We start from the raw sequence: 56,240 nt of genomic DNA on the forward strand, positions 1-56,240 counted from the left end.
GGGCCGATCAGCGTGAGCACCTCACCCTGGCGCTTCCAGGTCTCGACGGCGGCGAGCGCTGCGACGAGATCGTCGTCGGCCTGGGCTTTTGCCGGAGGGCAGGAGCGATCCTGAATTGCGCCGGGGACGAAGATCACCGTATTGGCGGCCACCGAGAACTGGCCCTTGCCGCCTTTGCACCAGAGCTCGAGCACGACCTCGCCATTGTCACCGATCTCGATGTTCGGAATCCGCTTCGAGCCGGGTTGCGGTACGGCTTCCAGCGTCATTTCGGTGCCGAAGGGAAAGCCCTCTTCGGCCCGCGCGACGACGGACATCGCAAGCAACGCAGCCGCGGCACATCCCATCTGCTTCAACGACACCATAACACCTCTCGACCGAACAGATTTTCGGGGTCTTCTATAAGACGGCAAAGCCTTTGAGAAGGTTCGTCGGCCCAGGACACAAAGATCCCCGCGGGACGATCCCGCGGGGATTTTGTATCGAAGCCGAACCGTCGCTGCTACTTCAGGACGAGCTCCGTGAACGGATAGACATAGGCCTGCAACGTCACGAACACACCGACGAGGCAGGCCAGCACGATCGAGTGCCAGAACACGAAGCGCAGGATGGTGCCTTCGTGGCCGTACCAGTTGGTCGCCGTGGAGGCGACGACGATCGATTGCGCGTCGATCATCTTGCCCATCACGCCGCCGGACGAGTTCGCCGCCGCCATCAGGATCGGCGACAGGCCGAGCTGCTGCGAGGTGATCTTCTGGAGGTTGCCGAACAGGATGTTCGACGACGTATCCGATCCCGTCAGCGCCACGCCGAGCCAGCCGAGCAGCGTGCCGAAGAAGGGATAGAGCACGCCGGTCGCAGCAAAGGCGAGACCGAGCGTCGCATCGACGCCGGAGAGGCGCGTCAGCGTGCCGATCGCGAGCATCGCCGAGATCGTGATCAGCGAGATCGCGCAGAGCCGGATGGTACGTCCGTATTCCACCAGCAGCCTGACAGGACCGACCCCCATCAGGAAGCCGGAGATGATCGCCGCGATCAACATGCCGGTACCCGTGAAGGACAGGTAGGTGAAGCCGAACACCGCCGCTTCCTTGGTCGGCGCAGGGGCAACCGGCGGCATCTTGTTGATCATCTGGTGCAGCTCGGGAACGGCATAATTCCAGGTGAAGATCCCGTTCGCCCAGGTCTTGAAGGCACCATTGCCCCAGATCAGCATCACGACGCAGACGATGATCCACGGCAACAAGGCGCTGAACAGTTCGCTCTGTGTCAGCGGCGTCTTGTCGAGTGGCTTCGTCGTCGCCATGGTCGCCGCCGATTCATCATGTCCGCGCAGTGCCGGCGACAGCCAGAGCTGCCTCGGCTGCCAGACCTTCAGGAACAGGATCAGCGCGCCCATCGAGATCAGCGAGGCGCCGATGTCGACGATCCAGGGATTGACGAAGTTCGAGATCACGAATTGGGGGACCGCGAACGACACGCCGGTGACGAGGATCGCCGGCCAGACGTCCTTCATGCCTCTCCAGCCCGCGAACGCCCACACCACCCAGAACGGCACGATCAGCGAAAACAGCGGCAGCTGCCGCCCAACCATCGCGCCGAGAATGTAGGGATCAAGCCCGGTGACCGAGGCAAGGCCCTGGATCGGCGTGCCCAGCGCGCCGAAGGCGACGGGCGCGGTGTTGGCGATCAGCGAGAGGCCGGAGGCCGCAAGCGGCGAGAAGCCGAGACCGATCAGCACCGCACCGGTGATCGCCACCGGCGTGCCGAAGCCAGAGGCGCCTTCGAAGAATGCGCCGAACGAAAATGCGATCAGCAGCAATTGCAGCCGCCGGTCCTCGGTGACGCCGCCGACCGCGCGCTTGAGCAACTCGAAGCGACCGGTGGTCACCGTCACCTGGTAGAGGAAGATGACGTTGAGAACGATCCAGCCGATCGGGAAGAAGCCGGTCACGATGCCGAGGATCGAGGCGCGGATCGACATGTTCACCGGCATCGTGAACACGAAGATCGTGATCAAATTGGTCACGATCACGGCGATGATGGCCGCAATGTGAGCCTGAACGCGCCCGCTCGCGATCAGGACCAGCAGCGTGACGACGGGTACAGCCGCCGCGATCGTCGACAGCACGGGGCTGTGCAACGGATCATAGATTTGATTCCACATGGTCTTCCTCCCCCACGCCTGTTTGCGGCAGGTGGCCCGCGTGGACGGCCAGGCCTGCTTGACGTTGCAAGCGATAACCCCCGAGATGGACGCGAATTCCTCGCGAAAGCAGCGGTTCCCACCTGCTCACAAGCTCGCGAAAATCGGGAGGTCCCCACCCCACGCCGTTATGCCCATGCTAGGGTTGCAAGCTGTGGCTCGCCAACGCAAATTGCAGAACTTGCGACTTTAGTCTAAGCGCGCCCCTTTTCTGCCATGGCCTCAGCCACTTGGCTTCGGGACCACTGTGAATATCCCCTCAGGAGATCTCCCTCGGTGAACAACATCCGCGCCACGCTCGCGATCGTCTGGCGAATCGCCATCCCCTATTTCCGATCGGAGGACAAATGGGCCGGTCGCGGCCTGCTCGCCGCAGTCGTTGCGATGGAGCTGGCGCTGGTCGCGATCAACGTCCTCGTCAGCCAGTGGCAGAACCGGTTTTTCACGGCCATCCAGGAATACAATCTCGCCCGGTTCGTCACGGAGATCTGGATATTCCTCGGCCTCGCGTCCGTCTTCATCGCGCTCGCCGTCTACAAACTCTATCTGAACCAGTGGCTGCAGATCCGCTGGCGGCAATGGCTGACCAGGCACTATCTCGGCGAATGGCTCGACGAGGCCACGCACTATCGCATGCAGCTCACGGGTGACGCCGCCGACAACCCGGACCAGCGCATCACCGAGGACGTCAAGAATTTCGTCGAGCAAACGCTGGTGATCGGGTTGGGCCTGCTTTCGTCCGTCGTGACGCTGGCCTCGTTCGTCGTGATCCTGTGGGGTCTGTCCAACAAGGCACCACTGCACCTTTACGGCACCGATATCGTCATCCCCGGTTTTCTGTTTTGGTGCGCGCTGCTGTACGCGGTGCTGGGTACGGCGCTGACGCACTGGATCGGCGCGCCGCTCATCAACCTCAATTTCGAGCAGCAGCGCTTTGAGGCCGATTTCCGCTTCAATCTGGTTCGCGTCCGCGAAAACTCCGAGCAAATCGCGCTGCTGAAGGGCGAAGGTGCCGAGCGCGGCCGCCTGCTGGACCGCTTCGGCTTCGTGATCGGCAATTGGTATGCGATCATGGGACGGACCAAGCGCCTGACCGCTTTCACGGCGAGCTACAGTCAGGCAGCGGTGATCTTTCCTTATGTGGTGGTGGCTCCGGCTTACTTCGCCAAGAGCATTCAGCTCGGCGACATGATGCAGACCGGCTCGGCTTTCGGCAGCGTGCAGGATGCACTGTCCTTCTTCGTCTCGGCCTATCGTTCGATCGCCGAATGGCGGGCGATCGTCGCGCGTCTCGACGGCTTCGAGATGTCGGTCGACAGCGCGGCAAACCTGCCGGCGCATCAGGCCACGATCGAACTCAAGGCGGCCGGCGGCAGCCGCAATATCGGCCTCGAGAAGCTCTGCGTGTATCTGCCCAACGGCAAGCCGCTGGTCGCGGCCGACGGCTTCGCCATCCAGACGCCGGAGCGCGTGCTCGTGACCGGGCCGTCGGGCTCCGGCAAGTCGACGCTGTTCCGGGCGATTGCCGGCATCTGGCCGTTCGGCACCGGCAGCATCGTCGTCCCCGCCCAGGCGAAGCTGATGATGCTGCCGCAACGCCCCTATTTCCCGGTCGGCGCGCTCGGTGATGCCGTGATCTATCCGGCAGCACCCGGCGCGTTCCAGGCAAGTCAGATCCGGGACGCGGTCATAGCAGTTGGCCTGCCCGACCTCGCCGATCGGCTCGGCGAGGATGGGCACTGGAACCGGATGCTGTCGCTCGGCGAGCAGCAGCGCCTGGGGCTCGCCCGCGCGCTGCTGCATGTGCCGGACTATCTGTTCCTGGACGAGGCCACCGCCTCGCTCGACGAACCGTCGGAGGCTCGCCTCTACCGGCTGCTGGCAGAGAAACTGCCGCAGGCCACCATCGTCTCGATCGGCCATCGCTCGACGCTCGATGCCTTCCACACCCGCAAGGTGGCGATGGTCAAGGACGGCGCGGTCCATGTGCTGGGCAAGGACGGCGCTCCGGTCGAACCGGAGCCGAGCACGGCGCGCTGAGGGACGCTAGCTAGCCGCGCGCAGGTGGTCGCATCCAAGGGACAGGAGCGGCTTGCGCCCTCGGATCCTTCCGCGTCATTGCGAGCGTAGCGTAGCAATCCGGAGTCTTTCCGCGGAGGGATTCTGGATTGCTTCGCCGCGCTCGCAATGACGGAGTGTGGCGCCCTGGCGCGGTTCTATCGCTGGCACATCCACCCCAAAACAAAAGGGCGGCAGATTGCTCTGCCGCCCTTGTCAGTCAGTCTCGGGACAAACTTACTTCAGGTTGCTCATCGCGGTCAGGTCGAAGGACAGCTTGGCAATGCCGGCCGCGCCGCACCAGTTGGAGCCCGCGCCGCCCGGGTTGATCGGGGTGACGTTGGTGGTGCCGGTGGCGTTGAAGGCGCTGGTGAAGGCGTTGCAATCACCCTTGTTCAGGTCGGTGTCGGAGTAACGCAGATCGAGCGTGAACACCTTGTAGGTGAAGCCGATGCCGATATTCCAGGTGTTGTAGTCCTTGTAGGGAATGCCGTTGGCGAAGACGGTGCCGGCACCGGTGCCGTAGAAGGCATCCGAGGTGCCGAACCACTGCCGGCCGAATTCACCCGACGCGTACATGCCGACGCCGGAAGCACCGAACAGCGTGCTGGGCGCCGTGTACTTCGCGGTCAACGACGCATAGTTGCCCCAAGCACCCGAGTTCAGGAAGTTCGGCGAGTAGAACTCGGTCGCGCCAACCGTGAAGCTGTCGTTGATGGTGTAGTTCACCTTGCCGTAGACTTCGAAGAAGCTGACGTCCTTCTTCATGACGTTGCCGTCGGCGAGGAAGATGGTCGTGGTGCTGACGGGGCAGACACCGCCGCCGGGGACGCCGCCGGTGAGCACGTTGTCGGCGCAGCTTCCGCCCGGATACAGGTAGCCCCACACGCCGATGTCGAACGCCCAGGCGCCGAAGGTCGGGCGGATACCGCCGTAGATGTCGATCTCGGCTGCGGCGCGGTTGGCGAACGAGATGCTCTCACCGGACACGCCGACGTAGAGCTGGAGGTCCTTGGTGACGTTATAGCGCGGCTCGAAATAGGCCGCGACCGACGGCTTGTGGTTCGACTGGGTCACGCCGCGGAAGATGTAGTCGTTCATGATCGCGCCGCCGAAGGCGACATCCCAGGGATCGAACGCGGGCACGGGAGGCGCCTTCATAGCCTTCAAGGGCATGTCTGCCGCGAAAGCCGAACCCGTCACCATTGCCAGCGCCGTTGCCAACAAAGCCACTTTCTTCATTTCGATCCCCATCACCAAGTTCTAGACCCCGGTCGAGCTCCGGAAGCCCCCCGGGGCACCCGACCTGATTGAAAATTTCGTAACTGAGGCAATCTGGATGGAGGGACGCAAAGCGAGAAGCAAAAAACACGAGCATTTGCCGACTTTTTGGGCGTTCTGACGATTCCACGAAAGGTTGTCAGCCGGTGTTGCTTCTTGATCACATTATTTTCACGCCAAAGTGCACAGGGGTGGCCGGGATACTACGGAGGACCGAGGCCCCGTGGCGCGCGCGCTACGAATCAGGCGACTCGAAAACGGGCAACCTCCAGCAGCCCGCGACAGAGATGCAAAAAGGCCGCAGCGTCGCCACTGCGGCCTTCCTGTTGTCGATCGCTCGTCCGAGGGGAGGCCTGGTCCGGTGGATCTGGCCTTTGCCCTAACCCTTGGGCCTAACCCTGCCCTTCAGCCGGCGTCGGTTCCGCAGAAGACGAAGGCATCGCCCAGCTTGTCTCAGCGGCAGGCTCCGGGGCCGGCGTGGCTACCGGGGCCGCCGGCTTCGGCGCGGGAGCTGCCTTCGCCTTCTTCGGTGCCGCTCTCTTTGCAGTCTTCTTGGCGGCCTTCTTCGGCGCCGCCTTCTTGGCAGCGGCCTTCTTGGCTGTCTTCTTCGGTGCGGCCTTCTTGGCCGATTTCTTCGCTGCCTTCTTGGCCGACTTCTTGGCGGACTTCTTCTTCGTCGCCTTCTTCGCCGCTACAACCTTCTTGGCCTTTTTAGCCTTCTTGCTTTTCTTCTTGCTCGCTTTCGCCATCGTGGTCCTCCTGTTGCCGCCGAACAATGGTCGATCGGGCGCCTTCAGCCGTCACCGCGGGACGAAGGCTCAGCTCGACGCATTCAATGCCGGCCGCGACCCGCCCGTAGCCCAATCGAGAAGCTCAATCGTGTGTACGACCGGAACTGACGTGCCACTGGCAATCTGCACCATGCAGCCGATATTGCCTGCGGCAATCATGTCCGGCTTGACGCTTGCGATGTTGGCGACCTTGCGATCACGCAACCGGCCCGCAAGCTCGGGCTGGAGAATGTTGTAAGTCCCCGCCGAACCGCAACACAAATGGCTCTCCGGCACATCTTTCACCACGAATCCATTCTTGGAAAGCAATTCTTTCGGAAGGCCCGTGATTTTCTGTCCGTGCTGCAACGAACATGCGGAGTGATAGGCGACGACGATGTTGTCCTGTTGCGTGCTCGGTGCGAGACCGAGACCAGCGACATATTCGGTGATGTCCTTTGCAAGCGCGGACACCTTCGCCGCGTCGGCCGCAAAGACAGCGTCCTCGCGCAACAGATAGCCGTAGTCCTTGATGACGGTGCCGCAGCCTGACGTCGTCACCAGGATGGCGTCGAGCCCTTCGCCGGCGACCTCCTTGTGCCACGCTGCGACATTGGCGCGGGCGCGCACCAGCGCATCATCGTCGCGGCCGAGGTGATGGGTCAGCGCGCCGCAGCATTGCTCGTCCTTGACCAGCACGACCTCGATGCCGTGGCGGGTGAGAAGGCTGATGGCAGCCTGGTTGATGCGCGGCGCCAGCACCTGCTGGGCGCAGCCCTGCAGCAGCGCGACCCGGCCACGCTTCTTGCCTGATGCCGCGAACACGCTGCCCGGAAGGGCACCCGGCGCCGGGAGCCGGGCGGGAGCCAGGGCCAGCATCGCCTTGAGGCGCTGGATCAGGCCTGGCGTGGCCGATGGCCGCGGGGTCGGCAGGAAGACCGCGAGGGGACGGGCCAGCTGCGCCAGCCGCATGCTGATGCGAAACCGTTGCGGGTCCGGCAGCACGAAGGCCAGCAGGCGGCGCAGCAGCCGCTCGGCGAGCGGGCGCTGATAGCGCTGCTCGATCCTGACACGGGCCTGGTCGACGAGGTGCATGTAATTCACCCCGGACGGGCAGGTCGTCATGCAGGCCAGGCACGACAGGCAGCGGTCGACATGCTTGACCACCTCTGACGTCGGCGCCTGGTCCTTCTCCAGCATCTCCTTGATCAGGTAGATGCGGCCGCGCGGGCTATCGAGCTCGTCGCCGAGCAGGACATAGGTCGGGCAAGTCGCCGTGCAGAAGCCGCAATGGACGCAGGCGCGCAGGATCTTGTCGGCTTCCGCGATGTCGGGGTCGGCAAGCTGCGCGAGTGAGAATTCGGTCTTCATGCCGTAGCCCGCCTCAAGCGCCCCCGGTTCAAGATCGACTTCGGATCGAAGCTGGCGCGGACCCGTTCGCTCAAGGCGGCAACGCCCGGCGCTTGCGGGTGGAACACGTCGACGACGCGCCTGACGTCCTCGGTTGCCCGGATCAGCGTGGCGTGCCCTCCGACCGCATCGGCGCGCTGGCGCACGGACGGGGCATGCGCATCCGGCTTCGGCGGCAGCGCCGCCCAGATCAGCCCGCCGCCCCAGTCGTAGATCACATCGCCGCCGGTCTCGCGCGCCAATTGCGCGCCGAGCACCGCCCCCGAGGCCGGCGGACAGACGATGCGCCACACCGGCCAGTCGCCGAGCGCGCCGCCGGCCGCGAACGGCAGCACGTCGCGGATGGCGGACCACAGCATCGACGAGGCGGCATCCTCGATCAGGGTCGCGGCGCCGAACGGCGCCAGCAACTCGCGCAAGGAACCGGCGCGATGGCTGGCGGAGGCCGCGATGCCCTCGAGCCGCAACACGGTCACCGCCTCGCCCTGGCCGGCGATATCGCCAAGCCCGTCAGTCCGGGTCCGGAGCGCCGATTTCGGCAGATGCGCGGCGCCGGAGACGTCGTAGGGGGAGCCGAGAGCCGCAGTCATCGCCTTGTTGGCGGCGGCATCATCGAGCCCGCGCAGCAGCAGCGACCGCTCCGCTTCCGGCTTCGGCATCACCTTCAGCGTCACTTCGGTCATCACCGACAGCGTGCCCCAGGACCCCGCCAGCAGCTTGCAGAGATCATAGCCGGTGACGTTCTTCACCACCTTGCCGCCGGTCTTGAAGCTGTCGCCGAAGCCGGAGACCGCATGCGCCCCGAGCAGATGGTCGCGCGCTCCGCCCGCCTTGATCCGGCGCGGGCCGGCGAGACCGGCCGCGATCATGCCGCCGATGGTCCCTGAGAGCGGCGTGCCGAGCAGCGGCGCCGTGTTGACGGGCTCGAAAGCGAATTGCTGGTTCTTGGCGTCGATCAGCGACAGCACGTCGGCGACCGGCGCGCCGGCCTGGAGCGTGACGATCAACTCGTTCGGCTCGTAGGAGGTGACGGCATTCAGCGCGGAGACGTCGAGCACGGCGTTGGTCGCCATGGCGTGCCCGATGCTGCGCATGCTGCCATGACCGATGATCTCGAGCGGCTGCTCATTGGCAATCGCCGCGCGCACCACCTCTTCGACGTCTTTGGCGTCTCTGACCTTGAGCGTATCCACGGGCAAAGGCGGTAGCGAAATTCGCGTCCGAAATCAAATATGACGTCGCGCCATCGCCCCTCGCCCGCCCGCGCGGGACCCGCCGCGAGCGACAATGACACTTCGATATTAGTCGAATCGTTCACGACATCGACACTTCGATCCGCGGCGAACCAAAGCCGGCGGGCCATCGCTACAAGTCTGCCCCGGTCGCGATCGAAACCAACCGATGGAGACAGACATCATGAACCACTATGCCACGCAGAAATCGCTGAGTGATGCCGTCGACGGCGGCGGCCTGCTCGTGGTCGCGCAATGGGAGGCAAAGCCTGATGAGGCCGACAAGATCGCAGGGATCCTCGACCGCTTCCTGCCGGAAGCGCAGCGCGAGGAGGGCGTCAAGCTGTTCCTGATCTCACGGGCGAAGGACAATCCGGCGCAGTTCCTGTTCTATGAGCTGTTCCGCGACGAGGCCGCGTTCAAGGCGCACCAGGAGAGCGCGCATTTCAAGACCTACATCGCAGGCCAAGCGCTGCCGCTCTTGGCGAAGCGCGAGCGGGCGCAGTACGGGCTGCTGTAGAAGCCAGCTCGCACGCCGCGGTTCGATCCGGACCGCGGCGTCGTACCACTAGATGATCGCGCGCAGCGGCGATCTGCGCAGGATGAACCCCGAGACGCTGAAGCTGCCGATCGCGGCCAGCACCGTCAGCAGGAGCGCTTTCGCGAGCGCTGGCAGCAGCAACCCGTGCATCAGCAGGGCAAAGCCGATCAGGATCGGCGGGTGGATCAGGTAGACGCCGAAGGCATTGTCCGAGAGCCAATTGGCGAGCAGACCTTGCGTGTCGAAATAGCGACGGTAAACGGCGAGGAGCAGGAAGCCCATGCCCACGCAGACGAGCGCCTCCCACAGGCACATGCCGGCACTGACGGGATTGAAGCCGCCGCCATAGAGCGCCGTGTCGCCTTCGAGGCCGCCGCCAAACAGCACCAGCGCCGCGAATAGCGCCGCAGAGATGGCCAGCGCCAGAGCTCCCCAACGCAGATACGATCGGTCGACAAGGCCAATCATCCAGTTGCCGCGGTAGCCGTAGGCCCCCGCCGCGAACATCAGAACATATTGCGGGAGATCGCCGGGATGGACGTTGAGCACTGACGCACCGCCCGGCACGACGACGCGCACGGCAAAGGTCGTCGTGGCCATGACCACGACGAAGACCGCGACCAACGGTCCACTCAGCGCAACCATCCGCTCCTGCCATCCCGACAGCCGGATCAGACCGTAGAGCAGCGAGAACAGCAGCAGCACGGCGCAGAACCACATCGGCCCGGTCTCGGACAGCCACTCGCCATCGCGCAGGTGCGTCAGCCATTGATGGCCGAAACCACCGTTGCCCCAGCTATGCGACAGGAAATACTGAGTGAGCGGACCGATCACGAACATATAGACCAGGGTCGGTACGCCCAGCCGGAACAACCGGTCACGGGCAAAAGCGGAAAGCCCTTTCCTGTCAAACGATGATGCCGCGAAATAGCCGGCGATGCAGAACAACACCGCCATGAAGAACGCCTGGAGGAAGCTCTGATAGATGCCGAAGAACAGAGCCGTGCCGAAGCCGATCTTCTGCCGGTCGACATAGTACCAATTGCCGAACGGTGAGTAGGTGTCGGCCGCATGCATGCTCAGCACGAGAATGATCATCGACCAGCGGATGTTGTCGATGAACAGCATGCGCGAAGGGGTGCGCGTCGCGGCCGCTGTCCTGGTCGTCGTGCCTATCGAGATGTCCGCCATACCGCTACCTGAACCGACAAGCCCAATGCTCAGAACCGCGGAATGTCCGGGAACGCCAGCTTGCCGGCATGGACATGCATGCGGCCGAGCTCGGCGCAGCGATGCAGGGTCGGAAACACTTTTCCTGGATTGAGCAGGCCCTGCGCGTCGAAGGCGCATTTCAACCGCTGCTGCTGGCTGAGGTCGATCTCGGTGAACATCTCCGGCATGAGGTCGCGCTTCTCGATGCCGACGCCGTGCTCGCCGGTGAGCACGCCGCCGAATTCGACGCAGGCGCGCAGGATGTCGGCGCCGAAGGCCTCGGCGCGCTCGATTTCGCCGGGCTTGTTGGCATCGTAGAGGATCAGCGGATGCAGATTGCCGTCGCCGGCGTGGAACACGTTGGCGCAGCCGAGCTGGTACTTTTCGCCAAGCTCGCGGATGCGCGCCAGCGCCCTCGGCAGCGCGCCGCGCGGAATGGTTCCGTCCATGCAGAGATAGTCGGGCGAGATGCGGCCCACCGCGGGAAACGCGGCCTTGCGGCCCGCCCAGAACAAATTGCGCTCGGCCTCCGAATTGGAGATCTGCAGCGTCACCGAGCCGCAGCCTCTTGCGATGGTCTCGACGCGCGTGATCAGCTCGTCGACCTCGATCTTGGGACCGTCGAGCTCGATGATGAGCAGCGCTTCGACGTCGAGCGGATAGCCGGCATGGACGAACGCCTCCGCGGCGTGGATCGCCGGCTTGTCCATCATCTCCATGCCGCCAGGAATGATACCGGCGCCGATGATGCGCGCCACGCATTCGCCGGCCGCCTCGACCTGCGCGAATCCGACCATCAGCGCGCGCGCCGTCTCCGGCTTCTGCAGGATGCGCACGGTGATCTCGGTTATGACGCCGAGCAGGCCTTCGGAGCCGGTGATGACGCCCATGAGGTCGTAACCGGGATTCTCCGCCGATTTGCCGCCGATGCGCAGGATCTCGCCGCTCATCAGGACGATCTCGCAGCCGAGCACATTGTTGGTGGTCATGCCGTACTTGAGGCAGTGCACGCCGCCGGAATTTTCCGCGACATTGCCGCCGATCGAGCAGGCGATCTGCGAGGACGGATCGGGCGCGTAGTAGAAGCCGGCATGCGCGACTGCCTGGCTGATGGCGAGATTGGTGACGCCGGGCTCGGTGACGACGACGCGGTTGTCGAAATCGATCTCGCGGATGCGCTTGAACTTGCCGAGGCCCAGCAGCACGCCGTCCTCCAGCGGCAGCGCGCCGCCGGATAGCGAGGTGCCGGAGCCGCGCGGCACCACCTTGATGCCATGGGCGGCACAATATTTCAGGACGAGCGAGACCTGCTCGGTCGTATCAGGCAGCACCACGACCATCGGCGGCTGCCGATAGGCGGTCAGACCGTCGGATTCATAGGCCCGCATCTCGGCGGGCGTATCGATCACGCCCTCGCCCGGCACGATTGCGCGCAAGGCGGCGACGATTTCGCTGCGGCGCGCCAGCACCGCCTGATCGCTCGCGGGCATCATGATGGCCATGTTACAAACCTTCGTCGGGCATTGGAATTTGTTCCGGCAAATCAATCACGTCTGCCCAGGTTTGGGTAGGGTCCTCCGAAGGTCGCATTGCTTTGTTGCAGCGCAAGTTCTCTCTGAGGCAAGTCTGCTATCAAGAAACCTGTCAGGGTTTGGCGGCTTGTCCACGTGCACCGAACCTGCCAAAACCACGATCCCCCCTCTGACCCGGGAAGAGACGAAGAGCTATGAAAAAATTGACTTTCGGCGCTTTGGTTGCCCTCGCCATGACTGCCGCAGCCTCCACCGCGATGGCCCAGGATGTCGCGGCCGGCAAGACGTCGTTCAACAAGTGCCTCGCCTGCCACGCCATCGGCGAAGGCGCGAAGAACAAGGTCGGCCCCGAGCTGAACGGCCTTGATGGCCGTCATTCCGGCACCGCGCCGGACTACAATTATTCGGATGCGAACAAGAATTCCGGCATCACCTGGAACGAGGCGCAGTTCAAGGAATACATCAAGGATCCGAAGGCCAAGATTCCCGGCACCAAGATGGCATTCGCCGGCATCAAGAACGAAACCGAGGTCAACAACCTCTGGTCCTACGTCTCGCAGTTCGACAAGGACGGGAAGATCAAGCAGTAAGCGAACGAATGGCGGCCGCTAATTGAAATTGGCGGCCGCTTGCGCCGGGGCAATGTTCGCGATCATCGTCTCGATCTCTGTCTTCACGAGATCCGGTACCGCGTTCTGCACCATGTGGCCGAGATCGGGCAGCACGATCAGCTTTGCATTCGGCACCGTCGCGGCGAACGGGCGTGCGTGGATGTCGGTCTTCACCGTCTTGTCGGGCGCGCCGGCGATAATCGTCACGGGCGCTCTGACCTCGCCGTAGCGCGGCGCCTGCGCGGCTACGGCTTCCTTCAGCGTCACCAGATCATAGGCATTGGCGATGAATTCGCGCGGCCGCAGCAATAGCGGCGTCGCTGACTCATTCACGAATCGATCAGGCATCGTTTGCGGCAGGAAAACGTTGCGCGCACCGGATTCGGTGACGAAATAGCCCAGCGGCAGCGTGATGGTGTAGGCGAGCAGCGGGCCGATGACAGGCGTTGCGATGAACTCGTTGTAGCGGCCGACGCCGCCGCGCCAGGGATGGGTCACCGGTGCCAGCATCACGAGCCCGGCAACGCGGCTTGCGTGATCGAGCGCCAGCCGCGCGCCCAGCGCACCGCTCCAGGAGTGCACGACGAAGATGGCGCGATCGATTCCAAGCTTGCCGAGCGCCTCATCGATCATTCGCGCCTGAATCTGAGGCGTCGAATCCTGCCGTCGCGCACGCGTGCTCCAGCCGTGTCCGGGGCGGTCGATCAGAACCACGCGGTGGTTCCCGGCGAGCATGTCGCCGAGCGGACGCCGCATCGCTTCGAGATTGGAGCTTGCGCCGTGCAGCATGACGATCGGCAAGCCAGCGTCGCGCGGGCCGATGTCGACGACGTGCAGCCTCGCACCCTCGACCTCGATCATCCGGCCCTGCGGCGGAAAGGAACGTTGCAGGACGACGATGCCGGCCTGCGTGACCAGCGCGAGCAGGGCCAGCGCCGTCACGGCTGATAAAACGATCATGGAGACAGTCCGGACGATCCAGGGCACATGGCAGTTACGAATGACGCAGACGGCAGTTTCGCGCAGCGAGGCTCGGCGCTTCCACCGGAAATGCCGCCCTGTGGATATGTGCATAATTGCCGAACTAAAAAAATTCAACAAAATCAATGATACCACGCGATGACACACAAGCCTCCGGCCAGCTTCATGCAGTCGTCATCGCGCCGTCCTTATAATCGCCACGGTCGGTTCCGCCATTTGGAAGCGGATGGGCGCCGATCCCTCCTCGCAACCTCGGGGGATGCAGGAAAGACCGGCAGGATTGTCCTGGGTTTGAACCGGAGGATTATCGATGAGCTTCAGATCGAATGACAGCGCAATCGACGAGATTGTCGCAAGCTGCAACGGCGATTTGCGCGGTGCCGTGCGGGCCCTGCTGCTGATCAACGAGCATCTCGAGAGCGAACTCGCCAAGGCCTATGCGGCGGCGGCCGATCGCGGTCTCGCCGAGCGCGGCACCAACCTGCTGCACTGAGCCAGATCAACCGGCGTCGTCCTCGGCCTTTTGCTCGTCGGGTGTGAGCACGGGACAGGCGCGGATGGTCGAGCGCGCAAGCTTGGCATCGTCCTTGGATTTGTAGGGACCGTCGCCGAACCAGATGTCGCCGTAGATGACCGGATTGCTGGTCACGATGTTGCATTTGCCGGTGGCGCGATTGCCGACCACCCAGAACAGCCCATTGGCGAGGCTGACCGTTCCCGACGCCAACAGCAAGCTACAAGCAAAGATCAAACGCATCATGGCTGTGCTCCCTGCCATGCAGGTAGACCTGCGGCGGCGCCGGCAATAGTCCTTGCGAGATTGCGCTTCCGATCGTGGTTAATCGCCGCGCGCCGCAACCGCTCGAAAAATGATCGAAATATCTCGTATTGTTTGAGCACGATCTTTCCGGAAAACCGCTGCACACTTTTCCGGATCGTGCTCTAGATGTCGCGGCCCTCGACCTTCTCGGCCAGGGCCTTCACCTGCTCGGGGATCTTCTCAAGGTGCGGATTGACGGCGAGCGCCTTGCGGTAGGCCTCGAGCGCGCGCTTCTCGTCGCCGACGTCCTGCATGATCATGCCGAGCCCGGCGAGCGCGCCGAAATGACGGGGCTCGCGGATCAGCACCTCGCGGATGTCGGCGAGCGAGTGGGCATAGTCGTTCTGCATGTAATAGAGCGTGGCGCGCCGGTTCCAGGCTTCGATGTAGTCGGGCCGGAGCTTGATGACGGCATCGAGCAGCTTGATCGCGACGTCGATCTTCTGCGCATCGACCGCCGCCTTGGCCCGCGCCATCAGCAGCGCGGCGGTGTCGCTCGGGGTCTGCAGCCAGATCGCCCAGATCCGGGCCTCGACATGCCTGGCGCTGACGTCATCAGGGGCGGCCTTCAGCGCGCCGAACAGGAAATCGAGATTCTTGGTGCGGTCGGCCTTGGGCAGCTTGGCCGGCGCCTCGGGCAGCTTCTTCTGCTGCTTCGCCGGCGGGGCCGGATCCTGCGCCAGCGCCGGCGCAAGGCCGGCGGTTCCAAGAACCAGGGCCAGGCACAGCGTACGCGGATGAAGGAATCTCACGGTCATGGTGAAAGTCTAAACGCGCAAAGCCGCCCTTGCAAAGCAAAGGCGGCGTCAAACTCGTGTGAGCCGTGGTCTTGCGGGGCCGCGCGAAAAGGCGCTGCCGGGGATCAGCCTCTTGGCAGATCAGCCCTGGCGAGCCTTGAAGCGGCGCTGCACCTTGTTGATCACATAGACCCGGCCCTTGCGGCGGACCAGGCGGTTGGCGCGATGGCGACCGCGCAGCGACTTCAGCGAGTTACGGACCTTCATGGCAGAATCCTGAACGTTCGAAAGGCCGTGTTCGGCACTACCGTCTCGGCACGCGCGAATGTGGCAAAATGAAATCTTTCCCGCTGGCGGACCGACCGCCCGGGACGGGGCGGTTCTTAAGGCATCGCGTGAGGTCGTGTCAATGTTATCCGGCCGGTTCCCCTCAAGCAAAATCGCGAAAACAACCCCATGCACAGTAGAAGCGGCCGGATCGGCCCGATTCCGTCCCATCGCGGCGAGGCCCCGCAAAGACTTTCACGGGTTGCGATTTCCCTGCCAGCAACGCCTTGCCAAATTCGTTATATCATATAATCAATTTGGCAACCCGTCGGGAGGACACAAATGCCCAAGCTGAAGCTGCCTGATATCGACAAGGTCGTTGCGATCGACATCCACACCCATGCCGAGGAGCCCTGCGGCACCCATCCCGACGACGGCTATGACGATTTCCAGGCGCAGATGGCCGAGTATTTCAAGTCGCCGCACAAGCATCCGCCGACCGTGCCGGAGACCGCGGCCTATTACCGCTCCAAGAACATCGCCGCAGTGATCTTCCCCGTCGATGCCGAGCGCGAGACCGGCTTCCGCCGCTACAAGAACGAGGAGATGCTGGAGATCGCCTCCGACCATCTCGACGTCCTCATCCCCTTCGTCTCGATCGACCCGCACAAGGGCAAGCTCGGCGTGCGCGAGGCGCGCAGGCTGATCGAGGACTACGGCGTGCGCGGCTTCAAATTCCATCCGACCATGCAGGGCTTCTACGCCAACGACCGCATGGCCTATCCGCTCTACGAAGAGATCAACAACGGCGGCGCGATCGCGCTGTTCCACACCGGCCAGACCGGCGTCGGCTCGGGCATGCCCGGCGGCATGGGCATGCGGCTGAAATATTCCAACCCGATGTACATGGACGACGTCGCGGCCGATTTCCCCGACCTCAAGATCATCCTCGCCCACCCCTCCTTCCCCTGGCAGGAAGAAGCGCTGTCGGTCGCGACCCACAAGCCGAACGTCTATATCGACCTCTCCGGCTGGTCGCCGAAATACTTCCCGCCGATCCTGGTGCGCTACATCAACTCGATCCTGCAGGACAAGATGCTGTTCGGCTCCGATTGGCCCGTCATCACGCCGGACCGCTGGCTGTCGGATTTCGCCAAGATCGACATCCGCGACGAGATCCGGCCGAAGGTGTTGAAGGCCAACGCGCGGACGATTCTGGGGATCTAGCAGCATCCACACAGCGTCCGCTCACGGCTCTGCGACGGCAGACATTCGCGGCCAAGCCGCTCTGATCAGCTTCGGGGCCAACAGCGGACAAATGCACCGCAGCAAGCGCGGTGGTCTATCCGATTACATCGTCCGCGCGAGCAACTAAATCGGGAGGTAATCGTAAGCCAAGTTGCCGGGCTGCTTTTTGGTTTACGACCAACTCAAACTCGGTTGGAGCTTGAACGGGCAGTTCGGCGGGATCAGCACCGCGCAGAATCCGATCAACGTACGACACCGCACCATCGAATACCTTCATGAAGTAGACGCCGTAAGAAATCAGGCCGTCAGCGTCGCAGAAGGAACGGAGTGGATATATTGCTGGAATGCGGCATTGGCGGACCAAGGCTGTAAAGCGATCTGGTTGTGAACTCGTGAATGCATCAGGCAAGAAAATGAGGCCGCTATCGGCCTTGTCTTTAAAGGAAACGATCAAACGCTCCATGTCGGATTCTCCGCCACTGGGTGTTTCCACTGACGCGATTCCTGATGCGCGCGCGGTCCTGTCTATCGATTCGCGGAATGCCGCGGAATTGTTTCCGGGTTCAGGATTGTAGACGAGCCCGATGTGCTGGATGTTCGGCGCAATCTCTTTCAGGAGAGAAACCCACTTGCCGCCCAAGCTCGGCTCAAATGGTGTGAAGCCTGTCACGTTGTGGCCCGGTCTGGAAAAGCTATCAACGTACTGCATTCCCACTGGATCACTTACCATGGCAAAGACGGTATGAAGCGTTGAGCCCTCAGCTTGAAGTGCCGCCATGGACGTATTGGTCAATGCAAACAGCACATCCGGCTTCAGGGAGATCAGCTCTCGGGCATAACGATGCGCCAGATCAGTATCTCCGTTATATATTCGGCTTTCAACGATGAGATTATCGCCGAGCTTCCAGCCACGTTGTTTGAGGCTATCTTCAAGAAACTTCTTTGTAATTGCTCCTACAAGCAGTGCACCTACCCGACGCACTTTGCCTTGAGCCATTGGGGGAGTGGCTGCTGCGCCGCAGGCGGTGATAAGACCAATAGCCTTCATGAAATCCCGTCGCTTCATGGCGCGCCCTCTAGTCTCTAACTTCGCCAATCATATGATGCTGCCGAGAAGGAAGACAGCAACACATTGATCAATGCGAATTCCGCTCAGGATCACCAGCTGACGAATCGGCGAACGCTGCAGGCGGCCCGTTCTGGGCCGCAAGCGGAGATAACTTGACGCTATTCGATGACCCGATCGGCACGAGCGAGAAGCGATGGCGAAATGTCGAGACCAACCGCCTTGGCGGTCTTCAGATTGATTTCAAGTAGGAGCTTGGTCGCCTGTTGGATCGGGATGTCGGCCGGGGTAGCTCCGTTTAGAGCTTCGCCAACTTCATCAGCCCAGAGGCGGAAATAATATGGATAATCGGGTGCATACGAGAGAAATCCCTGTCCGCGTTCGACAAGGTCAGGCCACCAGGTGATGGACGGCAGGCGATATTTCACCGCCAATTCAAGTATCAAGTCGCGGTGGCCGAGATTGGGAGGAAATCCGTTGGCCATGAGCGCGTTGATCGATTGCTGACTCATGCTCTCGAAGGCCTGCCGGTATTCGGACTCGTCCGCCGAATGCTCCAGGGGGAAGCCAACCACCGAAATGCCTAACCGGCGGCCGGCGTCCCTGGTAGACTGTCCCCATGCGCCGTCCCATTCAGCACGATTTGACAGGTAGGCGACGCGCGATGCCGAGGGGACAGCTTGCAACAATATCTCGAGGTGCTTTCCTTGCATCTCGATGCCGGCGTCTAATGAAACGCCAGTGATGTTGCGCTCCGGCCTTCCCATGTTTCTCACGATCCCGGCGGCCACCGGATCGCCAAACGTAGCTACTATCGGGATCGAGGCTGTCTCTGCTGCGATCTTTAGAATGAGCTGATGATCGAACCCGAGTGCTATGACATCGGGTGCTGCTTGCACGATCTTACGGGCAACGTCTCCATAGTGCTCCGGTTGGCCGTCCGTAGTATATCGATCGATGATAAGGTTCTTCCCTTCGACGAACCCGATCTGAGGCAATCGATTGAACAGGGTGGCCCAAACGTTCTTCGAGGCCCATTCTGGACTGGCTGCGCAAACCGCCAGACGATGAACCTTGTTTACTTCCGTAGCTTTCAATGGCCTCGCGGCCGTGGCGGCCAATAGTGCGGCCAGAAGCTCTCGCCGTCGCATCTGTCCTCCCTGAAAGCGAAGTCGTTATGACGGGAGCCTAATATCCTGTCGCCTCGGGTGCCAGAGGCTTCCGCTTCGGGTCAACCGCGCCGTTTTGAGCAGCGGTGGGAAGCTTCCGCTTTACCCCTGACCCCGGACATCTCGCCGCAACGCGTCAACGGCTCGCGCGTTGCTGCAATACAGCGCTATTCGATCACCTCATCGACACGAGCGAGTAAGGTGGGCGGCAAGGTTAAGCCAAGTTGTTGCGCAGCCTTTCTATTTACGACCAACTCAAATTCGGTAGGTGCTTGGACAGGCAACTCGGCAGGGCTTGCACCGCGCAAGATTCGATCAACATAAGATGCTGCGCCGGCATAAATCCTGTTAATGCTGACTCCGTAGGACATGAGACCGCCAGCCGCACAGTAGAGACGCAGCGGATAGATCGCGGGCAATCGAGACTGCGCGACCAGCGCAATAATGTGATCGCGTCGGACGGACGTGAGTGCATCGGGAAGAAAAACAAGGGCGCTGCTAGGCTTTTCCTTGAACGAACGAATTAATCGATCAATATCCGAAGCGTCACCATTCGGCGTTTCGATCGATGCAATTCCGATTTCGTTTGCGACTGCTTCAATCGAGTCACGAAAGGCAGCCGAATTATTTCCTGGTTCAGGATTGTACACGATACCAAGATGCTTGATGTTCGGGCTGACCTCCTCGAGGAGAGCAACCCACTTTCCGCCTAAGGACGGTTCAAACGGCGTAAAGCCGGTTGTATTGCCGCCGGGTCTGGCAAAGCTTTCAACATAGTGCATTCCGACGGGGTCGCTTACCATGGCGAATACCGTAGGGATGTTGTAGTGCTCGGCATGAAGCGCGGCCATCGACGTGTTAGTTGTTGCGAACAGAACGTCGGGCTTTAGAGCGAGCAACTCGCGGGCATAACCTCGCGTCAGGTCAGTGTCACCACCAGTGAATCGATACTCAATCTGCAAGTTGCGGCCGACGGCCCACCCTCGCTCTTTCAGCACCTTTTCAAACGCTCCGGTGCTTAGCGGACTGGTGACAAGCGCTCCTATCCGCCGGATACCGTCCTGCGCCTGGGAGCCCCAAGCTGCGAAAGTGCTGCCTACGAGTGCGATGAATTCCCGCCGCTTCATCTGATCCGCCTCATTTACCAACAATAGCACAGTTAATAGGGATCGTGTTGTGCGTTGCGGCGAATGAGATTGCTGTAGTTGTGCTTCGGGGTCACTAGCTGGCATTCCCAACTCGCAAGAGCATGCCCGCTCTGCCCCCGAGGCGGACGTCCGCGCATCAGCGCGATCAGTTCACGCTCGCCAGATAGCCGGCAAGAATTGTCCGGCTCTGGCTGAGGGTCTCGATGCGTTCGTCGATCAGGCCGACCTGCCGAGCGAGGATTCTGCGCAGCTCATTGCACGGCGTGAAAGCCGGATCGTTGTTCCGAACGCACGGGAGCAATTGCTGGATCGTCTCGAGCGTCATCCCGGCAGAGCCGAGCATCTTGATCCGCCGCACAGTCTGCTCTTCCTCCGGGCCATAGTCGCGATAACCGGAGGCGGTCCGCTGCGGCGCGAGCAACCCTTCGGCCTCGTAGTATCGCAACATGCGGACGCTGATGCCCGTCCTTCGGGAGAGCTCGCCAATTTTCATCTGAAAACCTCTTGACCCTGACAGCGCTGTCAGACCGTACAGACTGTGCCCATCCAAGTCATGCCGCTTGTGAAGGGAGCAATGATGAAAGCCTACCATTTGAACAGCCATGCCGGGGCCGGTCGCCTCGTGCGAGCCGACGTGAGCAAACCCGAGCCCGCCGATGGTGAAGTCCGCATCCGGGTCGAAGCGGCAAGCCTGAACTACCGGGATCTTCTCATCCTCGACCGCGCGGGCGAGAGCGAGCTCAACGGCCGCGTGCCGCTCTCCGATGGTGCCGGCATCGTTGACGCCATCGGCCCCGACGTCGGGCAATGGCAGGTCGGAGACCGCGTCGCCGCGTCGTTCTTCCGCGATTGGGTCACCGGGCCGTTCAAGTCCAGCTACGTTCCGTCGTCGCTCGGCGGCAACGCGACGGACGGAATGCTGGCAGAATATGTGGTGCTGCCTGCAACCGCGCTCGTCCCCGTGCCGCCGCACTTGTCCTCGCTCGAAGCGGCCACGCTGCCCTGTGCCGGCGTCACGGCCTGGCACGGTCTCGTCACACGCGGCGCGATGGGCAAAGGCGATCTGCTGCTTGTCCAGGGCACGGGTGGCGTCGCACTGTTCGGCCTTCAATTCGCGGCGGCGCTCGGCGCGCGCGCAATCGTGATCTCATCCTCCGATGAGAAACTCGCCCGCGCCAGGACACTGGGCGGCTCGATCCTCATCAATTACCGCGACACGCCCGACTGGGACGCCGCTGTGATGAAGGCCACGGGCGGCGCAGGCGCCAGTCATGTTCTGGAGCTCGGCGGCCCCGGTACCTATGACCGGACGCTGCGATCCCTCGCTTCGGGCGGCAAGATCATTCAGATCGGCGTCCTGACGGGGTTCGGCCCGAAGCCGGATCTCGCCCGCCTGCAATGGGAGAATGCCGACATCATCGGTGTCACGGTCGGATCCGTCGAACATTTCACGGCGATGAATCGCTTCCTGACCGACCATGCGATCCATCCGATCGTGGATCGCATCTACGGTTTCGAGGATGTCCCCAAGGCCTATGCTCACCTTCGGAGCGGCTCACATTTCGGCAAGGTCGTCGTGACGCTTTAGATCGCCGACGGCGGAATGCGCCCGTGTGCAGGGCAGATATATACACTTTCAACATGTACTCTAGATCGGGTACTTTTTTGTCTGCCACAACTACCCCTAGAGGGCACGCTGGAGGGCAGACACATGGGTATTGGCAAGCTGTCAGGCCACGCTGACAAAGCCCAATCGATTGCTGGCTGGGCGTTCTACGGCTTCAACTGGTTATTCCCGGCGGCCGTCATGAGCATCACGGCTTCGGCGCTCTGGTATTGGAACTCGTTTGGCTTGGCGGGGGCCCTCTTTGGAGGAGCGGCACTAGTGTTGATGCTAAGTGCATCGGCCGCACTATTAGGGATAGCTTACTCCTCATTCAAAGGGACGCTCCCCGTAAAGCAGTTAGATGGCAAAGCCAGATTTTTGGCAAAACTCGATGGCGCTGAACAAATGGAGGAGGCCTTTGAGAAGGCCAAACGAGTCATTATTGCTCGACGCGATGAATTTGAGGCACTTCGTATCCGGCTATTGAACCAGGAAATCAGCCACGACGAAGCGGAACGGGAATTTGAGACCATTAGGGAAAAGCCAAGCGGTATTATGGATGCCCTAAAAGACGAATGGATAGAGGCGGCCGGGCTTTTCGCCGGAGAGGAAGGCTCGCGATGGGTCTGGGCTTTGCAGAACGCATCCGAGATGGGAAACTATGTGCCCAACCGAGGGTTTGTTTCCATGAATCACGCCATGGAAATAGGCGCGGCGGAAGGTAAGCTGAAAGGGTTGGCTTCGTTACACGAGATGGCGGTTCCGAAGTTTCATGACGAGCAGCTGCAATTTCTCACTAAGGTGCGTGAGAAGTTTGGAGCCTAAATGAACCGGAAATATCAGCAGAGATTCGACCAACTTTTGCAGGCTATGATTTCTCAACCCGTACCCGGGGAAACGCCTGCAAAAAGAAGCTTGAGCATCAAAGCGGGCTGCTTCCGCAAGTTATGGCGATACTCGAGCTCGCGAAGGTAAAGCTGCAAGTGTTTCTTCGAAAACTAAACGTAAGTCCCGTTGATACCGCGCTTCACCTGAGACCAGAACGATTCGATCGAGTTAGCTAGTGTGCACGTCGCGCGCACGTATTCCTTGGCCGAGGGATCCATGTGTTCGTGGTCATAGCCATATCGCGCCTTAACAGCTTGAAGTTTGACGCCTCGTCCGTATGGACGCGAGAGCCTTCCTTCACCAACCGCACGACATGCGGAACGATATGCGCCTTGGTGCGAGCCTGCAGAGGTCGCCGCCTCACTCCCGCCCGAGACCAGGTTCTCGGTCATTGATCCCTTCGCCGGCTCATGCAACACGCTCTACTGGATACTGCGACACGTTCCTCATTCGCAGGGGCTTGCGTTCGAGTTGGACCCCAGCGTGCCTAACCAGGCAAAACATTGCCGCGCTCGATCGCCCGATCGAGCTCATCCAAGGCGACTACGACGCGGTCCTGGAAGAGCTGGCCCTCCCGGCACATGACTCCTTGATCGTCTTTGTCGCGCCGCCATGAGGCACGGCTATCGAAGAAGTCGAGGGTCTTGACCTGCGTCGGACCGAACCGCCGATCACCGACATCATTGCGCGAATGACTAACGCTTATCCCGATCGTCGCATACCTCTTTGCTATACAGGTATACGAGAAGGTGAACGTGGACTCGATGGCCGAGTTGAAATCCGGGGTGGACTGGTCGACAGCCAAGACCTCAACGTGCCCGGACGTAATCATGGCCTGTTGTTGGGCACGAAAGGCTGGCAACCGTAGTCGCCGCAGTGATTGCACCACGGCCGAGATAAAAATCGCAAACTTGCCAACGCCCGATGGAATGGCGAGGCCAACCTACGATGGCTTCACCTTTACCAACAACGGCTGCTTCGATCAGCCTTTTTGAATGACTTCTGCCGCCCTGCGGATGACGCCGATGACCGGGGTGCGTGTTCTGGCCGGCCTGAAGGCGGATACCGCTTGTCGCGGCCGGCGAATTTTCGAGGAGGGTTCGAGCTTCCCGTTCGTTCCTTTCACTACGGCGAAAGCCGAACCCTCCTCAACATATGCCCTCATATGTGCCGTGGGCGACAATCGATGGGAGATGTCTTCAAGACCTGATGAACGCGAGCAGGTCGGGGTTGAGGACATCAGCATGGGTGGTGAGCATGCCGTGGGGATAGCCGGGATAAGTCTTTAGCGACCCGTTCTTGAGCAGGTTGACCGCACGCGGCACGGTACTTGCGAATGGGACAATTTGATCCGCCTCGCCATGCATCACCAGCACCGGCACGGTGATCTTCTTGAGATCCTCGGTATAGTCTTCGAGCCAGGAGTCGACAGTCGCATAGTGAGCGAGGGCACCACCGGCCATGCCTTGGCGCCACCAGTTCGCGATGATGGCCTCCGAAGGCTTGGCCCCCTCGAGATTGTAGCCGTAGAACGGGTTCTCAGGGACGAAACGGTAGAACTCCGACCGATTGCCCAACATACCTGCTCGGATATCTTCGAACCACTTCGGCGCTTGACCGGACGGATTGTCCTCGCTCCGGTACATGTTCGGTGTCAGTGAAGCGACCAGCACGGCCTTCGCGACGCGCGCCGGGTGGCGAGCAACATAGCGAGCGACCTCACCGCAACCCGTCGAATGCCCGATATGGATCGCATCGCGCAGGTCAAGGTGTTCAGTCAGGGCCGCGAGGTCTTCAACCCAATGATCCATGTCGTTGCCGGTGCTGGGCTGCTCGGACCGACCGTGGCCGCGCCGATCGTGCGCGATCACGCGATACCCGTGCTGAAGGAAGAACATCATCTGGGCATCCCAGTCGTCCGCTGACAGCGGCCAGCCGTGGCTGAATACGATCGGCTGACCCGATCCCCAATCCTTGTAGAAGATGCTCACGCCGTCTGTAGTCGTGATCGTCGACATCGAGTCGCTCCATCTGCGCTATTGGATATTTGTTGAAAGGTTTGCGGACGCGTGTCTAAAAAAAGCAAGCAGACCCGAGCCGATCAGGCCACACATCGCGGCCCCTGGCTTTCCAAATGACACGATGTTCAGATTTGCTGAAGACGATACGAGGCTTCGGCGATGACATCGTTCGTTGTCCTTTTCTTGGTTGAAGACTGTGAAACGGTAAATCCCTCTTTGGCTCCTGACCAAGACCTTGTAGGCTTCAAGCTATGCCTGGAAGATATACGAGGGACTCATGGAGCTCCGGCACCTGCGCTATTTCGTTGCCGTCGCTGAAGAAGGCAGCCTGCTGACCGCGGCCCAGCGGCGACTGAACACGTCGCAGCCCTCCCTGAGCCGACAGATCCGCGACCTGGAGACCGAGGTCGGCGTACAGCTCTTGGAGCGCCAGCCGCGTGGCGTGGCGCTGACCGCCGCCGGAAGAGTGTTTCTCGATCACGCACGGCTGGCGCTCCTGCAAGTCGAGGCGGCGACAGACGGTGCCCGGCGCACCGCGCAACCGCAAAGACCCGTCCTCTCGATGGGATTCCTGGTTGGGTTGGAGGTCATGTGGCTCCCCCAACTGCTACGCATTCTCCGTGAGGAAGCACCGGAGATCGAAGTCACGCTGTCTACGCAATCCTCCCCGGAAATCGCGCTCGCGTTGATGCGAGGAAAGTTGGACGTCGGCTTCCTTCGGCCCGAAAAGGAGAGTGCCGGCGTGATCTTCAAGACGCTGGCGAAGGAGCCCTTGATCGCCGTGCTGCCGGCTGACCATCGCTTGGCATCGCGTAAGAGGATTCGGCCGCAGGATCTCGCTCGGGAAATCTATGTCAGCTCGGCAAGAACCTCCCCGGTGTTGCAAGCCGTCATCGATGATTACGCATCAAGGATCGGGATTGCGCTCAAGGCAAAGTACGAAGGCGAGAATATCTCGTCGGCGATGTCGCTCGTGGCGTCCACGGGCGGAATTAGTCTTGTTCCGCTCTATGCACAGAACATGCTGGCACCCAACGTTGTCGCCAGAGCCTTGGAGGGAGGCACGCCAACAGTCGACCTGGCCCTGGGATACAACCAGGCGAATTCGTCGCCCTTGCTGCTTCGACTTTTGTCTCGCGCGGATGAATTGATCGCGAGCGTGCGAAATCAGAGCATCATTCGCTATGCCGAGGTTCAATAGCTTGCAGCCTGATCGCGGCCCGACCATGAAGCACTGCGTCGGAGGCCTGCGACGCCATCGCCGCCGCTAAGGTCGCGGCGTTGGCTGCGGCGACGGTGTCGCGGCAGGCTGCGGCGACGCTGGAGCAGAAGGTTGCTGCTGCGGTGCTACGACCGGTTGCTGATCGCCGCCACCATGCGGGACGCACGTCCCTACGTTGCTGAGCGGCCGCTTAGCCTCGATATCGCGGGCTTTCCTGTAGTCGCTGCGGCGATCGATCCTCGTTGCAGCCGTGCGATCCCACGCCTCGAACGCGTCGGCATAGTGCTGCCGCATCTGCTCCTCGGCGGATAGGCAGTCGCTGAACTTGTCGAACACCAGATCAGTGTTGACGGGTGAGACGCCGCCCACCAAGACGACCAACATCCATTTCATGATACGTGCCTAACAATCGTGCCCGCTAACGGGAACGGGGAGGCGTCGGCAAAGTTCCGAGCTGAGCCGGGCGCCGGCGATCACGCGCGCAGGGAATCGCAGCAGGAACACCGTGTGGCCATCTTCGAGGCGCCGGCCGTTGGCGGGCCCTCAGGATGACAATCGCATGTGCGCCTTCGTTTTGAAGAGCGCCGATGCGCGCGCTCGGGTCGCGCAAAATGGCATATGCGATTGGCCTCCTTTTGCTATGCTCTGGTAAGCTAACGATATACGCACTCGCCCCACGCGGGGTTCTCGTGACCACACCGCCCGGAAGGACAGCTCATGAATCTCAAAGCCGTCGTGTTCGACGCCTACGGGACGCTCTACGACATCCAGTCGGTCGCTGAGATCACCGAAGAGGCCTTTCCGGGCTATGGCGAGATGATCACGCAGGTCTGGCGGATCAAGCAGCTCGAATACACCTGGCTGCGCTCGCTGATGCGACGCTACCAGGATTTCGCAGCCGTGACGCGCGACTCGCTGGCCTATACGCTGCGCGTGCTCGGGCTGGCCTATGAGAACGACGTTTTCGAGCGTGTCATCGACAAATATCTGCACCTCGATCTCTATCCGGACGCGACCGCGGCACTCACGGCGCTGAAGCCGCGAAAGCTGGCCATCCTCTCCAATGGCAGTCCTGACATGCTCAACGCTCTGGTGCGCAATTCGGGCCTCGACCGCCTGCTCGATGCCACCCTCAGTGTGGACGCGAAGAAGATCTTCAAGCCGAGCCCGCAGGCCTACGAGCTGATCGGCGAGGTGCTCGGCACCGCGCCCGAGGAAGTGCTGTTCGTCTCCTCCAATCCCTGGGACGTCGCCGGCGCAAAATCGTTCGGGCTGAACGTTGCCTGGATCGAACGGGTGACGCCGGAGGCGATGGCACTGGCTTGCGTCGAGACCGAACTCGTGGCACCGCTGACCATGTTCAAGGCGATCCGCACCCAGATGGACGAGCTCGGCTTTGCGCCGGGTCATCGCGTCCGCTCCCTGTCGGAGCTGGCCGGGATCATCAAGGGATGACACGGGGATCGCCTCGGCCTCGTCGACCACCCGCAAGACTGGAATGAGCTGACTGGAATGAGCCTGGAATCCGTTCGCGCCTTCTTCGCCGAGAAAGCCCCCGACATATCAGTCATGGAATCCCCGATCAGCTCGGCGACCGTGACGCTGGCTGCGGAAGCCTATGGCGTCGAGCCCGGCATGATCGCCAAGACGCTGTCCCTGCGCGTCGGCGAGCGCGTGATCCTGATCGTTGCGGCCGGCACCTCGCGCATGGACAACAGGAAGGTGAAGGCGCAGTTCGGCGGCAAGCCGAAGATGCTGGGGCTGGAAGAGGTCGCCGACATCACCGGCCACGAGGTCGGCGGCGTCTGCCCGTTCGGGCTGAAATCACCGCTGCCGGTCTATTGTGACATTTCGCTGAAGGCATATGACGTGGTGGTCCCGGCCGCAGGCTCGACCCACAGCGCCGTCCGCATCACGCCCGAGCGGATGGCCGAGCTGACCTCGGCCGAATGGGTCGATGTCTGCGAGCACAGGCCATAACTCGGGTGCCTGGTGCATTTGCCGCTCAGGCAGGCTAGTGTGATGACCATGCCCGACGACAAGGTGAAACGACGACTGACGACCGTGCTGTGCGCTGACGTGTACGGCTATTCCAGGCTCATGGAAGCGGACGAGACCGGAACGCTGGAGGCGCTCCGCCGCTCGCGCGCGGCCATTGCGCGACTGGTCGAGCGTCATGACGGCCGCATCGTGAATACCTGGGGCGACGCCGTGATCGCCGAGTTCGCCAGCGTGGTCGAGGCCGTGCAATGCGCGATCGAGATCCAGCAGGAAATCTCCCGTCAGGATTCCGACGCGCCGCGGGCGAACCCGATGCAGTTTCGCATCGGCATCAACCTCGGCGACGTGATGGTCGACGGCACCAACATCTATGGCGACGGGGTCAATATCGCCTCACGGCTGCAAGAGCTGGCTGATCCCGGCGGCGTCGTGATCTCGAGCTCCGTCTACGATCAGGTGCACAACAAATTGTCGGTTGGCTTCGACTGTCTCGGCCAGCGGGCGATGAAGAACATTGCGCCCCTGACCAGCTATCGGGTCACCCTGGGCGGCCACCCCGCCGGGCCAGCAAGCATCCCGATCGAGCCAAACCGGGCTCCCTCAGAGCGCGCGCGCGGTGCGTGGATGGACGACAGGCGCGAGCCATCGTCGTCCACGAATGCCGTTTCGGATTGGCTGGGAAAGCTGCCCCGCCCGATTGCAGCGGCGCTCACGGTCTCGGCCTTCCTGATTCTGATCAATCTGTTCACCGGCGCGCACAAAATCTGGTTCCATTGGCCGGTCGCGGTCATTCTCCTTGGCGCCGCCTTGCGGACGGTGCTCGGACGTCGACCGGAACAGGACCGCCGCTAGCCAGCGTCAATCGTCATCATTGTCGTACGGCCGTGGCTGCAGCTGCTGAGGTGGCGGCGGCACATCGTTGTAGCGCGGCGGCGCGGCGCGATTGCGCGGAACGGGCTGTTGCGGCGGCATCTGATTGTTGGACTCGAACACCGCGCGGCAGCCGCTGGAGAGTTGCGGCGTGTTCTGTCGCAAGCACGCCGTGATGCGGGTCACATCCGGAATCTGGTCGCTGCACAGGCGCCAGACGTCCGGCGTGCAGGCCATCTGCTGCTCCATGGTTCCGCGATATTCCTCGGCGAATGCTGCGCTCTGCGCGATGCCGCCGATCGCGAGCGCCACACCCAGCGCAATCCGCTCTGTTCGCATGTTCCGATCCTTCCAATTCGCTCGATTTCTCTTCAATCAATGAGGCGCGGACAGGTTCTGGACCAACAACAAAATGTGAGAAAGCGGCTGGAACCTATGCCCCTCCGTCGGCTTGGCAAAAAGTCTTGCCGGGGGGCGTAAGGAGGGACTCTGCCATGGGAGAACTCGCGACCATCGACGTCGCCCTGGACGAGATGCTGGTGAACCTGGCGGCGGTCGTCCTGCGGCTGTCGAAGCCCGAAATCACGAGAACGCCGGAAGCCCGCCGCGCGTTGACGCAATCCGTGCATCAATACGCGGTGTGCGCCGCGCGCTCGACCGACCCGCGCGTGCATGAATTGAAGACCGAGCTCGAGAAGACGCTGAAGCCGACCTTGCGCATTGCCGCGATCGACGGCGTGAAGGTGTCGTAGTTGGAGATGGTGGGCACGGCGCAAGAGCGCCTTTGCCCATCCCACGATAGCCGCTTCGAGGATCAACTAGAATCTAGCCGGCTTTGCCACCCTTCTTCGGCTTCCGCTTGCAGGTGCCCGGCAGCTTCGCCGCGAGGAAATCGCCGAGCACCTCGACGCGCGCTGGCCTCGGGCCGCCGGGTGGGGTGACGAGGTGCACGGCGCCTTCGGCTTGCTTCCAGTCTTTCAAGATCACTTCGACGGCGCCGGAGGAGATCGCATCGCCGACGATGAACTCGGGCAGCTCCGCGATGCCGAGACCCGACAGGAGCGACGGCATCAGCGCCTCGCCGTTATTGACGCGAAGCAGGCCGCCGGGGCGGACGCTGGCCTGCTCGCCCGCAGAATTGGTGTAGTGCCAGATATTGGGCGTGGAGAGATAGGCGTAGCTGAAGCATTTGTGCTGGGCGAGATGCATCGGATGCGTCGGCCGGCCGTGCTTCTTCAGATAGGACGGCGCCGCCACGGTGAAGCGCGGCATGGTGAAGAGCCGCCGCGCGATCAGCGAGGAATCCGGCAGCCGCGCGATCCGCACCGCCATGTCGAAACCTTCGCCGATCAGATCGACGGTCGCATCGCTCAGGTGCAGATCGACCGAGACCTCCGGATAGGTCTCGAAGAACTCCGGCAGCAGAGGCGCCACCGCCTTGATGCCGAACGTCATGGGCACCGCGAGCCGCACCAGGCCGCGCGGCGCCACCGATTGCGCCAGCGCCTCGTTCTCCGCGGCCTCGCCATCGGCGAGCAGCCGCGTGGCGCGATCGGCGAGCTTGTGGCCGGCATCGGTCAGCGCAAGGCGGCGCGAGGTGCGGTTGAACAGCCGCGCCCCTAACCGCTCTTCCAGGCGGGTGATCGCCTTGGACACCGTGGCCTTCGACGTCGTGAGCTCGCTTGCAGCCCCCGCAAACGACCGTAATTCCACGACTTTTGCGAAAATCGCGAGCGCCTCGAAATCGGGCAGTTTGGCCATGGCGGGAGTCCGTGACGGATCGATATGGAAACAATGTGTTTCAACAGTTTCTATTTCTATAACACAGGCGGCGGCTTATCCAAGGCCGATCAGGAATTCACGACTGGAGAAATCCGATGATCGAACTCAGACCTTTCGACAAGCTCGGCGGCGCCGATCACGGCTGGCTGAAGGCAAAACATCATTTCTCCTTCGCCAGCCATTATGATCCGAACAACATGGGTCATGGGGCGCTGCGGGTGTGGAACGACGACGAGATCGCGCCGAACACCGGCTTTCCCGCCCATCCCCACGCCAACATGGAGATCATCACCTATGTGCGTGAGGGCGCGATCACCCATCAGGACAGCCTCGGCAACGAAGGCCGCACCGAAGCGGGCGACGTGCAGGTGATGAGCGCCGGCAGCGGCATCCGCCACTCCGAGTACAATCTCGAGCCGACCAGGACGCGAATCTTCCAGATCTGGATCGAGCCGACCGCGCGCGGCGGTCAGCCGACCTGGGGCTCGAAGCCGTTCCCCAAGGCCGATCGCTCCGGCAAGCTCGTGACGATCGCGAGCGGCATTGCCGAAGACACCGACGCGCTGCCGATCCGCGCCGATGCGCGGGTGCTCGCCACCACGCTGAAGGCCGGCGAAAGAGCCGAGTACGAACCGCAGAAGACGCGGCACCTCTACCTCGTGCCTGCGGCCGGCGCGGTCGAGATCAACGGCGTGCGCGTCAACGCCCGCGACGGCGCGGCGATCCGCGACGAGAGCAAGCTGACAATCACGGCGCTGGAAGATTCAGAGCTCGTGCTCGTCGACGCCGCGTAACACCCAACAACCAGCCATCGCATCCAATCCCAACGGAGACCACCATGACCAAAGTTCTCGTCCTCTATTATTCCGCCTATGGCCATATCGAAGCGATGGCCAATGCCGTCGCGGAAGGCGCGCGCGAAGCCGGCGCCACCGTCGACATCAAGCGCGTGCCCGAGCTGGTGCCGGCCGAAGTCGCCAAGGCCTCGTATTACAAGGTCGACCAGGCAGCCCCCGTCGCCAAGATCGAGGACCTCGCCAATTACGACGCGATCATCGTCGGCACCGGCACCCGCTTCGGCCGCATGGCCTCGCAGATGGCGAACTTCCTCGACCAGGCCGGCGGGCTCTGGGCCAAGGGCGCGCTGCACGGCAAGGTCGGCGGCGCCTTCACGTCGACCGCAACCCAGCATGGCGGCCAGGAGACGACGCTGTTCTCAATCATCACCAATCTCCTGCATTTCGGCATGGTGATCGTCGGCATGAACTACGGCTTTGCCGGCCAGATGAAGCTCGACGAGGTCACCGGCGGCGCGCCCTACGGCGCCACCACGATCACCGGCGGCGACGGCAGCCGCCAGCCCAGCGCCAACGAGCTTGCCGGCGCGCGCTATCAGGGCCGCCAGATCGCGGAGACCGCGAAGAAGCTGCACGGTTAAGCTTTACGCGCGATCGGCTGCATGGCTGATACGACTCGGGCGGCATTCTTCTTACGGGATGCCGCCCCATTTATGTGGGCAACAACGACACGGCTCACGACACGCAGGACTTGTTGGACGCAGGACTTTTTGGACGCAGGACTTACGAGACACATGGCTTTCGAACTTCTCTTGATTGCACAAATGATCCGCAGGCCGGCCCAGGCGCTCGCACGGCGCTGGTATTGCCGCAGCTTGTTCCGCGCCTCGCGCGGCCGTTTTCACTGTGCCGAGTGCGCGGGATCGTCGTCCGTCACGCCCGCGTGATATCCGCGTGCGGCGGGACGCTGACATCAGGCACGGATGCGGGTGCCGTTGAAAGCCACCAGCCGTCGCCGGCGAACCAGCAGGTCTCGTCAGGCTGGTCTCCTCGCCGCAACGATTGCACACCCTCCCAGCCTTTCGCGAATGCCTCGGCCAGCCGCCGGCCTGCCTCTTCATCCTGAAGTCCCGCGCAGCCGATGAACTGAGCCCGGCTCAGAAATTTCGCCGGCCAGGCCGCGCCCTGCTCCGGGCGCGTGACCATCAACATGCCGCCCAGCACACCGGCCGGGGCCAGCGGAAACACCAGCCGGCCGCCGGGCCGCAATGCATCCAACCATTCGGTCGCCGGCTGCGCCGCGCCCGCGCAAACATAGATCACGTCGACATCAGGCAGATCGGAGGCAACGCCCGAGCGCTCGCGCAGCTCGACAGTGCCGATGTCCTTCAAATTCTCGCGCGCAAGCCCGGCAAGGCGCTCGTCGATCTCATAGGCGTAGACGCGGCCATCGGGCCCGGCAAGCTCGGCGAGGATCGCCGTGTAGTAGCCCGTGCCCGCGCCGATCTGGAGCACGCTCTCGCCTTCCCTGACAGCGCAGCCGCTGAGCCAATGCGCGTGCGCGCCGGGCATGCCGATGTTGATGCCCCGCTCCCGATCCAGCGCCAGCAGCGCGTTCTGATAGAGATAGGCGGGATCGTCATCGGGCGTCACGACATAGGGATGGCCGCCGAGCGAGATCGACCACGGCCCGGGCCCCGCGAAGGCCTCGCGCCTCACATTGCGAAACGCCCGCTCGAGACGAGGGTCCGTGGCCCTGGCCGCGGCGCAGATCAATTGTGCAAAGAACGCGCGATATTTGTCCGAACGATCGGGCATGCCGCCTCCTGGCTGAGGCCGTCACGATAGCACAATTCATGCGATATTCGGGTGACCGCCGCAACCGGCGACGGATCAGCGCGTCTTGCCCATGGCACGCGCGGCCAATGCTGCCAGCCTTGGATGACGGCGCAGTCCCTGCGCGGCATGGTCGCGCAGAACGAAAGGCAGACCGCGCCAGGACAGCGCGACGCTGACATCGGTCAGCGGCACCGGCTCGGCGCCGAAGCGGCGCTTGTAGTCGTGATTGCCGATGCTGAGATCGAAGCGCCGCACGCCCTGCGCATGCAAGGCCGCCATGGTGCGCTCGGTCACGAGCAGCCCCGGCGAGCAATTCGCCCACCGCTTGCCGGCATGGCCAATGCGCAGCAAATAATAGGTCGCGCCGTATCTGACACCGTACGTGGTCGCCACAATGCCCTCGTCGCAGACGAGCGCCGAAATCACCGCATAGCCTTCGGCAACGCCCTGCCGGGCGACATCGCGGTAGAAGCGGGCATGGGCCGCGTCGTTGAGCACGAACGGCGAGCCCAGTTGCTGCATGCGCTCCTGCTGCTGCACATCGATGACATCCAGAAGCTCGTGCGCGCGCGCAACGTCGGTGGCGATCTCGAACCGCGCGCCGGCATGGCGGCTGAACACGCGCCAGCAGCGCGGCATCTGCATGCGCTTGATCGAGGCCTGATAGTCCGCATAGTCATCGCCGGTCAGCACGAGATTGCCGTTGAGCGAGCACGAGCCGGAACGGCCGAGCGACACCAGCGGGTTTGGCTTGGCGCCGACATAGGACGGCATCTTCTTGAAACGAAGCAGGTCGAAACCGTCGGGCAAGGCGCGCAGGCCATCGACCAGTGCCGCACCGATCGCCTCGGCGCCGGGCGCATCGAAACTCGCATCGCATGCAACGATCGGCGCGTTGTTGTCGGAGACGCCGAGATCGGCAAACTCGACGATACGGACGCCGCGCCTTAAGTGGCTGAACATCGGCACCAGCGCGATGTCCTTGGCCGTCGCCGTGTCGGTGATGACGGCGATCAGCGGCGCGACGCCGTGAAACGCTCCGTACCAGGCTCCCAGCCAGTAACCATGCTGAAACGCGGTGCGATGTCCGGCGTCCAGGCGCAATGCGGCCTGTTGCCAGTCACGCAGGAAATCGACTGAGATTCCCGACGTGCTGGATACCCGACCGTCTAGCTGCTCGAGGCTGAGAAACGCCATTTGCGGGGCATACAATTACTGAACACGCCCAGATAGATTATGTTTTGCCGCAGACCACAAGTTACGTCGCTGCTTATCGTTAAGCGGTTACCGTCAGCGCCCCCGCATGCGCGGCTGCGACATCTTGTCAGTGATCGGGTTCCGCTTGCGCAATGCATTGGAACCTGGCCAGGAAGTGCAGCCCTGCGACCGCAAGCGCGAACATGAACCAGACCGGATTCTGCCGCTCGACCAGGAAGGTTTCGGTCACCCCGAAATACAGGCCGAACAGCCAGATGGTCAGGAACAGCTTGCCTAGCGCGTTGCTGCGGTTGTGGGCCTGGACCTCCTGGAAATTGCGCAGCGGCTCGAGCACGAAGATGAGGATGACGAGCAAGAGGCCCGGCAGGCCGATGGTGACGGCCAGATCGAGATAGCTGTTGTGGCTATGCGCCGCAGTCACCGCCCATTCCGAGCCCTGAATGGTCTTTCCCTCCGCCGCACCGTCCCAGAACGCCGCATAGCCATGCCCGGTGATCGGCCTTTCCGCGACGGCTCCGAGTGCAAACTCCCAGATCTCGGAACGGCCGGTGAAGGTGGGGTCGATCGGAAGCGCCCGCGTAATGCTGCCGAGCACCGGGCTCACGACGCTGCCGACCGTCAGCAGGTTCATCACGATCAGCGGCGCGAAGCAGATGATCCGCTTCAGCCACAGGCTCCTGATGACGTAGACCAGCGATGCCAGGGCATAGATCACAAGGCACAGCACCGTCGACGTCTTGCCGCCGGTGAAGATCAGGAAGATGCCTGATAGCAGCGCGATCGCTGGCCCCAGCACGAAGGAGCCGGCGGATGACAGGTAAATGCCTATATAAACCAGGATGGACATGACCGGCGAGGCGATGTTCTTGTGGCCGAAGCTGCCACGCCAGTCGCCGGCAAGCTGCGGCTCGGTGATGTCGAGCGCGGTGTGGATCGCATAGTGCGGGGCAAGGATGATGCCGAGATAGCACGTCACCAGCAGCACCAGCGCGGCGCCGCCGAGGCACAGATTGAAGCTCCGTTGCGTCGGCGGCAGCAGCGGCACCAGGACGGCAAGCGTGGTTGCGCTGGCCGCGAGCACGAAGCGCTGGATCGAGATTTCGCGGCTCTCGGAGAACGCGAGATTGATCATCATCCAGCCGATCAGGCAGAGATGCAGCGGTGTGACCAGGCTTCTGAGCGAGGGCGCGTCGGCCGCGAGGGTGAACAGCACCGCGACCGCCGCCAGCAATCCGAACGACATGTAGGTCGTCGCCAATCGTCCGCTGACGATGGCTGCGACGTCGGGGTTGCGCAGATCTGGAAACGGATCGAGCGTGATCAGGACCAGCAGCAGGGCCGCGACGGCAATCAGGCAACGCGCCGCGTTCACGGCGTTGAACTTCGCCAGCGCATCGCGCAGCGCCTGGCCCGGCGAGCGGGCCTCGACGTCGGTCATGTCTGCGGCGCTGCGATCCATGCCTCACGGCCTGACGGGAAGATGAGGGACCCCAAAGGCTACCTCGGGTCTACCCCATCCCCGTTAACCATCCGTCAACCAGCATGCCTGAGGCGGCAGGAACCCGGCTCTGCCGCGCGACGCTGAGCGCCATCTCGTAATATTGCAGCGCGCGCTGCTCCAGCGTCAGATTATCGAGAATATAGCCGCGCGGATCGAATTTGCCCGCGGTGCAGCCAGCCCAGAAATCGCTCCAGTGCTCCTCGAAGCCGGCCTGGTCGGTGAACTTGAGCCCGCAGCGATCGTCCCAATAGGGCACCGACGAGACGGGCGCGAACTGGACACGGTGCGGATAATAGTCGGGATCTCGCCACGGGCCACCGGGATCCCAGGCAAACACCGGCACGCCGCAGGACAGCGCCTGCTGATAGGCGATGCCCTGACTCTCGTTCTGGCACAGGAAGATCATCGAGCGCGAACGCGCTAGCGCGGACCGGTAGTCCTCCTCCTTGTAGCTGCCGTAACGCAGCTCGGTGAAGGAGCGGCCTTCCCTCGTCAGCCGTGCGCGAACCGGCTCGACCATTTCAGGCACGTGGCGCTCGCGATCCAGGCTGACCTTGTCGTAGATCAGGACGTCGATGGTCTTGTCGCGCGGGCGCGACGGCGCCCACTGATCCGTGTCGATGCCGACGGGCCAGGCTTCCGTCTCCGGCCAATGCGGCCGGTACATCTCGGCATACCAATCGCCCGGCACCAGAAATTTCTTGACCGGAAGCCGCTTGAACAGGTCGGGATCGTCGAACGGATGGTTATAGGCACAAACGCCGAGCAGGATCGGGTTCTTCCACGCAAACTTGTCGAGCAGGAATGCGCGACCGATGATGCAGGCGACCTCCTCCGGGTGCTGCGCGATGTAGCGGTAGTCGTTGACGCGGTAGCGGATGCCCAGACGATCGAGCCCGGCACAGAGATTGAGGAACACGCGCAGCTGTCCGCTCATGCGCGGCTCGCCGAACAGCATCTTGCGCGCCATGCGCCGCAAATGGCGGTCGCCGGGAAACCAGCGATCGTCCTTGTCCTCGAAGAACAGGTTGAGGATCATGTCGTCGGGATCGTAGTCGAATGTCTTTGCGGGCACTTGCATCCATCCGCGGCATCAGGGCCTCGCATTGTCGCATGAGACCGGCTGTCGCACCTCTCGAGATCAGTGACAGACTTAACGCCACGGGCTTAACGGTAATCTACGAAACCGATGATCCGGGTGGCCTTCGCAACAACGATTTCGTCCTTATGTGGGTATCATACGCGTGCCCAGACCGCGGCTGCGGGCCGCCTGGTTAACAGATCCTTAAACACGACGAGCCCTCGCTTGACCCTCGCCGACGCCACGCTAGATGCACCGACCGCCGCGCCCGCGGCCGCGGATGCGCGTGCGGCAACGCCGGTGGTGTCGGTCATCGTCCCTGCGAAGAATGCTGCGGCCTATATCGGCGAGACCATCGCAAGCGCGCTCGCGCAAGATGGCGTCGCCGAGGTGATCGTCGTCGATGACGGCTCAACCGACGACACGATTACCATCGTCCACGCCATCCACGGTCCGCGGCTTCGCCTGATCAGGAACGATGCCAGCGGCGTGTCGGCCGCGCGAAACTTCGGCGCACGGAATGCGCGCGGGGACTGGCTGATGTTTCTCGACGCGGATGATCGGCTGCGGCCGGATGCAGTGACGACGCTGCTGGCGGCGGCAAAGGCCGCGCCGCGCGCCGTGCTGGTCTATGGCGACTACAACACGATCGACAGCGCGGGGCGGTCGATCGGCCGCCGCGATCTCTTGAAGGGACGCCTCAAGCCCTCCGGTCAGGTCCTGGAGCGGCTCGCCGGCGGCAATTTCATCGTCAACGGCGGCATCATGCTGGTTCGCGCCGACGCCTTCCGCACCACCGGCGGCTTCGACATTTCGCTGCGCTATTGCGAGGACTGGCACTGCTGGTGCCGGCTCGCCGCGACCGGCGAGTTCGCCTATGTGCCAAAGCTTCTGCTCGACTACCGGCTGCACACGGCCAACACGATGAACGCGGCCGTGCGAACGCCGCAGGATTTCTTCCCGGCGGTGGCGCGCGTGTTCGGTGACGAGCTCATCCTTGGCAAGCTGCCATCGGGCGCGGCAGCGCGGCTGCGGCGGGCGGCCGAGATCCATCTCGTCACTTATGCCGCGACGCAGGCCGTCCGCTTCGGGCGACATCGCGACGCACTTGCCTATCTCGGCATGGTCGGCCGGCGATCGCTCAAGGCGGTGCCGCGGTCCGCGATCAAGATCGCGCTTTCCTATTTTGGGATCTAGCGTCTCGGCGCGAACGCGTCAGGAGACGATCTTCGAGGCCTCATAAGGCTTCGGATCGAAGCCGAATGCCGCGAGCGCGGACCCGACGGCCACCAGCAAGGGGTGCATCGCAACGACAGCCCTCGATGACGTCAGCAGGCGGACCGAGCGCACCAGGGACAGCGGCAGTCGTCCGAGCGTCTGCGCAAACAGGCGCGCCCGTGCCGCCACACCGCGCGCGGCTTTCGATCGCGCACGGTAGTTGATCACCCCGATGCGCAGGCCCCGCCTGGCGATCCAGCCGAGCCTGGTTCGGCTTTGCGGCACGGTCTCGGTGATGATGGCTTCCGCGGTCCAGTGGAAGATCATGCCGGCATTGCGGCCGCGATAGAAGAAATCGCAATCGCCGCCGCCGAGAAAATTGAATTGCAGATCGAAGGCGGGGCTGCCGAGCCGGTCGAACGCGGCGCGCGTGATCAGGCAATTGCCGCAGCCATAGATCATCGGCACGGCGCCGGTGTAATCGTAGGCAGGACAGAAGGCCGGATGACGCGCGAGCCAGGGCCGGCTGTCATCGTCGAACACCGGCAGCACCGGTCCGCCGACAATGTCGGCGCCGGTCGCCTCCGCCGTGCGAACCATCAGCTCGAGCCAATCGGGCGACGCGATCTCGTCGTCGTCGATCATCAGAAAGCGGGTCGCGGAGGGAAACACCGCCTGCGCCGTCTCGAACGCGGCGTTGATCGCCTGGCAATTGCCCTGCCGCTGCTCGACCAGGCAGATGCCTTGGAGCTTGCCGGACGCGAGGTATTCCGCAGCCACCGGAGCGCTCGCGCGCCCTGCCGCGTCGTTCTCAACCATGACCACCGCGAAAGAGCGCGGGGTGCGCTGATTGACCAGCGAATCCAGCGTGAGCCGCAGATGGTCGGGTCGGCGGAAGCAGGGAATGCAAACGACGATGCCGACCGAAAGGTCGATGACGCGCGAGCTCGCCGCGATCTCCCTGAAGGGATCGCGCATGGAATCCGAGATCCGGCTGGCGGACAAATCTGTCGGGATCAGCGTCATTGCGTTCTCAATGCCCGAGATATGTTGAGAAAGCCCTGCGTCCACTGTCCCGCGACGACACGGCGACACGAGACAGATGCGTGCCAAAATGAGCGGCCTGCTCGCGTGATCGAATTGCACCGCGACGACGATATTCCGGCCGTGAAACGTCCTATCATGCGCTCAACCGCTTTTGCGTGTTTTCCCTGCGAATTCCTCGGCGCGTGATACTGCAATTCGTAGTCCATCACGCGCCGGCAGCGCTGGCACGGACGATGCCGTAGTTAACGTGGGGTCCGATTAACCGGACTGTAAGCACCGCGATCGGTGATGTCCCGCGGCATCGGATTTGCTCTTCGATGTCGCCAGATTTTTCCTGTAAATTTGAGTCGAACAAGCGCGGTTGGAGAAGATGCACAAGTCGGCCACGATCGAGTTTGCAGCGACGGCCAAAGCGCGCCGCGGCGACGATCACGTCATCCTGCGACGGGCCTGAGGCCATGCGCGCGCAACCACGCCATCACGCTGCGATGCCGGACGCGCGCGCACCGCTGGGCACGCCTGGTAACGAACCGTTAATCACTGGGGAGCTGCCGGCACCGAGGCGGCACAACGACGCGGCGAATGGCGGCCTGCGCTTAAACGCTTTGTTTGCCATTTCGGTGAATAGTCCCTCAATGAGTATGGTTAATTTTCCCTGTTGCGTTGGTTGCGCACCTATATCCCCGGTGCGAGGCGTAAAGCGAAGAGTAACCCCTCAGCCCGCGACCGTTGGAATGAAAGCTGGGGACTATGCTTGACTATAACCAGCCGATTGATCGGGCCAGGAATCCGACCGGGTCGGAGGCCCCGCAGCGAAAATCCGAGGCCGGCTTTAGTGTGCTGGAACTCGCCAACCTGCTGTGGCGGCGCAAGATCGCGATTGCCTCCGCGGCACTGATCGGCGCGTGCGTCGCCGTCGCCGTCGGCAAGAGCCTGACACCCCGCTACACCGCAACCGCGCAGCTCTATGTCGACCCGCGCGAGCTTCAGCTGGTCGATCGCGAGCTGACGCCCCGCGCGCAGGACGTCTCCGGCATGTCCATGCTGGTGGAGAGCCAGGCGCGCCTGATCACCTCCAACAGCGTTCTGCTGCAGGTGATCCAGCAGGCGGGCCTCGACAAGGATCCGGAGTTCGGTGGCGAGAGCAAGACGCTGGCCTCGTCACTGCTCGGCCTGATCGGTCTGCAGCCCCGCGCGCCCTCTGCTGCGGAAACCAAGGAGGTGCAGCTCGCCGCCCTCGATGCGCTGAACAGGCACATCACGATCCGCAAGACCGACAAGAGCTTCATCGTCGACATCGAGGTCTGGTCGACCGATCCGGCAAAGGCGGCGATGCTCGCCAATACCCTGACCAACGCCTACCTCACGGAGTCCCGCAACTCCCAGGCACTCGCCGCACGGCGCGCCACCAGCGAATTGTCGGGCCGGCTGAAGGAGCTGCGCGAGCGGCTGCGCAATGCCGAGACCGCGCTCGCCACCTACAAGGCCCAGAACAATTTCGTCGGCACCCAGGATGCGCTGATCTCCGATCAGCAGCTCTCTTCGAGCAACCAGCGGCTGTCCGCGGCCCGCGCGGCGACGATGGACACACAGGCGCGGCTGGATCAGATCGAGGCAAACAAGCGGACCGCCGCCGATGCCGGCGCGATCCCCGAAGCGCTGCAATCGCCGACGATCGCAAACCTGCGCGCGCAATATGCCGATGCCCGCAAGAAATATGCGGAGCAGACCGCCGAGCTCGGCCCGCGCCACCCGGCGCTGCGGCAGACCGAGAAGCAGGTCGAGGACCTCAAGCGCACCATCAACGAAGAGATCGACCGTTTTGCACTGTCCGCCAAGAACGATCTGACTCGCGCCCGCGACTACGAGGCTTCGCTCAACCGCGCTCTGGAAGTGCAGAAGCGGCAGAGCGTGCAGCTCAGCCAGGCGGCCGTGCGCCTGCGCGAGCTCGAGCGCGAGGCCGACGCCAGCCGCGACGTCTATCAGTCCTTCCTCAAGCGGTCGCGCGAGACCGAGGAACAGGAAACCCTGAACACCTCGGCGGCCCGCGTCATTGGCGAGGCAACGGTGCCGCAGCGCCGCTCGTTCCCGCCGGGCATGACCCTGTTCGCGATGATCGGCTTCATCTTCGGCGGGCTTGCCGCCGCCTTCTGGTTCGTCGCGGCCGAGCATCTGTTCAACGGCGCGGCCGCACCCGAACCGGGCCGCCGCGAGCGCAAGCCTGCGCCCGACATTGCGAAGCCCCAGGTCGAAGCCGCCGCGCCTGCGCCCGCGCTTGCGCTGGTCGAGAAGCCGCTGATCGCCCGCCTCCAGGAGGCGGACGTGATCCGCACGCTCGGCGGCATTCTCGCAACCGGCAGCGGCGTCGATCTGACCCGGTTAGGCTGGCCGACACTTCGTCCCGGATTTCCGTTGACGACCCTGCTCAACGCGCTGCGCGACATGCGCGCCGCGATGGCGCGCCGCACCGGCAGCAAGACGACGCCCGTGATCGCGCTCGTCGGGGCCGGCCAGACCACGGGGCGTAGCGTGAGCGCGCTGAATTTCGCGCTCGCGGCCGCGCGCGACGGCAGCCGCGTGCTGATGATCGATGCAGATCATCAAGCGCACGCGCTCTCGAGCAAGGTCAAACGTCCGGGCAAGTCCGAAGCCGGCAAGGTCGGCTGGCTCGCGATCGGCAGCAAGACGACGCGCGAGATCAAGACCGTGAACGGCATCTCCGTGCTGCCGGCGACCGAGAGCGATGCCGGCAAGGCGACTGATGCCATCCGCAAGGCGATCGCGCAGGCGCGTGCGGCCGGCCGCTATGACCTCGTCATCCTCGACGGCCCCGCGATGCCGCTCTCGGCCGCCGGCCGCAAGCTACTCGATGACACCGACGCGCTGGTGGCGGTGCTGCCGACCAGCCTCGACATCAACGACAGCATGGAAGAGATCCTGACCGCGCTCGGCCCGGCCCAGCGCAAGCTCGTCGGCGTCGTGCTCGACGAGCTCACCCCGGCGACCCAAACGCGCCAGCGAGGCAAACAATATGCTTGAGCGTCGCGTCAATCTCGAGGGTCGGGCCGCAACCGCCGACGTGCCCCGGATCACCGTCGGCGGCCTGCGCATGGCCGCACTCGACCTGGAAGCAACCGCCGACTTCATGATCGAGGCGACCGACCAACGTCACCGTATCAGCCGCCCGCTGTACCTGACCTCTGCCAATGGCGAGGTGCTGGCGCGCTGCTCGACCGAGCCGCAGACCGAACGTCTGTTCCGCGCCGCCGATCTGATCAATGCCGACGGCCAACCGCTGGTCGCGGCCTCGAAGCTGCAGTCCTGGTTTCCCCTGCCCGAGCGCGTCGCCACGACCGACCTGTTCCATGTCGTCGCGCGCAAGGCGGAGGCGACCGGTCGCACCTTCTACCTGCTCGGTGCCAGCGAGGAGGAGAACGCCGCGGCCGTGAGGCGCGTCCAGAACATGTATCCAAAGCTCAAGATCGTCGGCCACAGCCATGGCTATCTCCGTGGCGAGGCGCTGCGGGCCAAGGTCGACGAGATCAACGCGCTTGCGCCCGACTTCCTGTGGGTCGCGCTCGGTGTCCCGAACGAGCAGGCGTTTGTCGAGGAGTACACGCCGCTGCTTACCAATGTCGGCGTCATCAAGACGTCGGGCGGCCTGTTCAACTTCCTGTCGGGCAGCCGATCCCGCGCGCCGCGGTGGATGCAGAGGGTCGGGCTCGAATGGGCCTGGCGTACCTGGCTCGAACCGCGCCGCCTGTTCTGGCGCTATTTGACCACCAACCCGCGCGCGATCTATCTTCTGTTCAGCCGCAACCGGCCATTCAATCGCTGAGACGCCTCGCGCATCCGCTCAGATCACGCCGAGCCCGCCGTCAGACGACAGCGCGTTTCAACACCGGCCCCGCGTCGTCCCCGGCCAGGTCCGTCTCCGGCTGGAGCGGCGGCGCCATCGGCAGCTCCATCGGCCGCAGCAGCTCGGCCATCTGGTTCGCCGGCAGCGGCTTTGCGATCAGGAAGCCCTGCATCTCGTCGCAGCCATGGGTGCGCAGGAAGGCCTCCTGCTCGGCGTTCTCGACGCCCTCGGCGACCACGGTCATGCCGAGGGCCTTGCCCATGCTGATGATCGCCTGCGCGATCGCCTGGTCCTCCGAATCCTGCGGCAAGTCGCGCACGAAGGAGCGATCGATCTTGATGGTGTCGATCGGGAAATGCTTCATCAGCGACATCGACGAATAGCCGGTGCCGAAATCGTCGATGGCAAGGCGGATGCCGCGGCTCTGGATGGCGTCGAGCACCTTCAGCGCGCGACCGACATTGCGCATCATCATGCTCTCGGTGACTTCGAGCTGGAGCAGCACCGGCGACATCCCGGAGGCCGCCAGGGCCTCGTCGACGTCCTGCAACAGATGCTCGTCGGCGAACTGCCGCGGCGACAGGTTCACCGCCATCGACAGCGGGAGCAGGCCGCGGCGCTGCCAGGCCATCGCCTGTGCGCAAGCTTCGTTCAGCACCCAGCGACCGATCGGCACGATCAGGCCGGTTTCTTCCGCAAGCGGGATGAACTGCGCCGGCGAGACGTTGCCGAGATCGGGATGGCTCCAGCGCAGCAGCGCCTCAACGCCGGTGATCTGCCCCGTCTCCATGTCGACCTTGGGCTGGTAATGCAGCGAGAACTGCTCGCGCTCCAGCGCCCGGCGCAGCGCGCTCTCGAGCGACAGCCGCTCGATCGACTGCGTCTTCACTTCGTTGGAGAAGAAGCGATAGCCGTTCTTGCCGTCTTCCTTGGCGAGATACATCGCCATGTCGGCATTCTTGGTCAGGGTCTGTGCATCGGCACCGTTGGCCGGATACATCGCTATACCAATCGACGCCGTGGTGTGGCACTCGTGGCCGGCGAGCTCCATGGGCTCGGCGAGCGCGGCGAGCAACTCGGTCGCGATGTGCTGGACGGCGTCGATCTGGCCGCACTGATCGAGGATCACCACGAACTCGTCGCCGCCGAGCCGCGCCACCACGTCGCTCGCGCGCAGCGCATTGCGCAGGCGGTTCGCGACCTCGAGCAGCAGCAGATCGCCGGCCTCGTGCCCGAGCGAGTCGTTGATGACCTTGAAGCGGTCGAGATCGATGAACAGCAATGCGAAGCGGTGGTCGTGGCGCTGAGCTTCCTCGATCGCGCCGCGCAGCAGCCCGTTGAAGGTTTCCCGGTTCGGCAAATCGGTCAGGCTGTCATGCGAGGCGAGGTATTCGATCCGCTCGTCGGCCTCGTTCTTCTCGTCGGCGCGATCGAAATTCTCCATCGCGAAAGAGACGTTGTCGGCGAGGCGCTCCAGCAGCTCGACGAACTCGGTCGTGAAGGTCTCATACTCCGTCGACATGTAGATCATGACGCCGACCGCCTTGTCGTGCGTGATCAGCGGGAATGCCGCGCCGGAGCGCGCGCCGTCGGCCCGGACGACGGCATGGAAGGCGCTGACACGACTGTCGTTGACATAGTCGTTGCTGATGCAAGGCTGGCGCGTGCGGAACGCCGTTCCGCTCATGCCACGGCCTTCGGGCCGGCCGGCGTCGATGGAGAGACGGACGTTGCGGGTGGTGTCGGCGGACGGCCCCGCGGTCGCGACGATCGCGAGCTGATCGCTGTCGGCGCTGGCGAGCGCAATGGTCGTCGAGGTGAACTTGCCGCCGGCGGAGGCGGCCTGGCAGACGAGCTCGAACAGCTCGGTGCGGGACTTGGCGCGCACGATCGCTTCATTGGTGGCGCTCAGCGCCGCGAACATGCGCGTCAGGCGTTCCTTCTGCGCCTCGGTGCGGGCCTTTTCTTCGGCGCGATTGAAGTTGTCGAGCGCAAAGGAGACATTTTCCGCCAGGCGCCCAAGCAGCTCGACCAGGTCCGGGGTGAACGTATTCTCTTCGGGCGCGAGAAACAGCAGAATTCCGATCGGTTCAACGCCGGCACGGAGCAGCGGAAAGCTGGCTGCCGCGCGCGTCCCATCCTCTTTCGCCCTCTCATGCCAGTGGGTCGATCGCGGGTCATTCAGATAATCGTTGATGACGCTGGGCCGGCGGGTTCGCAGCGAAGTCCCGATCATCCCCTCCCCCTCGGGATGCCCCGGCGACACGCAACACGTGCGCCCGGCCATTCGCTCGTGAAGGCGTCCCTTGACCGCGACGACGCGAACGAGTTCGCGCGTCTCGTCGAGGATTCCGATCGTCGTCGAGGCGAACACATCGCCCAGCACGGCCGCCTGGCACACCACCTCGAACAGCTCTTCGCGTGTCTTCGCGCGCATGATCGCTTCGTTGGTGGTACTCAGCGCCTCGAACATGCTGGTGAGGCGATTGCGCTGCTTGTCGGCTTTCGCCTTCTCGTTCTCACGATCGAAATTCTCGAGCGCGAAGGCGACATTGGCCTGCAGCCGCTGCAGCAGCTCGACAAACTCCGGCGTGAACGTGCCACACTCCGGCGAATTGAACACGAATACGCCCTCGATGCGGTCGCCGTTGAACAGCGGCAACGCCGCGGCGGATCCGATGCCGGTGCGGCGGGCATTGTCCGCCCAGGGCTTGATCCGGTCGTCGGACAGCACATCATTGCTGATGCAGGGCTGGCGCGTGCGGAAGGCCGTTCCGGTCAGCCCGCGCCCCTCGGGCACCTGATCGGAGGTCGAAAATTTGAAGCCGCGAACCGTATCCGCGTTCGGACCATAGCAGGCGGCAACGCGGAGCAGCTCGGCCTGGTGATCGACCAGCGCTATGGCGGCCGAGGTGAATTTCGCGCCCTTTGCAGTCGCTTCACAAACGAGGTCGAACAGCTCGGCCCGCGAGTGGGCGCGCAGGATCGCCTCGTTGGTCGCACTCAGCGCCGCATACATGCGCGCGAGGCGCTCCTCCTCCTCGGCGATCCGCGCCTTCTCGGCCTCACGGTCGAAATTGTCGACCGCGAAGCAGACGTTCTCGGCGATGCGCAGCATCAATCCGACGACTTCCTCGTCCCTGGCCCAGGACTGGCTGAGGAACGACAGAATGACGCCGATGCTTCGGCCGTGCTTGACCAGCGGCGCGGCGACTAGCGCCGCGACGCCGGTATTGATATTGGACTGCTCCCACGGCGTCCCCTTGGTGCGGCGCGCGAGATCGCGCTCGATGATGGGTTTCTGTGTTCGAAACACCTCGCCGGAAATGCCGCGCCCGTAGGGATTCTCGGCATCTGCGGAGTAATGGGTCCGCGCCACAATCTCCAGATTCTCGCCGGTGCCCGCGACGGGCTTCAGCCAATGGGAGTCCTGTTCCTTCAGCAGGACGAAGGTTGCGATCGATTTTCCGCCATGCACCGAGGCGTCGCAGACGAGCTGATACAGCTCCTGCTCTGTCTTGGCGCGCAGGATGGCTTCATTGGTCGCACTGAGCGCACTGAACATCCGGTTGAGCCGCCGCGTCGCCCGCTCGCTATTCTGCCGCGCGGTCTCGCGCGAAAAATTCTCCAGCGCATAGGAAATGTTGGCCGACATACGCTCGAACAGCGAGACCATCTCGTCGCTCAGCGAGCCGGCCTCGCTGCGGGTCACGAACAGCACGCCGATACTTGTGCCGTTACACAGAAGCGGGAGTGCCGCTGCGGCACCGATATTCGCTCTGGCCGCGCCCTCACGCCATGCCAGCGAGCGCGGATCGTTCAAATAGTCGTTGCTGATGCAGAGCTTCCGGCTGCGAAACGCTTCACCGCCGACGCCCAAGCCCTCGGGTGCGCCGGCTTCGGTGGTGATCTTGATCGCGCGCAGGCGCGCGACGTCGTCGCCACGCCCGGCAGCGAAGCGCAAGTGCTGGCCCTCCGGCTCCACCAGGAACACGGCGACGGCCATGAAGTCCCCGCTCGAAAACCCGGCGTCGCAGACCATCTGGTACAGCGCGTCCGGCGATTTCGCGTAGAGGATCGCTTCATTAATGGCGCTCAGCGCCGCAAAAGTGCGCGCGAGTGACGTCGGCACGATCTCAACTCCCGGGCATTTCTGCCGATTTATCCCGGGTACTTTATGAACTGACATCGCCTAAGTGGTCGTTATTGCGGCGGGGAAACCGCCAATCAGAGTGAACGAGCAACGAATGACGGCTAGAAAACTTCCGGGAATACCGCCCCGCGGGAGGAAAGCTTCGACGAAAGGCGCGCTCTGTTTACGAATTTGCAGCCCTGTATTGGTTTACGGGAGATTGATATCGCACTCGGGCTTTGAGACGATGGCCTCCAACGAGCAGCCCGTGAAGGGCACGAAAGCCGAGGGAACGCCATGCCGATCGTTAGGGCCGACCGCCTCACGCGCGTCAGCGCTGCGCTGCTCCGTGCCGCCGGCGCCTCCGAGGAAGAGGCCGATGCCGTTGCCGTCGGCTGCGTCAACGCCAATCTCGCCGGTCACGATTCGCACGGCGTGATCGCGGTTCCCACCTATATCGACCGCATCAAGGCCGGGCACATCGTCCCCGGTGCGGCCTGGACCATCGTCCAGGAATCGCCGACCACGACCGTGATCGACGGACACTGGGGCTTCGGCTTTCACGTCAACGCCAAGGCGATGGCGCTGACGATCGAAAAGGCGAAGACCGCGAATGTCGCCGCCTGCACCGTGTTCCGGCAAAGCCATGTCGGCCGCCTCGCCGCCTATCCGCTGATGGCGATGCGCGAGGGCATGATCGGGATCGCGACTGCCGATTCAGGCCGCTCGCCAAAACACGTCGCGCCGTTCGGTGGCAAGGAAGCGCGGCTTGGCACCAACCCGATCTCGATCGCCGTGCCGTCCGATCTCGAGGCGCCGTTCTACCTGGACATGGCGACGTCGGCGGTCGCGGCCGGCAAGATCCAGCTCGCCGTCGCCCGCGGCGAGGAGATCCCCACGGGATGGATCATCGATGCCGAGGGCCGGCACACCACCGATCCCACGCAGTATCGCAAGGGCGGCGCGCTGCTGCCGCTCGGCGGCACGGAGGGTTACAAGGGCAGCGGTCTCGCCGCGATGGTCGAGGTGCTATGCGGCCTTCTCACGGGGCTCGGCTTCGGCGTCGAACCGACGGGACGGCACAATGACGGATGCTTCATGGCGGTGTTCAACGTCGCCGCATTCCGCCCGCTGCAGGAGTTCAAGCGCGAAGTTGCGGAGTTCGCGCGCTATCTGAAATCGACGCCGCCGTCCGAGGGCAGCAAGGGCGTCTATTATCCCGGCGAGCTCGAGGGTTTGCGCGAGCATCAGCGATGGCGCGACGGCATCGCGGTCGAAGACGCGACCTGGGAGAAGCTACGCGCGCTGGCGCGCGACTACAGGCTCGACACCGTCCTCGATCTATCCTGACACAATCCGGAGAACAGCAGCATGTTCAGGCAGATGGTCCTGGTCGGCTTCCTTCAGGCGCAGAACTGCACGAACTTGCCGAGCTCGTGGCGGCATCCGGACTCGCGCAGCGATTCAATGTCGGCGGATTATTACCAGGAGATCGCGAAAATTCTCGAAGCCGGCAAATTCCACATGGCTTTCTTCGACGATCGTCTCGCCATGCCGGACCGCTACGGCAATGATCACGCCCACACCGTCGAATACGGCATCCGTTGCGTGAAGATGGATCCGCTGATCGTGCTGACCACGATGGGCATGGTGACCGACAAGCTCGGCTTGGGCGCGACCTGCTCAACGACTTACTACGAGCCATTCGATGTCGCCCGCCGCTTTGCCACGCTCGATCTGATGTCGGGCGGGCGCGCGGGCTGGAACGTCGTGACCTCGCTCAACGACGGCGAAGCACTGAACATGGGACGCGACTCCCATCCCGAGCATGATTCCCGCTACGACAAGGCCGACGAGTTCATGGAGGTGGTGCTCGGCCATTGGGACACCTGGGAAGACGGCGCGCTGATCATGGACAAGACCAGCGGCCGCTTTGCCGATCCGAGCAAGGTGAAGCGGCTCGACCACAAGGGACCGGCATTCAAGTCGCGCGGACCTTTCACCGTGCCGCGCTCGCAGCAGGGCCATCCGGTCATCATCCAGGCTGGCGCATCCGGCCGCGGCCAGCGTTTTGCCGGCCGATGGGGCGAGGTGATTTTTACGGCCGCGCGCAATCTCCAGGGCGCCAAGGATGGCTATGCCGCCGTGCGCAACGAAGCCGCGAAGGCCGGACGCGATCCGGATCAGATGTTCCTCTGCAATCTGACCACGCCGGTCTGCGCCGCGACCAGGGCGGAAGCCGAGGACAAGATGGCGCTGATCAACAAGTTGCCGCTCGAGATCGACGCGCTGTCGCTGCTATCGGAAGCGCTCAATTACGACTTCGCCTCGAAGGATCTCGACGCGCCCCTGACGACGGATGACCTCAAGAGCATGCAGGGCATCCTGGGCATCCGCGACGGCGTGCTGAAGACCTCTGGCAAGAGCAATCCGAGCGCGCGCGACTTCGTCACCTTCTCCGGCCGCGGCCAGGTGCATGACGCCATGGTCGGCGGTCCCAGGGAGATCGCGGACAAGCTTGAAGAGATGTTCGTCGAGCGCGGCTGCGATGGCTTTGTCATCGCGGCCACTTACGTGCCAGGCTCCTATGCCGATTTCGTGCAGCATGTGGTGCCGGAATTGCAGCGGCGCGGCCTGTTCCAGAAGGACTATCGCGGCAAGACGCTGCGGGAGAATCTCGGCTTGAAGCGGCCCGCCGCCGGCGCGTGGAAGGTGCAGCCGCGTGATGCTGCGGAATAACGACGAGGACACAATATGCGCTGGCTGAAATTCACCGCCTCCGGCAAGACCTCCTGGGGAATCATGGACGGCGACCAGGTGATCGCGGTCGACGGAGATCCGTTCGGCGAATGGCAGCGCACGTCGCGCACGCATCCGCTGGCGCAAGTGAAGATCGAGCTGCCGCTGATCCCGCGCACCTTCTATTGCGTCGGCCTGAATTACCTGAAACACCTCAAGGAAGCCGCCGACAAGGCCGGCACGGTGCCGGCCGTGCCCGACAGGCCCGAGATCGGCTACCGCGCCCAGAATGCGCTGATCGCGCATGACGAGGATGTCGTGATTCCGTCCTTTGCGACGGAGAATATCCATTACGAGGGCGAGCTCGTGGTCGTCATCGGCAAGAAGGCGAAGCATCTGACCGAACAGAACGCGATGGATTGCGTGTTCGGCTACACCATCGGCAACGACGTCAGCGAGCGGTCATGGCAGAAGGCCGATCGCGGCTTATGGCGCTCGAAGAATGCCGACACGTTCAAGCCGATGGGCCCGTGGATCGAGACCGAGGCCGACATCGCGAAAATGGAGACCATCGTCCGCGTCAACGGCAAGGAGACCAACCGCTTCGCGACCCGCGACATGATCTTTGGTGTGGTGCCGTTCCTGGTCGAGCTGACGAAGTATTTCACGCTGTGGCCGGGCGACGTGATGTGGATGGGCACCGACGGTGCGTCGCCCGACATCAAGCACGGCGATGTCGTGGAGATCGAGATCACCGGCGTCGGGACGCTGCGGAACAGGTTTGTGCGGGAGCAGAGGTAGGTACCGGTGCCGTAGGGTGGGTTAGCGAAGCGTAACCCACCACTGTGTATCTCCGTGGAAACAGAAGCGGTGGGTTACGCCGAGCAGACGCGCGTCGCGCATCTGCTCGGCTAACCTACCTACGGCACTTCTTCAAAACGGCAGCGCCACGCTGGTCTTGATCTCCTTCAGCACCACATTGCTGCGGACATAGCGGATGCCGGGGATGCGGAACATGAACTCGTCGAGGAAGCGGTTGTAGGCCGCCATGTCCTGCACGACGACGCGCAAATGGTAATCGGCATCGCCCGTGGTCGCAAAGCACTCCAGAACCTCGCGGCGGGTGGTGACGCGCGAGACGAACTCGTCGACGAATTTGGCGTCGTGCCGCTCCAGTGAAACATGGAGAATGGCCGACATCGCAAATCCCGCCTGCTCGCGCGCGACAAGGGCCGCATAGCCGCGGATGACGCCGCTGTCCTCGAGCGCGCGCACCCGGCGCCAGCAGGCCGAGGTCGACATGCCGACCTCATCGGCGAGTTGCTGGTTGGTGGCGCGACCGTCTTTCTGGAGATGGGCAAGAATCAGCGTGTCATGGTCTTCGATCATCGAGAGCCCTCCAGTCGATTAAACCTACCAAACTTCGATCGTTCTTGCAAAAATCTACCGTTTTATTGGGTCACGGCGGGATAATTAGGTAAGACCTACCAGCGTCCCAGGCCTAACCTTCGCCATCGGCAGGATGCCGCGCGAGGTCCATCATGGACGCCATTCCGTCACTCGACGCCTACGAACTCTCCGACCGCTACGAGCGCCAGGAGGGTCGCGTCTTCCTCACCGGCACGCAGGCCATCGTCCGCATCGCGCTCGATCAGGTGCGGCGTGATCGGGCGGCTGGGCTCAACACCGCCGGCTTCATCTCCGGCTATCGCGGCTCGCCGCTTGGCGGCATCGATCTCGAGCTCTGGCGCATCCAGGAACGCCTCAAGCGCGACCGCATCGAATTCCTCCCCGCTGTCAACGAGGACCTCGCGGCTACCGCGGTGTTCGGCTCGCAGCAGGTGCAGACGCAAGGAGAGCGCGAGGTCGATGGCGTGTTCGGGCTATGGTACGGCAAAGGCCCCGGCGTCGATCGTTCCGGCGACGCGCTCAAGCACGGCAACGCCTATGGCTCCTCGCCGCAAGGCGGCGTGCTGGTGGTCGCCGGCGACGACCATGGCTGCGTGTCGTCCTCGATGCCGCACCAGTCCGACGTCGCCTTCATGAGTTGGTTCATGCCGACGCTGCACCCCGCAAGCGTCGACGAATATCTTGAATTCGGCGAATATGGTTACGCGCTGAGCCGCTTCTCCGGCATGTGGGTCGGCTTCAAGGCGATCTCCGAGATCGTGGAGTCGGGCGCCTCCGTCGTGCTGCGCCCATCGCGACTCTTCCGTACGCCCGACTTCACGCCGCCGCCCGGCGGGCTGCATTATCGCTGGCCCGATCTGCCGGGCCCGCAGATCGAGGAGCGGCTGGAGGCGAAGAAGCACGCGGTCTACGCTTTTGCCAAGGCCAACCCGATCGATCGCCACATCTACGACATTCCAAACGCCACCTACGGCATCGTCACCACGGGCAAGGCGCATCTGGACCTGATGGAGGCGCTGCGGCTGATGGGCCTCGACGAGGCCGCCTGCCGCAGCATCGGCATCGACATCTACAAGGTCGGCATGGTCTGGCCGCTGGCGCTGCACGACGCCATGGATTTTGTGAAAGGCAAGCGCGAGATCCTCGTGGTCGAGGAAAAGCGCGGCATCATCGAGAGCCAGTTCAAGGAATATTTTTACGATTACCCCGGCAGCAAGCCGGAGCGCATGGTCGGCAAGCACGACGAAACCGGGGCACGGCTGATTTCCTGGACCGGCGAATTGTCACCGCGAGCACTCGCCGACGTTCTCGTGCGCCGGCTCGATCCGATGTTTCCGGGCCTCAATCTCGCAGCGCGCGCCGCTGCGCTTCTGCCGGAAGCCGCGCGCACGATCAACGTCCTGGGCGCGACGCGGACGCCCTATTTCTGTTCGGGCTGTCCGCACAACACATCAACGAAAGTGCCTGAGGGATCGAAGGCCCTGGCCGGCATCGGCTGCCACTTCATGGCGAGCTGGATGGACCGCGAAACTTCATCGCTGATCCAGATGGGCGGCGAAGGCGTGAATTGGGCCGCCTCCTCGCGGTTCACCGGCAACAAACACATCTTCCAGAACCTTGGCGAAGGTACCTACTACCACTCCGGCTCGATGGCGATCCGTCAGGCGATCGCCGCCAAAGCCAATATCACCTACAAGATCCTGTTCAACGACGCCGTCGCCATGACCGGCGGCCAACCGGTCGACGGCCCCGTCAGCGTGCATGCCATCGCACACAGCGTCCGCGCCGAAGGCGTGGCCCGCATCGCGCTGGTATCGGACGAGCCCGCGCAATTCTCGCCGGCGGATCTCCCCGGTGGGGTCACTATTCATCCGCGCGAGGAGCTGGACGCCGTGCAGCGCGAGCTGCGGGACGTCTCAGGCGTCTCGGTTCTGATCTACCAGCAGACCTGCGCCACCGAGAAGCGGCGCCGGCGCAAGCGTGGACAGATGGCCGATCCCAAGCGCTTTGCTTACATCAACGATCTCGTCTGTGAAGGCTGCGGCGACTGCTCGGTCGAATCCAACTGCCTGAGCGTCGAGCCCAAGGAAACGCCGTTTGGCCGCAAGCGCCAGATCAACCTGTCCGCCTGCAACAAGGACTTTTCCTGTCTCAACGGCTTCTGCCCGAGCTTCGTTACCGTCGAAGGCGCGACGCGACGGAAGAAGAGCGCCAGCCGGATTGATGCGATCGGCCGTGCCGCGACGCTTGCCGTCCCCGCCCCCGCGACGCTCGATCGTCCCTACGACCTGCTCGTGACCGGCGTCGGCGGCACCGGCGTGATCACGGTCGGCGCACTGATCGGCATGGCCGCGCATCTGGAACGTCGCGGTGTCTCGGTGCTCGATTTTACCGGCTTTGCGCAGAAATTCGGACCCGTGCTGAGCTACATCCGTCTTGCCCCGTCGCCCGACGCGCTGCATCAGGTCCGTATCGACCAGGGCGCAGCCGATGCGCTGATCGGCTGTGACCTCGTGGTCAGTTCCTCGCCGAAGGCATCCGGCACCTATCGCCGCGGCACGCGCGCTGCGATCAACACCGCGGAGATGCCGACCGGCGACGTAGTCCGCTTCCGCGATGCCGACCTCGCCTCGCCCGCGCGCCTGCGTGCGATCCGCCAAGTCGTCGGCAACGACAATCTCGACAGCATCGACGCGAACGCGCTGGCCGAGCGGCTGCTTGGCGATGCCGTCTATGCCAATATCATCATGCTCGGATTTGCCTGGCAGCGCGGGCTGGTGCCGCTCTCGCTATCGGCGCTGCTGCGCGCGATCGAGCTCAACGGTGTCGCGATCGACCGCAACAAGCAGGCTTTCGCGTGGGGCCGGGTCGCTGCCGCCGATCCCGACTTCCTGCCGAAAGCAAACGGAGCGTCCAAAGCCGAGACGCTCGATCAGCTCATCCTCAGGCGCGCCGATTTCCTCAGGGATTATCAGGACGACGCCTATGCCGCGCGCTACCGCGCACTTGTGGCGCAAGTCCGCGAGGCCGAAGCCGGGCGCGATAGCGAGGCGCTGACCGAGGCTGTCGCGCGCGCCCTGTTCAAGCTGATGGCCTACAAGGACGAATATGAGGTGGCACGCCTGCATATGAGAAGCGGCTTCCTCGACGAGCTGAGGCGCGAGTTCGAGGATGGATTCAGCGTGCAGTACCATCTCGCGCCGCCGTTTCTGCCGTCCGGCCGCGACGCACGCGGCCGCCCGCGCAAGCGCGCCTTCGGTCAGTGGATCCAGATGCCGCTCGCGATGCTGGCGCGGCTGAAAGTGCTGCGCGGGACAGCGTTTGATCCGTTCGGCTACACCGCCGAGCGGCGGACTGAGCGAGAGCTGATTGCCTGGTATGAGGGCGTCGTCGCGCAAATGCTTGATCAGGTCGACACAGCCCATCTTCCCGATCTCGTCGCCATCGCCAAGGCGCCGATGGAGATCCGCGGCTACGGGCCGGTGAAGGACATCGCCATCGCAAAGGTGAAGGCTGAGGTCGAGCGGTCGCTCGCCAAGCTTGCAGCGTCTTCGCCAGCAAAGCTGCGCGCCACCGGTTGACGCAACGGCCGGGCTTCACGAATACGGATTGATCAGCTTCTGCTGCTCGGCGCTGTGATGCACCAGCATGTCGATGAAGGTGCGCACCTTCGCCGACAGATGGTGACGATGCGGATAGACCGCGTTCATCGACATCTCGACCGGACGATATTCCGGCAAGAGGCGCACGAGCCGCCCCGCATCCAGATCGTCGCTCACCAAAAATCCCGCGAGCAGGCCGATGCCGGCGCCCTCGATCACCATCCGCCGCAGCGCCTCGCCGCTGTTGGTGACGAGGCTGCCCGAGATGCGCACGGAAGCCGGCGCGCCCTTGCGGTCGAAGAAGCGCCATTCGTCGCCGAAGGGATAGTTGAGGTGGCGGCCGCAATTGTGCTCGGTGAGCTCGGCGAGCTGCTGCACCTTTCCATGCCTTTCGAGATAGTCGTGCGAGCAGCACAGCACATGGCGCCAGGTGGCGAGGCTGCGGACGATCAGGCTGGAATCCGGCGGCGGCGTCATGCGCAGAGCAACGTCGTAGCCCTCCTCGATCAGATCGACATTGGCTTCGCCCATGCGTAAGTCGACCTTCACCTCCGGATAGGTCGACAGCAGCTTTGCCACGACGCCCGCCACGAACGGCACCATGTGGGTGGCGGAATGAATCCGCAGCGTGCCCCGCGGCACCGACTGCAAGGCGCCGGCAATGTCGTCGGCCTGCTCGATGTCGGAGAGGATCTGGACGCAGCGGTCGTAATAGGCCTTGCCGATCTCGGTGACGCTGACCTTGCGGGTGGTGCGGTTGAGCAGCCGTGCACCGAGCCGCTCCTCCAGCGCCTGGATGTGATTGCTCACCATGGTCGTGGACATCTCGAGCTTGCGGGCCGCGGCGGAGAACCCGCCGGTGTCAACGACCCGGACGAAAGCGGTCAGGCTGGTCAGCCGGTCCATGAGCGCCTCGGATTATGCAGCATGGGTGGACAATCATTTTGCTTTTTGGCGGATTATCACAAGCGCCGGGACAGCGCATCTTCCACGCAGACAACAGCGCCCCTTCGGAACGGGACGTCTGCCAAAGCCGGAGGATGTCATGTCGAACGCGACTTATATCACTGAAACCACTGACAAAATCAGCTTGAAGCCGTCCCGGCAGGCGATCAAGC

51 protein-coding genes and 1 pseudogene (2 of these 52 only partly in view) are annotated in these 56,240 nt (G+C 63.2%); 22 read left to right on the plus strand and 30 right to left on the minus strand.

All coding sequences use genetic code 11. The features are described from left to right. Together XH91_RS30295 and XH91_RS30300 are read right to left on the minus strand one after the other, a co-directional pair. A protein-coding gene (locus tag XH91_RS30295; protein WP_128953996.1) for an META domain-containing protein crosses the window boundary here: on the minus strand, positions 1-365 show its 5' portion. Its footprint begins 34 nt before the window's first position; only the first 365 of its 399 coding nucleotides appear in the window; its start codon is at positions 363-365; its stop codon lies off the left edge, out of view. 137 nt (positions 366-502) lie between these two features. Then, on the minus strand, positions 503-2,167 hold the full coding sequence (locus XH91_RS30300) for an L-lactate permease (RefSeq protein WP_128953997.1): 1,665 nt from the start codon (positions 2,165-2,167) through the stop codon (positions 503-505). A gap of 315 nt (positions 2,168-2,482) precedes the next feature. Here XH91_RS30300 and XH91_RS30305 point away from each other — a divergent pair, with 315 nt between their 5' ends. Beyond that, positions 2,483-4,246, plus strand: coding sequence for an ABC transporter ATP-binding protein/permease (locus tag XH91_RS30305; protein WP_128953998.1), 1,764 nt, complete (start codon positions 2,483-2,485; stop codon positions 4,244-4,246). A 255-nt stretch (positions 4,247-4,501) separates the two neighbouring features. Here XH91_RS30305 and XH91_RS30315 read toward each other — a convergent pair whose 3' ends face one another. From XH91_RS30315 to XH91_RS30330, 4 genes are all read right to left on the minus strand, one after another. Continuing rightward, complete coding sequence (locus XH91_RS30315) at positions 4,502-5,506, minus strand: TorF family putative porin (RefSeq protein WP_164935523.1); 1,005 nt, start codon at positions 5,504-5,506, stop codon at positions 4,502-4,504. 431 nt (positions 5,507-5,937) lie between these two features. Next, the gene (locus tag XH91_RS30320; protein WP_128954001.1) at positions 5,938-6,294 is read right to left on the minus strand and encodes a histone; all 357 of its coding nucleotides are present in this window, start codon (positions 6,292-6,294) and stop codon (positions 5,938-5,940) included. Between the two features lie 69 nt (positions 6,295-6,363). Next, the gene (gene glcF, locus XH91_RS30325; protein WP_128954002.1) at positions 6,364-7,686 is read right to left on the minus strand and encodes a glycolate oxidase subunit GlcF; all 1,323 of its coding nucleotides are present in this window, start codon (positions 7,684-7,686) and stop codon (positions 6,364-6,366) included. Then, positions 7,683-8,918: an FAD-binding protein gene (locus XH91_RS30330; RefSeq protein WP_128954003.1), complete on the minus strand. Its 1,236-nt coding sequence runs from the start codon at positions 8,916-8,918 to the stop codon at positions 7,683-7,685. Before XH91_RS30330 ends, glcF begins: the two co-directional genes overlap by 4 nt. A 223-nt stretch (positions 8,919-9,141) precedes the next feature. On the opposite strand from XH91_RS30330, the gene XH91_RS30335 reads away from it, so the two are divergent. Next, positions 9,142-9,477, plus strand: a complete 336-nt coding sequence (locus XH91_RS30335; RefSeq protein WP_128954004.1) for a putative quinol monooxygenase — start codon at positions 9,142-9,144, stop codon at positions 9,475-9,477. A gap of 48 nt (positions 9,478-9,525) precedes the next feature. Here XH91_RS30335 and XH91_RS30340 read toward each other — a convergent pair whose 3' ends face one another. Together XH91_RS30340 and XH91_RS30345 are read right to left on the minus strand one after the other, a co-directional pair. Beyond that, positions 9,526-10,689, minus strand: a complete 1,164-nt coding sequence (locus tag XH91_RS30340; protein WP_128954005.1) for an acyltransferase family protein — start codon at positions 10,687-10,689, stop codon at positions 9,526-9,528. Positions 10,690-10,718: 29 nt separating this feature from the next. Next, positions 10,719-12,212, minus strand: a complete 1,494-nt coding sequence (locus XH91_RS30345) for an FAD-linked oxidase C-terminal domain-containing protein (RefSeq protein WP_128954006.1) — start codon at positions 12,210-12,212, stop codon at positions 10,719-10,721. A gap of 224 nt (positions 12,213-12,436) precedes the next feature. On the opposite strand from XH91_RS30345, the gene cycA reads away from it, so the two are divergent. Continuing rightward, positions 12,437-12,832 (plus strand): cytochrome c-550 CycA, encoded by a 396-nt coding sequence (cycA, locus tag XH91_RS30350; protein ID WP_128954007.1) that lies wholly within the window; start codon positions 12,437-12,439, stop codon positions 12,830-12,832. An 18-nt stretch (positions 12,833-12,850) separates the two neighbouring features. Here the strand turns inward: cycA and XH91_RS30355 are convergent, their stop codons facing one another. Continuing rightward, positions 12,851-13,813 (minus strand): alpha/beta fold hydrolase, encoded by a 963-nt coding sequence (locus XH91_RS30355; RefSeq protein ID WP_164933666.1) that lies wholly within the window; start codon positions 13,811-13,813, stop codon positions 12,851-12,853. Positions 13,814-14,144: 331 nt separating this feature from the next. On the opposite strand from XH91_RS30355, the gene XH91_RS30360 reads away from it, so the two are divergent. Continuing rightward, on the plus strand, positions 14,145-14,327 hold the full coding sequence (locus tag XH91_RS30360) for a hypothetical protein (RefSeq protein WP_128954009.1): 183 nt from the start codon (positions 14,145-14,147) through the stop codon (positions 14,325-14,327). 6 nt (positions 14,328-14,333) lie between these two features. Here the strand turns inward: XH91_RS30360 and XH91_RS30365 are convergent, their stop codons facing one another. From XH91_RS30365 to ykgO, 3 genes are all read right to left on the minus strand, one after another. Then, positions 14,334-14,594 carry a hypothetical protein gene (locus XH91_RS30365; RefSeq protein WP_128954010.1) on the minus strand — a complete coding sequence of 87 codons (261 nt, stop codon included), beginning with the start codon at positions 14,592-14,594 and terminating at the stop codon, positions 14,334-14,336. A 182-nt stretch (positions 14,595-14,776) separates the two neighbouring features. Further along, complete coding sequence (locus XH91_RS30370) at positions 14,777-15,412, minus strand: tetratricopeptide repeat protein (protein ID WP_128954011.1); 636 nt, start codon at positions 15,410-15,412, stop codon at positions 14,777-14,779. A gap of 120 nt (positions 15,413-15,532) precedes the next feature. Next, entirely contained in the window at positions 15,533-15,658 is a 126-nt protein-coding gene (gene ykgO / locus XH91_RS30375; RefSeq protein WP_006611362.1) for a type B 50S ribosomal protein L36, read from the minus strand. A 342-nt stretch (positions 15,659-16,000) separates the two neighbouring features. On the opposite strand from ykgO, the gene XH91_RS30380 reads away from it, so the two are divergent. Further along, positions 16,001-16,885, plus strand: coding sequence for an amidohydrolase family protein (locus tag XH91_RS30380; protein WP_128954012.1), 885 nt, complete (start codon positions 16,001-16,003; stop codon positions 16,883-16,885). 115 nt (positions 16,886-17,000) lie between these two features. On the opposite strand, the gene XH91_RS30385 is transcribed toward XH91_RS30380, so the two are convergent. The 4 genes from XH91_RS30385 to XH91_RS30400 all read right to left on the minus strand — a co-directional run bounded on the left by XH91_RS30385 (position 17,001) and on the right by XH91_RS30400 (position 20,782). Further along, positions 17,001-17,972 carry an ABC transporter substrate-binding protein gene (locus tag XH91_RS30385; protein ID WP_128954013.1) on the minus strand — a complete coding sequence of 324 codons (972 nt, stop codon included), beginning with the start codon at positions 17,970-17,972 and terminating at the stop codon, positions 17,001-17,003. A 161-nt stretch (positions 17,973-18,133) separates the two neighbouring features. After that, positions 18,134-19,123 carry an ABC transporter substrate-binding protein gene (locus XH91_RS30390; protein WP_128954014.1) on the minus strand — a complete coding sequence of 330 codons (990 nt, stop codon included), beginning with the start codon at positions 19,121-19,123 and terminating at the stop codon, positions 18,134-18,136. A gap of 185 nt (positions 19,124-19,308) precedes the next feature. After that, a complete protein-coding gene (locus tag XH91_RS30395) occupies positions 19,309-20,373 on the minus strand; it encodes an ABC transporter substrate-binding protein (RefSeq protein ID WP_128954015.1) in 1,065 nt (354 codons plus the stop codon). Positions 20,374-20,434: 61 nt separating this feature from the next. Continuing rightward, on the minus strand, positions 20,435-20,782 hold the full coding sequence (locus tag XH91_RS30400) for a MerR family transcriptional regulator (protein WP_128954016.1): 348 nt from the start codon (positions 20,780-20,782) through the stop codon (positions 20,435-20,437). An 84-nt stretch (positions 20,783-20,866) separates the two neighbouring features. On the opposite strand from XH91_RS30400, the gene XH91_RS30405 reads away from it, so the two are divergent. Together XH91_RS30405 and XH91_RS30410 are read left to right on the plus strand one after the other, a co-directional pair. Continuing rightward, the gene (locus XH91_RS30405) at positions 20,867-21,877 is read left to right on the plus strand and encodes a zinc-dependent alcohol dehydrogenase family protein (RefSeq protein WP_128955046.1); all 1,011 of its coding nucleotides are present in this window, start codon (positions 20,867-20,869) and stop codon (positions 21,875-21,877) included. 123 nt (positions 21,878-22,000) lie between these two features. Beyond that, complete coding sequence (locus XH91_RS30410; protein WP_128954017.1) at positions 22,001-22,720, plus strand: hypothetical protein; 720 nt, start codon at positions 22,001-22,003, stop codon at positions 22,718-22,720. Between the two features lie 43 nt (positions 22,721-22,763). Here XH91_RS30410 and XH91_RS30415 read toward each other — a convergent pair. From XH91_RS30415 to XH91_RS30425, 3 genes and pseudogenes are all read right to left on the minus strand, one after another. Further along, positions 22,764-23,138: pseudogene (locus tag XH91_RS30415) on the minus strand (IS1595 family transposase); the annotation flags it as partial. Between the two features lie 132 nt (positions 23,139-23,270). After that, the gene (locus XH91_RS30420) at positions 23,271-23,588 is read right to left on the minus strand and encodes a hypothetical protein (protein ID WP_128954018.1); all 318 of its coding nucleotides are present in this window, start codon (positions 23,586-23,588) and stop codon (positions 23,271-23,273) included. Positions 23,589-23,982: 394 nt separating this feature from the next. Beyond that, positions 23,983-24,801 (minus strand): alpha/beta fold hydrolase, encoded by an 819-nt coding sequence (locus XH91_RS30425; RefSeq protein WP_128954019.1) that lies wholly within the window; start codon positions 24,799-24,801, stop codon positions 23,983-23,985. Between the two features lie 280 nt (positions 24,802-25,081). Here XH91_RS30425 and XH91_RS30430 point away from each other — a divergent pair, with 280 nt between their 5' ends. After that, positions 25,082-26,005: a LysR family transcriptional regulator gene (locus tag XH91_RS30430; RefSeq protein ID WP_128954020.1), complete on the plus strand. Its 924-nt coding sequence runs from the start codon at positions 25,082-25,084 to the stop codon at positions 26,003-26,005. A 66-nt stretch (positions 26,006-26,071) separates the two neighbouring features. On the opposite strand, the gene XH91_RS30435 is transcribed toward XH91_RS30430, so the two are convergent. Continuing rightward, positions 26,072-26,419 carry a hypothetical protein gene (locus XH91_RS30435; protein WP_128954021.1) on the minus strand — a complete coding sequence of 116 codons (348 nt, stop codon included), beginning with the start codon at positions 26,417-26,419 and terminating at the stop codon, positions 26,072-26,074. A 324-nt stretch (positions 26,420-26,743) separates the two neighbouring features. On the opposite strand from XH91_RS30435, the gene XH91_RS30440 reads away from it, so the two are divergent. The 3 genes from XH91_RS30440 to XH91_RS30450 are packed head-to-tail and all read left to right on the plus strand — an operon-like array spanning position 26,744 to position 28,879. Continuing rightward, positions 26,744-27,481 carry a haloacid dehalogenase type II gene (locus XH91_RS30440; RefSeq protein WP_128954022.1) on the plus strand — a complete coding sequence of 246 codons (738 nt, stop codon included), beginning with the start codon at positions 26,744-26,746 and terminating at the stop codon, positions 27,479-27,481. A gap of 57 nt (positions 27,482-27,538) precedes the next feature. Beyond that, positions 27,539-28,006: a YbaK/EbsC family protein gene (locus tag XH91_RS30445; protein WP_128954023.1), complete on the plus strand. Its 468-nt coding sequence runs from the start codon at positions 27,539-27,541 to the stop codon at positions 28,004-28,006. Positions 28,007-28,054: 48 nt separating this feature from the next. Beyond that, on the plus strand, positions 28,055-28,879 hold the full coding sequence (locus tag XH91_RS30450; protein WP_128955047.1) for an adenylate/guanylate cyclase domain-containing protein: 825 nt from the start codon (positions 28,055-28,057) through the stop codon (positions 28,877-28,879). Between the two features lie 6 nt (positions 28,880-28,885). Here the strand turns inward: XH91_RS30450 and XH91_RS30455 are convergent, their stop codons facing one another. Beyond that, positions 28,886-29,236: a hypothetical protein gene (locus XH91_RS30455; protein ID WP_128954024.1), complete on the minus strand. Its 351-nt coding sequence runs from the start codon at positions 29,234-29,236 to the stop codon at positions 28,886-28,888. Between the two features lie 155 nt (positions 29,237-29,391). Between XH91_RS30455 and XH91_RS30460 the strand changes: the two genes are divergently transcribed. Continuing rightward, positions 29,392-29,649 carry a hypothetical protein gene (locus XH91_RS30460; RefSeq protein WP_128954025.1) on the plus strand — a complete coding sequence of 86 codons (258 nt, stop codon included), beginning with the start codon at positions 29,392-29,394 and terminating at the stop codon, positions 29,647-29,649. 73 nt (positions 29,650-29,722) lie between these two features. Here XH91_RS30460 and XH91_RS30465 read toward each other — a convergent pair whose 3' ends face one another. Next, entirely contained in the window at positions 29,723-30,658 is a 936-nt protein-coding gene (locus tag XH91_RS30465; protein WP_128954026.1) for a LysR family transcriptional regulator, read from the minus strand. A 116-nt stretch (positions 30,659-30,774) separates the two neighbouring features. On the opposite strand from XH91_RS30465, the gene XH91_RS30470 reads away from it, so the two are divergent. Both XH91_RS30470 and wrbA read left to right on the plus strand, forming a co-directional pair. Next, positions 30,775-31,473 carry a pirin family protein gene (locus XH91_RS30470; RefSeq protein ID WP_128954027.1) on the plus strand — a complete coding sequence of 233 codons (699 nt, stop codon included), beginning with the start codon at positions 30,775-30,777 and terminating at the stop codon, positions 31,471-31,473. A 44-nt stretch (positions 31,474-31,517) separates the two neighbouring features. Then, complete coding sequence (gene wrbA, locus XH91_RS30475) at positions 31,518-32,117, plus strand: NAD(P)H:quinone oxidoreductase (RefSeq protein WP_128954028.1); 600 nt, start codon at positions 31,518-31,520, stop codon at positions 32,115-32,117. Between the two features lie 292 nt (positions 32,118-32,409). On the opposite strand, the gene XH91_RS30480 is transcribed toward wrbA, so the two are convergent. The 4 genes from XH91_RS30480 to XH91_RS30495 form a co-directional block, all read right to left on the minus strand. After that, entirely contained in the window at positions 32,410-33,294 is an 885-nt protein-coding gene (locus XH91_RS30480; protein WP_128954029.1) for a protein-L-isoaspartate O-methyltransferase family protein, read from the minus strand. A gap of 75 nt (positions 33,295-33,369) precedes the next feature. Beyond that, positions 33,370-34,512 carry a GNAT family N-acetyltransferase gene (locus XH91_RS39100; RefSeq protein ID WP_164933668.1) on the minus strand — a complete coding sequence of 381 codons (1,143 nt, stop codon included), beginning with the start codon at positions 34,510-34,512 and terminating at the stop codon, positions 33,370-33,372. A 127-nt stretch (positions 34,513-34,639) separates the two neighbouring features. After that, entirely contained in the window at positions 34,640-35,992 is a 1,353-nt protein-coding gene (locus XH91_RS30490; RefSeq protein WP_128954030.1) for an O-antigen ligase family protein, read from the minus strand. 49 nt (positions 35,993-36,041) lie between these two features. Beyond that, positions 36,042-37,109, minus strand: a complete 1,068-nt coding sequence (locus XH91_RS30495; protein WP_164933669.1) for a glycosyltransferase — start codon at positions 37,107-37,109, stop codon at positions 36,042-36,044. 231 nt (positions 37,110-37,340) lie between these two features. Here XH91_RS30495 and XH91_RS30500 point away from each other — a divergent pair, with 231 nt between their 5' ends. Continuing rightward, a complete protein-coding gene (locus tag XH91_RS30500; protein ID WP_430648528.1) occupies positions 37,341-38,312 on the plus strand; it encodes a glycosyltransferase in 972 nt (323 codons plus the stop codon). Between the two features lie 18 nt (positions 38,313-38,330). On the opposite strand, the gene XH91_RS30505 is transcribed toward XH91_RS30500, so the two are convergent. Then, positions 38,331-39,359, minus strand: coding sequence for a glycosyltransferase family 2 protein (locus XH91_RS30505; RefSeq protein WP_128954033.1), 1,029 nt, complete (start codon positions 39,357-39,359; stop codon positions 38,331-38,333). Between the two features lie 771 nt (positions 39,360-40,130). Here XH91_RS30505 and XH91_RS30510 point away from each other — a divergent pair. Both XH91_RS30510 and XH91_RS30515 read left to right on the plus strand, forming a co-directional pair. Next, the gene (locus XH91_RS30510) at positions 40,131-42,419 is read left to right on the plus strand and encodes a GumC family protein (protein WP_128954034.1); all 2,289 of its coding nucleotides are present in this window, start codon (positions 40,131-40,133) and stop codon (positions 42,417-42,419) included. Next, a complete protein-coding gene (locus XH91_RS30515; protein WP_128954035.1) occupies positions 42,412-43,218 on the plus strand; it encodes a WecB/TagA/CpsF family glycosyltransferase in 807 nt (268 codons plus the stop codon). The genes XH91_RS30510 and XH91_RS30515 overlap by 8 nt, the downstream gene beginning before the upstream one ends. A 40-nt stretch (positions 43,219-43,258) precedes the next feature. Here the strand turns inward: XH91_RS30515 and XH91_RS30520 are convergent, their stop codons facing one another. Next, positions 43,259-47,371 carry a bifunctional diguanylate cyclase/phosphodiesterase gene (locus tag XH91_RS30520; protein WP_164933670.1) on the minus strand — a complete coding sequence of 1,371 codons (4,113 nt, stop codon included), beginning with the start codon at positions 47,369-47,371 and terminating at the stop codon, positions 43,259-43,261. 297 nt (positions 47,372-47,668) lie between these two features. Between XH91_RS30520 and XH91_RS30525 the strand changes: the two genes are divergently transcribed. From XH91_RS30525 to XH91_RS30535, 3 genes are read left to right on the plus strand one after another with little or no spacing between them, the layout of a single operon-like run. Beyond that, a complete protein-coding gene (locus tag XH91_RS30525) occupies positions 47,669-48,721 on the plus strand; it encodes an Ldh family oxidoreductase (RefSeq protein ID WP_128954037.1) in 1,053 nt (350 codons plus the stop codon). Between the two features lie 21 nt (positions 48,722-48,742). Continuing rightward, entirely contained in the window at positions 48,743-50,110 is a 1,368-nt protein-coding gene (locus tag XH91_RS30530) for an LLM class flavin-dependent oxidoreductase (protein ID WP_128954038.1), read from the plus strand. Positions 50,111-50,125: 15 nt separating this feature from the next. Next, positions 50,126-50,911 carry a fumarylacetoacetate hydrolase family protein gene (locus XH91_RS30535; protein WP_128954039.1) on the plus strand — a complete coding sequence of 262 codons (786 nt, stop codon included), beginning with the start codon at positions 50,126-50,128 and terminating at the stop codon, positions 50,909-50,911. Positions 50,912-51,043: 132 nt separating this feature from the next. Here XH91_RS30535 and XH91_RS30540 read toward each other — a convergent pair whose 3' ends face one another. Beyond that, a complete protein-coding gene (locus XH91_RS30540; protein ID WP_128954040.1) occupies positions 51,044-51,499 on the minus strand; it encodes an Lrp/AsnC family transcriptional regulator in 456 nt (151 codons plus the stop codon). 152 nt (positions 51,500-51,651) lie between these two features. Between XH91_RS30540 and XH91_RS30545 the strand changes: the two genes are divergently transcribed. Further along, positions 51,652-55,101 carry an indolepyruvate ferredoxin oxidoreductase family protein gene (locus tag XH91_RS30545; RefSeq protein WP_128954041.1) on the plus strand — a complete coding sequence of 1,150 codons (3,450 nt, stop codon included), beginning with the start codon at positions 51,652-51,654 and terminating at the stop codon, positions 55,099-55,101. A gap of 15 nt (positions 55,102-55,116) precedes the next feature. Here XH91_RS30545 and XH91_RS30550 read toward each other — a convergent pair whose 3' ends face one another. Then, on the minus strand, positions 55,117-56,028 hold the full coding sequence (locus XH91_RS30550; protein WP_128954042.1) for a LysR family transcriptional regulator: 912 nt from the start codon (positions 56,026-56,028) through the stop codon (positions 55,117-55,119). A gap of 139 nt (positions 56,029-56,167) precedes the next feature. Between XH91_RS30550 and XH91_RS30555 the strand changes: the two genes are divergently transcribed. After that, positions 56,168-56,240, plus strand: partial view of an HlyD family secretion protein gene (locus XH91_RS30555; protein WP_128954043.1) — the start only. The gene runs 1,079 nt beyond the window's last position; 73 of the gene's 1,152 nt are visible here — the first part of the coding sequence; it begins with the start codon at positions 56,168-56,170; its stop codon lies off the right edge, out of view.

It is taken from the genome of Bradyrhizobium guangzhouense, from assembly GCF_004114955.1.
Classification (GTDB): domain Bacteria; phylum Pseudomonadota; class Alphaproteobacteria; order Rhizobiales; family Xanthobacteraceae; genus Bradyrhizobium; species Bradyrhizobium guangzhouense.

What these genes read in the sequence shown, in the direction of transcription:
- XH91_RS30300 (WP_128953997.1), bottom strand. Translation starts at nt 2,167, where the DNA reads ATGTGGAATCAAATCTATGATCCGTTGCACAGCCCCGTGCTGTCGACG.
- XH91_RS30315 (WP_164935523.1), bottom strand. Translation starts at nt 5,506, where the DNA reads ATGAAGAAAGTGGCTTTGTTGGCAACGGCGCTGGCAATGGTGACGGGT.
- XH91_RS30320 (WP_128954001.1), bottom strand. Translation starts at nt 6,294, where the DNA reads ATGGCGAAAGCGAGCAAGAAGAAAAGCAAGAAGGCTAAAAAGGCCAAG.
- glcF (WP_128954002.1), bottom strand. Translation starts at nt 7,686, where the DNA reads ATGAAGACCGAATTCTCACTCGCGCAGCTTGCCGACCCCGACATCGCG.
- XH91_RS30335 (WP_128954004.1), top strand. Translation starts at nt 9,142, where the DNA reads ATGAACCACTATGCCACGCAGAAATCGCTGAGTGATGCCGTCGACGGC.
- XH91_RS30340 (WP_128954005.1), bottom strand. Translation starts at nt 10,689, where the DNA reads ATGGCGGACATCTCGATAGGCACGACGACCAGGACAGCGGCCGCGACG.
- XH91_RS30345 (WP_128954006.1), bottom strand. Translation starts at nt 12,212, where the DNA reads ATGGCCATCATGATGCCCGCGAGCGATCAGGCGGTGCTGGCGCGCCGC.
- cycA (WP_128954007.1), top strand. Translation starts at nt 12,437, where the DNA reads ATGAAAAAATTGACTTTCGGCGCTTTGGTTGCCCTCGCCATGACTGCC.
- XH91_RS30355 (WP_164933666.1), bottom strand. Translation starts at nt 13,813, where the DNA reads ATGATCGTTTTATCAGCCGTGACGGCGCTGGCCCTGCTCGCGCTGGTC.
- XH91_RS30360 (WP_128954009.1), top strand. Translation starts at nt 14,145, where the DNA reads ATGAGCTTCAGATCGAATGACAGCGCAATCGACGAGATTGTCGCAAGC.
- XH91_RS30365 (WP_128954010.1), bottom strand. Translation starts at nt 14,594, where the DNA reads ATGATGCGTTTGATCTTTGCTTGTAGCTTGCTGTTGGCGTCGGGAACG.
- XH91_RS30370 (WP_128954011.1), bottom strand. Translation starts at nt 15,412, where the DNA reads ATGACCGTGAGATTCCTTCATCCGCGTACGCTGTGCCTGGCCCTGGTT.
- ykgO (WP_006611362.1), bottom strand. Translation starts at nt 15,658, where the DNA reads ATGAAGGTCCGTAACTCGCTGAAGTCGCTGCGCGGTCGCCATCGCGCC.
- XH91_RS30380 (WP_128954012.1), top strand. Translation starts at nt 16,001, where the DNA reads ATGCCCAAGCTGAAGCTGCCTGATATCGACAAGGTCGTTGCGATCGAC.
- XH91_RS30385 (WP_128954013.1), bottom strand. Translation starts at nt 17,972, where the DNA reads ATGAAGCGACGGGATTTCATGAAGGCTATTGGTCTTATCACCGCCTGC.
- XH91_RS30390 (WP_128954014.1), bottom strand. Translation starts at nt 19,123, where the DNA reads ATGCGACGGCGAGAGCTTCTGGCCGCACTATTGGCCGCCACGGCCGCG.
- XH91_RS30395 (WP_128954015.1), bottom strand. Translation starts at nt 20,373, where the DNA reads ATGCCAGCTAGTGACCCCGAAGCACAACTACAGCAATCTCATTCGCCG.
- XH91_RS30400 (WP_128954016.1), bottom strand. Translation starts at nt 20,782, where the DNA reads ATGAAAATTGGCGAGCTCTCCCGAAGGACGGGCATCAGCGTCCGCATG.
- XH91_RS30405 (WP_128955046.1), top strand. Translation starts at nt 20,867, where the DNA reads ATGAAAGCCTACCATTTGAACAGCCATGCCGGGGCCGGTCGCCTCGTG.
- XH91_RS30410 (WP_128954017.1), top strand. Translation starts at nt 22,001, where the DNA reads ATGGGTATTGGCAAGCTGTCAGGCCACGCTGACAAAGCCCAATCGATT.
- XH91_RS30425 (WP_128954019.1), bottom strand. Translation starts at nt 24,801, where the DNA reads ATGTCGACGATCACGACTACAGACGGCGTGAGCATCTTCTACAAGGAT.
- XH91_RS30430 (WP_128954020.1), top strand. Translation starts at nt 25,082, where the DNA reads ATGGAGCTCCGGCACCTGCGCTATTTCGTTGCCGTCGCTGAAGAAGGC.
- XH91_RS30435 (WP_128954021.1), bottom strand. Translation starts at nt 26,419, where the DNA reads ATGAAATGGATGTTGGTCGTCTTGGTGGGCGGCGTCTCACCCGTCAAC.
- XH91_RS30440 (WP_128954022.1), top strand. Translation starts at nt 26,744, where the DNA reads ATGAATCTCAAAGCCGTCGTGTTCGACGCCTACGGGACGCTCTACGAC.
- XH91_RS30445 (WP_128954023.1), top strand. Translation starts at nt 27,539, where the DNA reads ATGAGCCTGGAATCCGTTCGCGCCTTCTTCGCCGAGAAAGCCCCCGAC.
- XH91_RS30450 (WP_128955047.1), top strand. Translation starts at nt 28,055, where the DNA reads ATGCCCGACGACAAGGTGAAACGACGACTGACGACCGTGCTGTGCGCT.
- XH91_RS30455 (WP_128954024.1), bottom strand. Translation starts at nt 29,236, where the DNA reads ATGCGAACAGAGCGGATTGCGCTGGGTGTGGCGCTCGCGATCGGCGGC.
- XH91_RS30460 (WP_128954025.1), top strand. Translation starts at nt 29,392, where the DNA reads ATGGGAGAACTCGCGACCATCGACGTCGCCCTGGACGAGATGCTGGTG.
- XH91_RS30465 (WP_128954026.1), bottom strand. Translation starts at nt 30,658, where the DNA reads ATGGCCAAACTGCCCGATTTCGAGGCGCTCGCGATTTTCGCAAAAGTC.
- XH91_RS30470 (WP_128954027.1), top strand. Translation starts at nt 30,775, where the DNA reads ATGATCGAACTCAGACCTTTCGACAAGCTCGGCGGCGCCGATCACGGC.
- wrbA (WP_128954028.1), top strand. Translation starts at nt 31,518, where the DNA reads ATGACCAAAGTTCTCGTCCTCTATTATTCCGCCTATGGCCATATCGAA.
- XH91_RS30480 (WP_128954029.1), bottom strand. Translation starts at nt 33,294, where the DNA reads ATGCCCGATCGTTCGGACAAATATCGCGCGTTCTTTGCACAATTGATC.
- XH91_RS39100 (WP_164933668.1), bottom strand. Translation starts at nt 34,512, where the DNA reads ATGGCGTTTCTCAGCCTCGAGCAGCTAGACGGTCGGGTATCCAGCACG.
- XH91_RS30490 (WP_128954030.1), bottom strand. Translation starts at nt 35,992, where the DNA reads ATGGATCGCAGCGCCGCAGACATGACCGACGTCGAGGCCCGCTCGCCG.
- XH91_RS30505 (WP_128954033.1), bottom strand. Translation starts at nt 39,359, where the DNA reads ATGACGCTGATCCCGACAGATTTGTCCGCCAGCCGGATCTCGGATTCC.
- XH91_RS30510 (WP_128954034.1), top strand. Translation starts at nt 40,131, where the DNA reads ATGCTTGACTATAACCAGCCGATTGATCGGGCCAGGAATCCGACCGGG.
- XH91_RS30515 (WP_128954035.1), top strand. Translation starts at nt 42,412, where the DNA reads ATGCTTGAGCGTCGCGTCAATCTCGAGGGTCGGGCCGCAACCGCCGAC.
- XH91_RS30525 (WP_128954037.1), top strand. Translation starts at nt 47,669, where the DNA reads ATGCCGATCGTTAGGGCCGACCGCCTCACGCGCGTCAGCGCTGCGCTG.
- XH91_RS30530 (WP_128954038.1), top strand. Translation starts at nt 48,743, where the DNA reads ATGTTCAGGCAGATGGTCCTGGTCGGCTTCCTTCAGGCGCAGAACTGC.
- XH91_RS30535 (WP_128954039.1), top strand. Translation starts at nt 50,126, where the DNA reads ATGCGCTGGCTGAAATTCACCGCCTCCGGCAAGACCTCCTGGGGAATC.
- XH91_RS30540 (WP_128954040.1), bottom strand. Translation starts at nt 51,499, where the DNA reads ATGATCGAAGACCATGACACGCTGATTCTTGCCCATCTCCAGAAAGAC.
- XH91_RS30545 (WP_128954041.1), top strand. Translation starts at nt 51,652, where the DNA reads ATGGACGCCATTCCGTCACTCGACGCCTACGAACTCTCCGACCGCTAC.
- XH91_RS30550 (WP_128954042.1), bottom strand. Translation starts at nt 56,028, where the DNA reads ATGGACCGGCTGACCAGCCTGACCGCTTTCGTCCGGGTCGTTGACACC.